Genomic DNA, 43088 nt, shown 5'->3' with positions numbered 1-43088 from the left:
CAAGCAACGATGAAACCTCAATATCTTTTCAAGTTCTGGATTCTTGGCGGCGGGCGCCGTCTGCTCGCCAGCCTGGGCCTGGGCCTGGCGCTGGTCGCGGGCATGGCACCCGTGCAGGCGCAGGTCAGTGCCACCGTGAGCGGACAAATCGCCCCCGGTGTGTATGGCAGGGTGGATATCGGCAATGGTCCGCCGCCAGCGCTGTGGTATGCGCAGCCGATGGTGATCTCGCCTCAGCCGCTGTATGTGCAACGCGCGCCCATCTACATGTATGTGCCACCGGGGCATGCCAAAAACTGGGCCAAGCACTGCGCACGATACGCGGCGTGCGGCCAGCCGGTGTATTTTGTGAAGGAGCCGCCGCGGCGCGTTGACTACCGCCGCGGCGATCGTGACGGCTATGACCGGCATTACCGCGACGACCGGCGTGGCGAATGGCGCGACCACCATCGTGACGATGACCGGGGCGGGCGTGGCAACGGACGTGGCAATGGACGAGGGGAGAGCCGCGGCCACGACCGGGGGCATGGTCGATCAGATCGGTGACTGATTTGCGCGGGCAGCGCCGTCGCCAGGCGTTAAGCTCGGGCGTATGGCGCATGTCACTTTTTCTCCGCCCTACACCCCGGCGTCGCAGCTTGCGCAGCAATTGCGCGAACGTGGTTACGCGGTTTTGCAGCCCTCTGATACGGCCGCCTGGATGGGCTGCAAGCTTGCCGATCTGCACGCCCTGGAGCCCGACTGGGCCGATCTGCCCTCCGATGATTTTTTGAAAGACGGCGGACGCTACCGCCGCAGGCGGCATTCCTGTTTTACCGTGGACGCCGGTGCGGTGACCCAGGCCCCGCACCGCGCCCATTGGCAGCCTGTGGAATACAACGCCCTGCACGGCGGCATGCTGCGCTGGTTTGCGCCCATGCGTGACGCCACCGTGGCACTGCCCGTGTGGCAGCAACTGCTGCGGGCCGTGGCGGATTTGGCGCAAGAGGCACTGGCGGCGCAGACCTGTCGCTGGTTCATCGAAGCGCACCAGTTTCGCATTGACACCGAAGGCGGCATAGGGCGCCCCACGCCCGAGGGCGCGCACCGCGACGGAGTGGATCTGGTAGCCGTCTTTCTAGTGGGACGCCAGGCCGTCAAAGGCGGCGAAACCCGCATCTTCGAGGCCCGGGGGCCTAATGGACAGCGCTTCACGCTTCACGAGCCGTGGTCATGCCTGCTGCTGGATGATGCCCGCATGATCCACGAGACCACCCCCATACAGCCTGATGGCCAGGGCGGCTGGCGCGACACCCTGGTGATTACCTGCCGCCGCGGCTGCTTTCTGGGTGATGAGTCCAAATAATCCCGCCGTTCTTTTTTTGTAGCGCCCGGTGGTGCGACACTTGGTTGTGCAACAAGGCCGACGGCCTTTCACCTATTGATCAGGAGGTTTTTATGTTCCAGCACATTCTTGTTCCCGTGGATGGATCGGAGACATCCATGAAGGCCGTTGCCAAGGCTGCGGCCTTGGCTCAATCGTTTGGCAGCACTGTCACGGTGCTGTGCGTGATCGACCCCTATCCGTTCACGGGCGTGGGCGCTGATTTTGCGTACGGGCAGGCCCAGTACCTGAGCGCCGCCACGGCAGAGGCCAACGCGGCGCTGGATGCAGCAAAGTCCGCCATCAGCCAGGCTGGTGTGACCACGGTGAACACCATGCTGGGCGAGGGCCATGCCATTCACGACGGCATTCAGCGCGCCGTCGAAAGCACGGGGGCCGACCTGGTCGTCATGGGCTCGCATGGCCGTCGCGGTTTGGAAAAACTGGTGCTGGGCAGCGTCACCCAGCGTTTGCTGGGAGTCACGCACGTGCCGGTGCTGGTGGTGCGCGACTGAGCGATTGCGCGGGCGGCTCTGTGCTCTGACCAGCGTCCGCCCCACGAACAACGGCTCCCGCGGGAGCCGTTGTTGTTTGGCAAGGCGGACTGCGCCTGGGGTCACTCGATCTTGGCGCCCGATGCTTCCACAATGCCCTTCCACTGCGCGTATTCGGTCTGCAGCAGGGCGGAGAACTGCGCGGGAGTCATGGCCAGTGGCTCTGCGCCCTGGGCGTGGATGGCGGACTTCATCTCTGCCGTTGCCAGCAGTTTGTTGATCTCGGTATTCAGGGTTTTGACCACGGCATCGGGCGTGCCTGCGGGCGCCAGCACACCGTACCAGGTGCTCACGTCAAACCCCTTGAAGCCGTTTTCCGCGACCGTTGTGACGTCGGGCAGCGATGAACTGCGTTTGGCAGACGTGACTGCCAGCGGGCGCAGCTTGCCGGATTTGATCTGCCCCATGGCCGATGGCAGGGACGACACCAGCAGGTCCACATTGCCCGCCAGCGCGTCCATGAGCGCCGGGTTGGAGCCCTTGTAGGGCACATGGCTGAGCTTGATGCCGGCGGCCTTCTCGAACAGGTCGGCGGCCAGGTGGATGGAGGTGCCGTTGCCCGGCGAGCCATAGGTGATGGTGCCGGGCGCGGCCCTGGCGGCGGCCACCACGTCGTCCAGCGACTTGAAGCGCGAGTTGGCGCTGGTGGCGATCAGCACGGGCGTGTAAGCCACATGGGCCACGGCCACCAGGTCTTTGGTGGGGTTCCAGGGCAGGTTCTTGTAGAGCCAGGGGCCGATGACCAGATTGTCTTTCTGGCCCATGACGATGTCATAGCCCGTGGGCGCGGCCTTCACGGCCTCGGTGATGCCGATGGTGCCGCCGGCGCCGGGCTTGTTGTCGGCCACCACGGTCCATTGCCGGGCTTCGGTGAGCTTGTTGGCCACCAGGCGCGCCAGGATGTCGGTGCCGCCGCCGGGCGGGAAGGGCACGATCATGCGGATGGACTTGCTGGGGTAGTTGGCCGCGTTGCCTTGGGCCAGCACGGGGGCGGCGCACAGCGCGCAGGCAAGGGCGGTCAACGAAAGAAGGTGTCGGCGAAGCATGGTGGAGGTCATTCAGAAAAAAACCGGGACTGCGAAGCAGCCCAACTGCCGCGGCACCTGCGCCTAGGGCGAGGGTGCCGCAGCGTTGCAAGTTACATGCGCTCAAAAATTGCGGCAATGCCCTGACCGCCGCCGATGCACATGGTCACCAGCGCATAGCGGCCTTGAATGCGCTGCAGCTCGTGCAGCGCCTTGACGGTGATGACGGCGCCCGTGGCGCCAATCGGGTGGCCCAGCGAAATGCCCGAGCCATTGGGGTTGACCTTGGCCGGGTCCAGGCCCAGGTCACGCGAGACGGCGCAGGCCTGTGCGGCAAAGGCCTCGTTGGCCTCGATCACGTCCAGGTCGTTCACGGTCAGGCCGGCCTTCTTCAGGGCCAGCTGCGTGGCAGGCACGGGGCCGATGCCCATGTACTTCGGATCCACGCCCGCATGGGCGTAGGCCACCAGGCGCGCCAGGGGTTTGGCACCGCGGGCCTGGGCGGTCTGGGCATCCATCAGAACCACGGCGGCCGCGGCGTCGTTGATGCCCGAGGCGTTGCCCGCCGTGACCGTGCCGTTGTCCTTGACAAACACCGGCTTGAGCTTGGCCAGGTCTTCCAGCGAGCAGCCTGCGCGGAAGTGCTCGTCGGTGACGTACTGCACGTCGCCTTTTTTGCTCTTGAGGGTGACCGGCACGATCTGGTCCTTGAAGTAGCCCGCTGCCGTGGCGCGTTCGGCGCGGTTGTGGCTTTCAACGGCCAGCTTGTCCTGGTCCTCGCGCGTGATGCCCCACTTGGCGGCGATGTTCTCGGCCGTCACGCCCATGTGGATGGTGTGGAAGGGGTCGTGCAGGGCGCCGACCATCATGTCGATCATCTTGAAATCGCCCATGCGTGCGCCCCAGCGGCTGGCGAGGCTGGCGTAGGGGGCGCGGCTCATGTTCTCGGCGCCAGCGCCGATGGCGATGTCGGCATCGCCCAGCTGGATGGTCTGCGCGGCCGACACGATGGCCTGCAGGCCCGAGCCGCACAGGCGGTTGACGTTGAACGCGGGCGTGCCTTCGGCGCAGCCGCCGTTGATGGCCGCCACGCGCGACAGGTACATGTCTTTGGGCTCGGTGTTGACTACATGGCCGAACACGACGTGGCCCACGTCTTTGCCTTCGACGCTGGCACGGGCGAGCGACTCGCGCACCACGGTGGCGCCCAGTTCGGTGGGCGGCACATCCTTCAGGCTGCCGCCAAAGGTGCCAATGGCGGTACGCACGGCGCTCACTACAACGACTTCACGGGACATGGGTTTTCTCCTGCTGTGGTTGATTGATCGTCAAATATGGCTCTAGCCTTTTTGAAATAAGCGCTAAAAGCTATAAAAATAATAGTAATTGCGCACAAGTGGCGCGTTAGGCATCGCGCACATCGGCCACGGGGTTGGTGCCAAAGTCTGCGCGTTGCAACCATGCCAGCACGCGGGTGGCCGCGGCGGCAGGCGAGGTGAGCATGCCGCCAGTCTTGAGCGCGGCAAAGTTCTGCACATCCGGAAAGTCGGCAGGGTTGGCGCCGCGCAACTGGACTTGCATGTCGGTGTCGATCACACCGGGAGCCAGCGAGCATACCTTGGCGCCGTGGGGTTTGGCGGCCTCGTCCAGCGCCACGCAACGGGTGAAGTGGTCCATGCCGGCCTTGGCCGCGCAGTAGCCAGCCTGCGAAGCCAGGGCGCGCCGGCCCAATCCCGAAGAAATGTTGAGCACTTTGCGTGCCACCGGGCGGACGGATGTGCTCCAGCCTTCGGTGGCGCCCAGAAAGGCGGCCGTCAGCAGCATGGGCGCCTCCAGCCCCACGCGCAGGGCGGTGGCCAGGTCGGCCATGTCCTCGGCGCGCGTGCAGGCAGACAGTGGCGCGATGCGTGGAATCACCCCGGCGTTGTTGATCAGCGTGGCGCTGGCGTAGCGGTCTGCGGGTTGCGTGCCCAGCCACGACTGCAGTTGCTGCGCTGCCTGGGCCGCATGGGACAAATCCACCGTCCATTGCTCCAGTACCGCCCCGGCGGGGGATGCTGTGGCCAGCGCGGGCTGCTCATGGCGCGCCATGCAGATCAGGGTGTTGCCGGGCTGAAGCAACTGCCGGGCCATGGCCAGGCCCATGCCGCGTGATGCGCCGGTGAGGATGAAGAGGTGCTGCGTCATGCGCGCGATGGTAACGGCCAGCGGCCCGTGCCGATTCACCCGCTTAAAACGGCGGCTCGCAGGTGTGGGCGCACCAGCGGCCATGCAGCGGATGCGCAAACCCCAGTGCGCTGGCATGCAGCAGCAGGCGCGGCGCGCGCGCCTGGGTGGCGGCGTCGGCATAGAGCATGTCGCCCAGTATGGGGTGGCCCAGCGCTGCCAGGTGCACGCGCAATTGGTGGGTGCGGCCGGTGACGGGTTCCAGCTCCAGGCGCGTGGTGCTGCGCGCGCGGTCGTGCGCCAGCACGCGCCAGCGCGTGAGGCTGGGTTTGCCATCGGCGTGCACTACGCGCAGCGGGCGGCGCTCCCAGTCGGCGGCAATGGGCAGATCGATTTCGCCCCAGGCACCGTCGGCGCTGCCATGGCCGTCCGCGCCGCCGGGCGGTTGCAGCAGGCCAGCCACCACGGCCTGGTAGCGCTTGCGCACCTGTCGCTGCGAAAACGCGTGGCTGAGTGCGCGCTGCGCCGGCATGCCCCGGGCCATCAGCACCAGGCCCGAGGTGGGCTGGTCCAGCCGGTGCACGATGAGCGCATCGGCCCAGATTGCCTGTGCGCGTGCGCTCAGCGCATCTTGCTTGTCGGGGCCCCGACCAGGCACGCATAGCAGGCCCGCGGGCTTGTCCAGCACCAGCAACGTGTCGTCGGCGTACACGCAATCAACGGCGGCCACTGTCTGTGTCGGGGCCGTGGCTGCGGGCATGTCAGCCTTCATGTGCCAGGCGGTCAACGGTGGCGCACAGCTCCTCCACGTCGTTGGGCTTGTGGATCAGCGCGCGCGCGCCTTCGGCCAGCGCGGCCTGTTCGATCTCGGTGGTGATGTAGCCCGAAGCCAGCGCCACCGGCAAGTCGCGCCGAATGGCCAGGGCAGCGCGCACCAGGTCCAGGCCCGAATAGCCGGGCATGTTGTAGTCAGTCACCAGAAGGTCGTAGCGGCCGGGATCGGCGCGCAGCGCGTCGGTGGCCTGGTGCGGGTCGGTAAAGCCGCTGACCTGGTAGCCCCTGCGCCGCAGCAGGCGCTGCACCAGAAACACCAGCGCCTCGTCGTCATCGACATACATCACGTGCCGCTGGCGGCCACCCGCTGGCGTGACGGCTGCCGCAGGAGCGCCCGCAGTGGGCACCGCAGCAGCCTTGTGTTCTGCCCTGGTCTCGGCGGCGTGCTGCGTCCTGTGTGTGGCGGGCATGGCTGCCGCCTGGGGCGCGGCAGGAAAGTACAGCGTGAACTCGCTGCCGTGCCCTGGGTGGCTGCGCACGTCGATACCGCCGCCGTGCGTGCGCATCACGCCGTGCACCACCGCCAGCCCCAGGCCCGTGCCCTGGCCCACGGGCTTGGTGGTGAAAAATGGCTCGAAGATGCGCGGCAGCGTGGCCTCGTCCATGCCGGGGCCGTTGTCGCTCACGCGCAGGGCCGCGTAGTCGCCCGCCGCCAGGCCCAGGCGTTCACGCAGATGCTGGTCGGGCTGCACCAGCCGGGCTTCCACGCGGATCTGGCCGCGCCTCTCGCCAATGGCGTGCACCGCGTTGGTACACAGGTTCAGCAGCGCCTGCTCTACCTGGGTGGCATTGGCCAGCACTGGCGGCAGGCCGGGGGGCAGCTGCACCGACAGGTCGATCTCTGGCGGCAGCGTGACGCGCAGCAGGCGCTCGGTGTCGTGCACCACCTCGGCCAGTGCCACCGCAGCGCGGTTGGGCGCTTCGTTGCGGCTGAAGGTCAGGATCTGGCGCACCAGATCGCGTGCGCGGCGCCCGGCCTTGTCGATCTCCACCAGGCTTTCGTGCACCAGCGAGCCGGGCGGACAGTCGGCCTTGGCCAGCTCCACATTGCCCAGGATGGCGTGCAGGATGTTGTTGAAGTCGTGCGCGATGCCGCCAGCCATCGTGCCCACGGCCTGCATCTTGTGCGACTCGCGCAGTTGCCCCTCCAGCACGCTGCGGCGCGCTTCCTCGCGCTTGCGGGCGGTCAGGTCGCGGGCAAAAACGGTGGTGGTCTCGCCCTCGGCATGGCGTTCAAAAGACACGCTGATTTCCACCGCCAGCTCGCGCCCGGAGGCGGTGCACGCCGTCATCTCGCCCAGCGCGGCCTGGGTGGTCAGCTGCGCAAAGGCCATGACCTGCTGCGCATTGGGCAAAAAGCGGCTCAGGGGGCTGCCCAGCGCATCGCTGGCGGCGCACTGGAACAGCATGGCCGCCGTGGGGTTGAAGACGGTGATGCGCTCGTGCTGATCCACGCAGATGATGGCGTCCAGCGACGAGTTGATCACCGCCTCCAGCCGCAGCTCGCTGGCGTGCAGCTGCGCGTTGCGCTCTTGCAGCTCTTGCGCGCTGCGCTGCAGGGCCTGGCGCTCGGCCAGCAGCGGGCCCTGGTCGATCACCGCGCACAAAAACTGCGTGGCTGGCGCCGCGCCATCGGTGTGCGACTCGATGCGCGCGATGTGCAGATCGCCGGTGATATAGCGCTGCGCATCAATGGAAAACACCACCTCGGTGGCCTCGGCCGTGCCTTGCTGCAGCGCGGCGGCGAAGGCGGCGCGCACGCGATCCACATGGGCGGGGCTGATGAAGGGCGTCAAAGAGGTCAGCGGCCGGTCGCTCTCGTGGGGCTGAAAAGAGCGGTGCGCCATGGAGTTGGCCTGCACCACCATGTCGTGCTCGTCCACCACCATCAGTGACAGCGGCACGTTGGAAAACAGCGCCTCAAAGCGCTCCGACGCGCTCTCCGCCGCCGCCTGGCTGTAGCGCAGCACCTTGTTTTGCGCCTCCAGCTCGGCCTGGGATGCACGCAGCTCGGCGATCAGCGCGGCCACATCGCCGCTGGCGCGCGCGGCGCTGCGGCGCTCGGGCTGCTCTGCAGCGGGCAAAGGGGGCTGGGGCGCGCCCGGCGCGGACGCCTCGCTGCGCAGCAGAAAAGACAGGTCGGGGTGGCTCATGGCAGCGGGCTGCGGCGGGGGCGGTGCGGAAAGCGGGGCCGCGCTAGCGCACCGACAGCAGCTCGACCTCGAAGTTCAACGTGGCGTTGGGCGGGATCACGCCCCCCGCACCGCGCGCGCCATAGGCTATCGCGGGTGGGCACGTCAGCCTGGCCTTGCCGCCGGGCTTCATGCGCTGCACGCCCTCGGTCCAGCAGGGGATCACGCGGTTGAGCGGAAACTCGGTGGGTTCGCCGCGCTTGTAGGAGCTGTCGAACTCCTTGCCATCCAGAAAAGTGCCGCGGTAATGCACCTTGACAGTGTCGGTGGCCTTGGGAGAGGCGCCGCTGCCTTCCTTGAGCGATTCATAGACCAGGCCGCTGGCGGTGGTCACGGCAGCGGTCTGGGCAAGCGCGGCGGGAGCGAGGACGAGCGAGGCGAGCAGGGAGAAAAGCAGACGCATGGTAGGCACGCAAAAACAACAAAGGCCCGATGGTAGGGCCTTTGGGGTGCGGCGGGGGCGACAGCGATCAGGCGTAGTCGCTGACTGGAATGCAACTGCAAAACAGGTTGCGGTCGCCATAGACGTTGTCCACGCGGCCCACGGGGCTCCAGTATTTGTTCTGGCGCAAAGCGGCCAGCGGGTAGGCTGCCACCTCACGTGGGTAGGGGCGGGTCCACTCGGCGCCAAGCAGGCATTCGGCCGTGTGTGGCGCGTTCTTCAGCGGGTTGTCGTCCTGTGGCCAGGTGCCGTTTTCGATCTGACGGATCTCGTTGCGGATGGCGATCATGGCGTCGATGAAGCGGTCGATCTCGAACAGCGTCTCGCTCTCGGTAGGCTCGACCATCAGCGTGTTGGGCACGGGGAAGGACAGCGTGGGCGCGTGAAAGCCGTAGTCGATCAGTCGCTTGGCCACGTCTTCGGCCATCACGCCGCTGGTGTCCTTCAACTGGCGCAGGTCCAGAATGCATTCGTGCGCCACATGACCGTTGGCGCTGGCGTACAGCGTGGGGTAGTGGTCTTTCAGGCGGGTGCTGATGTAGTTGGCGCTCAGGATGGCGGTTTCGGTCGCTGCCTTCAGGCCCTCGGCGCCCATCATGCGGATGTACATCCAGCTGATCGGCAGCACGGCGGCGTTGCCCAGCGGCGCGGCGCTGACGGCGCCCACGCCGCCGCTCACGCCTGCGGCGGCATGGCCGGGCAGATAGGGCACCAGGTCTTGCACCACGCAGACCGGACCCACGCCGGGGCCGCCGCCGCCGTGCGGGATGCAGAAGGTCTTGTGCAGGTTCAGGTGGCTGACGTCGCCGCCAAACTCGCCGGGGGCGGCCACGCCGACCAGGGCGTTCATATTGGCTCCGTCCACATAGACGCGGCCGCCATGCTGGTGCACCAGCGCGCACAGCTCTTTGACCTGGGTCTCGAACACGCCGTGCGTGCTGGGGTAGGTGATCATCACGCAGGCCAGGTTGGCGCTGTGCTGCTCGCACTTGGCCTGCAGGTCGGCCATGTCCACGTTGCCGTTGGCATCGCACTGGGTCACCACCACCTGCATGCCCGCCATTTGCGCGCTGGCGGGGTTGGTGCCGTGCGCGCTGCTGGGGATCAGGCAGATGTTGCGCTGGCCCTGGCCTTGGGCCTGGTGGTAAGCCTTGATGGCCAGCAGGCCGGCGTATTCGCCCTGGCTGCCGGCGTTGGGCTGCAGGCTCACGCCCGCGTAGCCGGTGGCCTGGCACAGCCAGGCGCGCAGTTGCTCGTCCAGCAGGCGGTAGCCCTCCAGCTGGTCGGCAGGGGCGAAGGGGTGCACCTGCGCAAACTCGGGCCAGGTGATGGGAATCATCTCGCTGGTGGCATTGAGCTTCATGGTGCAGCTGCCCAGCGGGATCATGCTGCGGTCCAGCGCCAAATCTTTGTCGGACAGCTGGCGGATGTAGCGCAACATGCCCGTCTCGCTGTGGTGGGTGTTGAACACCGGGTGCGTCAGGAAGGGGCTGGTGCGCGCCAGGGCGTCGGGGAATAGTGCCGGTGCACCGGCGGCGTCCATGGCCTCAATGGTGGGCAGCGCCTGGCCGTCCTTCGCGAAGATCTTCCACAGCAGCTCGATGTCGGCGCGGGTGGTGGTTTCGTCCAGGCTGATGCCCAGGGTGTCGTCACCGACTTTTCGCAGGTTGGCGCCCATCTGGACTGCGCGGGCGGCGATGGCGTCCGTCGCGCCCTGGGTGCGCAGGCTGATGGTGTCGAAGGCCGTGCCCTGTGCCTGGCTGGCAAAGCCCAGCTGCGCCAGGCCGCGGGCCAGGATGGCGGCGTAGCGCGCCACGCGGCGGGCGATGCGTGTCAGGCCCTCGGGGCCGTGATAGACCGCGTACATGCTGGCAATCACGGCGGGCAGCACCTGCGCGGTGCAGATGTTGCTGGTGGCTTTTTCGCGGCGGATGTGCTGCTCGCGCGTTTGCAGCGCCAGGCGATAGGCGGGTTTGCCGTGCGCGTCCACGCTCACGCCCACCAGGCGGCCGGGCAGGCTGCGCTTGAACTCGTCGCGGCAGGCCATGAAGGCGGCGTGCGGGCCGCCCGCGCCCATGGGCATGCCAAAGCGCTGGGTGGAGCCGACGACGATGTCGGCACCCCATTCGCCGGGGGGCGTCAGCAGCGTCAGGGCCAGCAGGTCGGTGGCGAAGATGGCGGCGGCCTGCTTGGCGTGGATGGCGTCCACGTCGGCCTGCCAGTTTTGCACCCAGCCGCTGGTGGCGGGGTACTGGATGAGGGCGGCGAAGAAGTCGCCAGCCAGCGCGTCCTTCCATTCCTGCTCGGAGCGCGCCACCACCACGGTGATGCCGATGGGCGCGGCGCGGGTGGCAATGACCTCGATGGTCTGCGGATGCGTGTCGCCCGACACCACGAAGACATTGCTCCTGGACTTGACCGAGCGCTTGGCCAGCGTCATGGCTTCGGCGGCGGCGGTGGCCTCGTCAAGCATGGAGGCGTTGGCGATCGGCATGGCCGTCAGGTCGCACACCATGGTCTGGAAGTTGACCAGCGCCTCCATGCGGCCCTGCGAAATCTCGGCCTGGTAGGGCGTGTAGGCGGTGTACCAGGCGGGGTTTTCCAGCACGTTGCGCAGGATGACGCCCGGAATGTGCGTGCCGTAGTAGCCCTGGCCGATGAAGCTCTTGAGGATGCGGTTCTTCGATGCCAGCGCTTTCAGCTCTGCCAGCGCCGCAGCTTCGGTGGCGGGGGCGGGCAGATCCATGGACTGCTGGCGCGCGATGGAGCGCGGCACGATGGAGTCGATCAGCGCGCTGCGCGAGGCCTCGCCAATCACCGACAGCATGTGCGCCTCGTCGGCCGCATCAATGCCGATGTGGCGGGGCAGGAATTCGGTGGCGTTCTCCAGGGCTTCAAGGGTGGGCATGGTTTTAATGAATAAAAACAGCCTCTGGCGCTTGTCAATCAAGCGCCAGCTGCTATCAATTAAGGACTATCGAACTTAAGAATTTGCCGCGAAATCTTGGTAGGCGGTTTCGTCCAGCAAGGCGTCCAGCTGGCTGGCGTCGGCCAGCTTGACCTTGAAGAACCAGCCTGCGCCCAGTGGGTCGCTGTTGGCCAGCGAGGGGTCGGCGCGCAGGGCTTCGTTGACTTCGACGATCTCGCCGGCCACGGGCATGTACACATCGGCGGCGGCTTTCACGGATTCGACCACGCCTGCTACTTCGCCCTGGGCGAAGAGGCCGCCCACTTCGGGCAGATCCACGAAGACCACGTCGCCCAGCGCATCCTGGGCATGCACGGTAATGCCCACCACGGCGGCGTTGACATCGGCGGCGTTGATCCACTCGTGGTCTTTGGAGAATTTGATCGTCATGGGAAAGGCTCCTGGATGGAAAAGAGAAGGTAGAGACGCGGATTTAGCCACGGAAGTAGCGCGCGGGTGTGAAGGGCGTGGCGCACACCTGCATGGGCACGGCCTTGCCGCGCACGATGGCGTTGACCCGCGTGCCAACGGCAGAAAAGGCGGGCGGCACATAGCCCAGGGCAATGGGCGCGTTGACCGTGGGGCCGAGCAGGCCGCTGGTGACCTGGCCGATGGGCTCGCCCGATTCGCTGTGCAGCGCCGTGCCCTCGCGCACGGGCACGCGCTCCAGCGCCACCAGGCCCACGCGCTTGCGCGTGAGGCTGGCGGGGTTGTCGATCTGCGCCAGCACCGCGTCCGCGCCCGGAAAGCCCCCCGCGCGGGCGCCGCCGGTGCGGCGCACTTTCTGGATGGCCCAGTTCAGCCCGGCTTCGGCCGGAGTGGTGGTGGCGTCGATATCGTTGCCGTACAGGCACAGGCCGGCTTCCAGACGCAGCGAGTTGCGCGCGCCCAGGCCAATCGGCTTGACCTGCTGCTGCGCCAGCAGCGTGCGCGCCAGGGCTTCAGCGTGCGTTGCGGGCACTGAGATCTCAAAGCCGTCTTCGCCCGTGTAGCCGCTGCGCGTGACAAAGCAGGGCGCGCCGGCAATGTCGAAATGCCCGCCGGTCATGAACACCAGCTTGTCCACGCCCGGCGCCAGGCTCGCCAGCACGGCGGCGGCCTGCGGGCCTTGCAGCGCCAGCAGGGCCTGATCGGGCAGGGGGATGACCTGGCAGCGCTGGCCGATGCGCTCCTGGATGTGGGCGATGTCACCCGCCTTGCAGGCGCCGTTGACGATCACGAACAGCTCGTCCTGCGCCACGCGAAAGAACATCAGGTCGTCGATGATGCCGCCCGCGTCGTTCAGCAGCAGGCCGTAGCGCTGCTTGCCCACGGGCAGGTCGATCACGTCCACGGGCATCAGCGACTCGAACGCCGCGGCGGCATCGGGGCCGACCAGGCGCAGCTGCCCCATATGCGAGACATCAAACAAACCGGCCTGCGTGCGCGTGTGCTGGTGCTCTGCGATAAGGCCTGCCGGGTACTGCACGGGCATCGAGTAACCGGCAAAGGGCACCATGCGCGCGCCCAGTTCCAGGTGCAGGGCATTGAGCGGGGTGGTCAGAAGTGGCGCTTGGGCAGGGGCGGCAGTGGACACGGCGTTTCTCCAGGATGAATGGGAAACCGCAGCCGGCCTGATGGGGCACTGGCGGCGGGTGTGTCCTGCTGTCCGCTTTACCTGAGAGATTCACCCGGCCTGATACCCATTGCGGGGGGCGGGCTTGCTCCTTCGGTGGGCTGCCCGGGCGTGCGGGCGGCCTCTCTCCAGCAAGGAAACGCCCGCATCCCTGCGGGCGTGTCGTCAGTCCTTTTGCCTGAGCGTTCGGCTGCTGCCTGCGCCTTCGGCGGCCTTGCGCGGTGCGCTGCGGCTCTCTCCTGACGGGCCAGCATTCTACTGGCATTGCCCGCATGTCAAGGGCAGGGGGTGTGCAGGGTTTTCGTTTAAAAGTGCCGCGGTGGCCGGTTTTGCCAATCCCCAGCCCGGCGGTAACCGGGTGGGGGCTTGTCAATGTTATGCGCTCCGGTAAGAGCGCCTTGATGGGAAGAAGTATGCGCCACAGGGCACAGATGCTTTTGCTGTATTTCTGGCTTTTAGTCTTTTTTGCAGAAAAATATTCTGCAAAATTGGATTAATTTTGAATAATCAAACCATGGATCGCCTTGATAGAAAAATCCTCTCGGTTTTGCAGGCCAATGCTCGCGCCAGCTTGCAGGAAATCGGCGCTGCCGTCGGCCTGAGCCCCTCGCCGTGCTGGGGGCGCATCAAAAAGATGGAGGAGGCCGGCGTGATCGAGGGCTACACCGTGCGTTTGAATGCGCGGGCGCTTGATCTGCCGGATACGGTGCTGGTGATGGTCACGCTCGACAGCCATTCCGACAACACGCTGGAAAAGTTTGGCGAAACCCTGGCCAGCATTCCCGAGGTGATCGAGGCGCATCTGGTGTCGGGCGACTACGACTACCTGCTGCGCGTGGTGGTGAAAGACACGCGCGACTACGAGCGCCTGCTGCGCGAGAAGCTCTACAAGATCAAGGGCATCAGCCACAGCCGCTCCAGCTTTGTGCTGCGCACGCTGAAGAAAGCCGATTTGCCGCTGGGGGTGTAGTGCGGGCTTTTGAATGAAAAAAAGCCGCCAGCCCTTATCAATAAAGCGCCAGCAGCTATTTTTTTAGTAGTAAACCAGGCGCTGCGTTGTAGTCAGCAGCGCTGGTGTGCCATGTGCCTTACAGGCTATCCACGATGCCGCCTTCCACGCGCAACGCGGCGCCCGTGGTGGCCGACGAAAGGGGCGACGCCACGTAGGCCACCATGTTGGCCACTTCTTCCAGTTGCGCGGCCCGGCCGATGATGGACGAGGGGCGGTGCTGCTGGACGAAGGCCACGCCGGCTTCTTCCAGCGTCTGGCCGGGTGCCGCGGTGGCCATCAGCATGTGCGCGGCGCCTTCGGACAGGGTGGGGCCGGGCAGCACGCTGTTGACGGTGACGCCTGTGCCCCGCGCCGTCTTGGCCAGGCCGCGGGCCAGGCCCAGCATGGCGGTTTTGGTGGTGCCGTAATGCACCATGTCGCCCGGAATGTTGAGCGCCGATTCCGACGCAATGAACACCACCCGGCCCCAGTTGCGCTCCAGCATCTGCGGCATGTAGGCGCGCGACATGCGCACGCCGGACATGATGTTCACGTCCCAGTAGCGCTGCCACTCGTCGTCGCCAATCTCCAGGAACGGCGTGGTGCCGTAGATGCCCAGGTTGTTGATCAGGATGTCGCAGTGCGGCGCCTGGGCCGCCAGTTGGCGGCAGCCCTCGGCCGTGCCCAGGTCGGCTGCCACGCCCTGCACGCTGGCGCCTTGGGCATGCTGGCGTACGGCCTGCACCGCTTGCTCGACGGCCTCAGGCTTGCGGCCGTTGACGACCACCGCAGCACCGGCCTGCGCCAGCGACTTGGCGATGGCCAGCCCGATTCCGACAGTGGAGCCCGTGACGACAGCGGTTTTGCCGCGCAAATCGATATTCAGCATGAAAAGACCTTTCTGGGGGTGTGTGAAAACAATGCGCCCACTTTAAGGAGGTATCGATATTGAATCAATCAGCACATAATTCATTGAATAAAAACCAATGGTTTGTAATCAATGGACAAGCTCGGCAGCATGGCGGTGTTTGTGAAGGCGGTGGAGTGCGGCTCGTTTGCCGCCGCGGCCCAGGTGCTGGGCCTGTCGGCGCCGATGGTGGGCAAGCATGTGCGCCAGCTGGAGGCCGCTCTGGGCGTCATGCTGCTCAACCGCAGCACCCGCCGCCAGAGCCTGACCGAAGTAGGGCGCGCCTATTACGAGCGCTGCAAGATCGTGCTGGCCGAAGTTGCAGCGGCCGACAGCATCGCCCAGGAAAGCCGCCAGCTGGCACAGGGGCATTTGCGCATCAGCGCCTCCATCAACTACGGCACCTATTGCCTGGCCGCCGTGCTGCCCGGCTACCGGGCCAGGCACCCGCAGGTGACGCTGGGGCTGGAGCTGAGCGACAGCGTGGTGGATGTGATTGCGCAGGGGTATGACGCGGTCTTTCGCGTGGGCGCGCTGCCGGACTCGGGCCTGCGCGCGCGGGCGCTGGCGCCCTACCAGATGGTGGCTTGCGCGGCGCCCGCGTATCTGGCCGCGCAGGGCGAGCCCCGCACGCCGCAAGACTTGCAGCGGCACCAATGCCTGGGCTTCAGCCACTGGTCGCCCCGGGAGGAGTGGTACTTCGACGGCCCAGGCGGGCGCGAGCAGGTGCAGGTCAGCGGCGCGCTATCGGCCAATGTGGGTCAGGCGCTGCGCGTGGCGGCGCTGGGGGGCATGGGCATCATCTTGCAGCCGGTGCCGCTGGTGGCGGACGACCTGCGCGCAAGGCGCCTGGTGCCCGTGCTGCCGGGCTACGCGCCGCCATCGCTGCCGGTGCATCTGCTGACGGCGCCGGGTCGGCTGCGCACCCAGAAGCTGCAGAGCTTCGTCGATTATGTGGTGGAGGTCTTGGGCGGCGATTGACGGTGCCTGCTGCGCGCAGGGGCTGCCGCCCCCAGGCCTCAGCCCAGCAGCAGCGCGTCGTCGGCGAGCTTTTCGCCGCGCACTTTCTCGAACATCTGCAGCAGGTCGGGCACGTCCAGGCGGGCGCGCTCGTCGCCCGACACGTCCAGCACCACCTGGCCCTGGTGCAGCATCACGGTGCGCTGGCCCACGTCCAGCGCCTGGCGCATGCTGTGCGTGACCATCATGGTGGTCAGCTGGTTTTCGGACACGATGCGCGCCGTGAGCTGCAGCACAAAATCGGCCGTGCGCGGATCCAGCGCGGCGGTGTGCTCGTCCAGCAGCAAGATGCGCGAGGGCTGTAGCGCCGCCATCAGCAGACTGACCGCCTGGCGCTGGCCGCCCGACAGCAGTCCGATGCGATCCGTGAGCCGGTTTTCCAGTCCCAGGCCCAGTGTGGCCAGGCGGGCGCGGAACATGTCGCGTTCCCCGGCCTTGACCGCGCCGATCAGGCCGCGGCGCGTGCCGCGCTGCTGGGCCAGGGCCATGTTTTCTTCGATGGTGAGGTCTTCGCAGGTGCCGGCCATGGGGTCTTGGAACACGCGTGCCACGCGCTGGGCGCGCTCCCACACGGGCTGGCGCGTCACGTCCTGGCCGTCGATGGAGATGCGGCCGGTATCGACGGACAGGTCGCCCGAGATGGCATTGAGAAACGTGGACTTGCCCGCGCCGTTGGAGCCGATCACGGTGACGAACTGGCCTGCTGGAATGTCCAGCGACATGCCGCTCAGCGCGCGTGTCTCGATCGGCGTGCCCGGGTTGAAGGTGATGAAGAGGTCTTGTGCGCTCAGCATGGGGGTTTCCTACTACAGCCGTTCAGCGGCCGCGCGCAGCCAGCTTGCGCTTGATTTGCGGAATGACCAGCGCAATGGTCACCAGCACGGCAGTCACCAGGTTCAGGTCTTGCGCCTTCAGGCCGATGAAGTCGCTGTTGAGCGCCAGCGCAATGAAAAAGCGATAGACGATGGCACCGATCACCACCGCCAGCGTGGCCAGCACCAGCCGGCGCGAGGGCAGGATGCTCTCGCCCACGATCACCGCGGCCAGCCCAATGACGATGGTGCCGATGCCCATGGAGATGTCGGAGCCGCCCTGCGTCTGCGCAAACAGCGCGCCCGCCAGCGCCACCAGCGCGTTGGACACCGCCATGCCCAGCAGCAGCATGGCGCCGGTGTTGATGCCCTGCGCGCGGGCCATGCGCGCGTTGGAGCCGGTGGCGCGAATCGCCAGGCCGCGCTCGGTGGCGAAGAACCAGTCCATGAACAGCTTGGCCGCGATCACGATCACCAGCAGGATCATGGGGCGCGACCAGTAGTCATCCAGCCCCGGCGGCTGCAGCAAGGTGAACAGCGTGTCTTCGTTGATCAGCGGCACATTGGGGCCGCCCATGATGCGCAGGTTGATGGAGTACAGCGCGATCATCATCAGGATGGACGCCAGCAGGTCCATGATCTTCAGGCGCACATTCAGCCAGCCGGTGATGAGGCCCGCAACCGCCCCCGCAGCGGTGGCAGCCACCGTGGCCACGTAGGGGTTGTGGCCCGTGGAGATCAGGATGGCGCAGACGGCACCGCCCAGCGGGAAGCTGCCGTCCACCGTCAGGTCGGGAAAGCGCAGCAGCCGAAACGAGATGAAGACGCCCAGGGCGACCAGGCTGAAGATCAGGCCGATCTCGACGGCGCCCAGCAGGGAAAAGAGTGACATGGACAGTGGCGGTTGAAACTAAAAACAGGAGCCACGGTGTGCCATGGCTCCTGCGTGAACAGGCCGACTGCCTGGGCTGCAAAGCGTGGCCCAGGTGAGGCGCCGGGACTTATTGAACCACTTGCGCAGCAGACTTGAGCAGCGCGTCTGACAGCTTCACGCCTTGCTTTTCGGCAGCGCCGGGGTTTACGAACAGCTCCACCTTGGTGCTGACCTCGGGCTTGATGTCGCCGGGCTTTTCGCCCTTGAGCAGGCGCACCACGATGCGCCCCGTCTGTTCGCCCAGGTCGCGGTAGTTGATGCCCAGAGCGGCGATGGCGCCACGCTTGACGCTGTCGGTGTCGGATGCCACCAGCGGCAGCTTGGCCTCCTGGCCCACCTTCACCAGCGACTCGTAGGCCGACACCACGTTGTTGTCGGTGTTGGTGTAGATCACGTCCACCTTGCCCACCAGGCTGCGCGCGGCGCTGCCCACGTCCACCGAGCGGGGGGCCGCGGCTTCCACCAGCGTCATGCCCATCTTGGGCAGCAGTTCCTTGAGCTGCTTGACCACCACCACCGAATTGGCTTCGCCGGGGTTATAGACCATGCCCACGCGCTTGGCGCCCGGCACCACCTGCTTGATCAGGTCGATCTGCTTGTCCAGTGCCAGCACGTCTGACACGCCGGTCACGTTGGTCTTGGAGGGCTCCCAGTTCTTGACCAGCTTGGCGGCCACGGGGTCTGTCACGGCCGAGAACACCACGGGCACGGCTTTGGTGGCGGCCACCACGGCCTGGGCGGACGGGGTGGCGATGGCGACGATGGCATCGGGCTTGTCACCCACGAACTTGCGTGCGATCTGCGCGGCAGTGCCGGTGTTGCCCTGGGCGCTCTGGTACTGCCACTTGAGGTTCTTGCCCTCTTCGTAGCCGGCGGCCTGCAGCTGCGCCTTCACGCCGTCGCGAATCGAGTCCAGCGCCGGGTGCTCCACGATGGCGGTGACGGCCACCGACTTTTGCTGGGCATGCGCCAGCGGGGACAAGGCGGCAAGCGCCAGTGCAATTGCGCCCAGAGGCGCCAGGGAAAAGGTCTTCATGGGTGTCTATCTCCTTTTGCAGTTATAAGTGTCAAATTGGCCTCTAGCCCTTATTCACAAAGCGCTGAAAGCTATTGATTACATAGCAAATCAACGCCCCCACGGCAGCTTACATGCCCGAGTAGTTGGGGCCGCCGCCGCCTTCGGGCGTGACCCAGACGATGTTCTGCGTGGGGTCCTTGATGTCGCAGGTCTTGCAGTGCACGCAGTTTTGCGCGTTGATCTGCAGGCGCTGGGCGTTGCCGCCCTTGGTCTCGTCGGGCACAAATTCGTACACACCGGCAGGGCAGTAGCGCGCCTCGGGGCCGGCGTACTTGGCCAGGTTGATGTTGACCGGCACGCTGGCGTCCTTGAGCGTCAGGTGCGCGGGCTGGTTTTCTTCGTGGTTGGTGTTGCTGATGAACACGCTGGACAGGCGGTCGAAGGTCAGCTTGCCATCGGGCTTGGGATAGACGATGGGCTGGCACTCAGCTGCGGGCTTGAGGTATGCGTGGTCAGGCTTGTCGCGGTGGATGGTCCAAGGGATGTGGCCGCGCAGCACAAATTGTTCAAAGCCGTTCATCAGCGTGCCCACCGTCAGGCCGTGCTTGAACCAGTTCTTGAAGTTGCGGTCCTTGTTCAGCTCGGTGTGCAGCCAGCTCTTGTCGAAGGCTTCGGTGTAGGCGGCCAGTTCGTCGTGCTGGCGGCCGGCGGTGATGGCGTCATAGGCGGCCTCGGCGGCCAGCATGCCGGTCTTGATGGCAGCGTGGCTGCCCTTGATGCGGCTCACGTTCAAAAAGCCTGCATTGCAGCCCACCAGCGCACCGCCAGGGAAGACGAACTTGGGCAGCGCGTTGATGCCGCTGGCGTTGATGGCGCGCGCGCCGTAAGACAGGCGTTTGCCGGTGACTTCGCCCTTGTCGTTTTCAAGGTAGTAACGGACGTTGGGGTGGGTCTTCCAGCGCTGGAATTCCTCAAACGGGCTCAGATAGGGGTTGGTGTAGCCCAGGCCGGTCACAAAGCCCAGCGCGACCTTGTTGCCCTCCAGGTGGTAGAGGAAGGCGCCGCCGTAGGTGTCGTTTTCCATGGGCCAGCCGGCGGTGTGCATGACAAAGCCGGGCTGGTGGCGGGCGGGGTCAATCTCCCACAGCTCTTTGATACCGATGCCAAAACTTTGCGGGTCGCGCCCGGCGTCCAGCCGGTACTTGGCAATCAGCTGCTTGCCCAGGTGGCCGCGCGCGCCTTCGGCAAACACGGTGTACTTGCCCAGCAGCTCCATACCCAGCTGAAAGTTGTCGGTGGGCTCGCCGTCCTTGCCAATACCCATGTTGCCGGTGGCCACGCCCTTGACGGAGCCATCGTCGTTGTAGAGCACCTCGGCGGCGGTGAAACCCGGGAAGATTTCCACGCCCAGCGCTTCGGCCTGCTCACCCAGCCATTTGGTGACCGCGCCCAGGCTGATGATGTAGTTGCCGTGGTTGTGTGCAAACGGCGGCAGAAACATATTGGGCACGCGGTAGCCCGATTTTTCCGACAGGAAGATGTAGGCATCGTCGGTGACCGGCTGGTTCAGCGGCGCGCCCTTGGCCTTCCAGTCGGGGATCAGTTCGGTCAGCGCCCGTGGATCCATGATGGCGCCCGACAGAATGTGCGCGCCGGGCTCGGAGCCTTTTTCCAGCACCACGACAGATACGTCCTGCCCCTTTTCGGCCGCCAGCTGCTTGAGGCGTATGGCCGTGGCAAGCCCGCCGGGGCCGCCACCGACGATCACCACGTCATATTCCATGGCCTCTCGGGGACCGTAGGTGCTAAGGATTTCGTCGTTCGTCATGGATGTCTCTTTGGATGCAATAGTGGAAAAACAGGTGGAAGCCGGCCTGTTTCGGGACAGGGGTCTCGCGGTCGGGCGATTGTAGTCATCGGTTTACAGAAAAAAGGCGAGCCATTGGGCTGCGGGCCTTCGGCGCGGGTATGGGCTTCAGGGCCGGGCCATCAGCGCCAGCCGCGCCTCGAATCCGCCGGACTGCCCCGGCAGCGGCGACGTGAGCTGCAGGCGCGTGCCGTGCTTGGCCGCGATAGTGGCCACGATGGACAGGCCCAGCCCGTAGCCTGCTTGATCTGCACTTTGGCGCACATGGCGCTGCTGCAGGGTTTGGAGACGGTCGCCGCTGACGCCGGGGCCGTGGTCGCGCACGGCCACTTCGCAGCCCGGGCCCACGATCAGCTCTACGGGGCTGTCGCTGGCGTAGTTCAGCGCGTTTTCCACCAGGTTGCGCAGGGCGATGGCCAGCGCATCAAAGTCGCCCAGCGCCACGGGGGCGGGGCCTTCATGGGCCAGCACCAGGTCCAGCCGCTCCGAGGCGCGCTCGTCCTGCCAAAACTCCTGCGCCACGGTGTTGGCCAGCAGCGCCAGATCCACTGGCTCGCGGGTGTAGGGGGCGCTGGACTCGGCGCGCGACAGCTGCAGCAGCTTTTCGGTGCGCCGGCTCAGGGTTTGCAGCGCGTCGATGGCCGCCTGCACGTCGACGCGGCTCAGACCGTGCTCCAGCGCGGTTTGCAGCCGCAGGCGTGCGGCGGTGAGCGGCGTGCGCAGCTCATGCGCTGCATTGGCGGCCAGCGCGCGCTCCACGTCCAGCGCGCCAGACAGGCGCTCCAGCAGGCGGTTGACATGGTCTTCCAGTCTGCGCAGCTCGCGCGGCAGCCCGGGCAGGGCGATGGCGTTGAGCTGCTGCCCGTCGCGCAGGCTGATTTCGTGCATCAGCCGGTCCAGCACCCGCAGTTCGCGCCGCGCAATGCGCCGCAGCAGCAGCGCCAGCAGTGGCAGTATGGCCGCCATGACGCTGCCCAGGCCGAACAGCGTGCGGTTGACGGCCTCGCGCCGCTCGTGCAGCGGGTCCGCCACTTGCAGGAACAGCGCCCGCGTGGGGTGGCGCAGCGTATAGACGCGCCAGGCGTGGGTGTTTTCGAAGCCCGGCGCCAGCGGCACGTCGAACTGCTCGGCCCGGGCCTTGGCCGATCGTGCCAGCACGCGCGTGTCAGGCGCAACGATCTGGTAGAGCACGTCGGCATCGGCAAACGAGCCGGGCGAGGGCAGGATCAGCGGGCCTTGAATATCGCCTGGTGCCTGGCCCTGCGGCGCGGCAGAGTCCACGTGGTTCAGCGCGATGTCGAACATGCGGTGCGACACCTCTGCCAGCTCGTCGTCGAAATTGTGGTTGATCTCCCGATCTGTAAACCACACCACGCCCAGCAGGCACACCAGCCACACGCCGCCCACCCACAGGATCAGGCTGCGCGTCAGTCGTCCTGCCAGGGTCTGCGCCTGCAGGCGCTCGCACAGGCGTGGCGCCGTCATGCGGCGGTGCTTTCTGCGGGGCGATTGACCAGCCGATAGCCCTGGCCGCGCAGGGTTTCGATGTGCTCGCGCCCCAGTTTGCGCCGCAGCCGGCTGATGAAGACTTCCAGCGTGTTGCTGTCGGCCTCTTCATCAAAGCCATACAGGGCGTCCTGCAGACTTTCGCGCGTGTGGATGCGCTCGGGCCGCAGGGCCAGCACGCGCAGCAGCGCCCATTCTTTTTGCGTCAGCGTGACCGGCATGCCGCTGCGGCGCACTTGCTCGCGCGCCAGGTCGATCTGCAGGTCGCCCAGCGTCAGCACCGGCACGGCGGCAGCATTGCGCCGCCGCTCCACGGCGCGCAGGCGCGCCACCAGCTCGCCGGGGTCGTAGGGCTTGACCAGGTAGTCATCGGCCCCGGCATCCAGCCCCGCGATGCGTTCGCTGACCTGGTCGCGCGCTGTGAGCACGATGACGATGGGCCGGTCTTTGAGTGTGCGCACCTGCGGCAGCAGGCTCAGGCCGTCGCCGTCAGGCAGATGCAGGTCTAGCAGCACCGCGGCGTACTGCGCCGCGTGCAGCGCCGCGCCGGCCTGCGCCAGGCTGGGCACGGCATCCACCACGCAGGCCTTGGCCCGCAGGTAGCCGCATACGGCATCGGACAGGGCCTTGTCATCTTCCACCAGCAGCACGCGCATGCAAATTTCTCGGTTGTGGGTCGGGCCGAAAGTGTAGGACTTGGCGCGCCGCGCTGTGTTCATGGTGCATTCAGGTCATTGCCCTAGTCTGCGCATCCCTGTTCTTTGATGCCTGTGCGGCCATGTGCCGTCTTTTGGGTGATGTCTTTGTGGAATCTGCGCCGCTTGTGTGTTCTGACGCTGTTGTTGTTCTTGTCGATTGCCTTGCTGGATGCGGGCGGGCTCGATTTGCCGATGGCCCGCCTGTTTGGTGATGCCCGCGGTTTTGCCTGGCGAGGTCATCACGCCTTCACCGTGCTGACGCATGAGTGGCCGCGCTATGCCTGCGGCGCGGTGATCGCTGCACTGGTGCTGGGTATTTTTCGCCCCTGGGGTTTCCTGGCCCACCTGGCGCCTGCGCAGCGCTGGCAGCTGGTGCTGTCCATCGCCTGCGCCATGCTGGCGGTGGTGGCCTTCAAGCGGATCAATGCCACCAGTTGCCCCTGGGATCTGGCCGAGTTTGGCGGCGTGGCGCCCTACGTGTCGCACTGGCTGTGGGGCGTGCGCGACCTGGGGCCGGGGCACTGCTTTCCGGCAGGCCACGCGTCGGCGGGCTTTGGCTTTGTCGCAGGCTGGTTTGTGCTGCGCCGCGCCGCGCCCGATGTGGCAGGGGCCTGGCTGGCACTATCGCTGGCGGCGGGGTTGGCGCTGGGCTGGGCGCAGCAAATGCGGGGCGCGCATTTCATGAGCCACACCTTGTGGACGGCATGGACTTGCTGGGCCGTGGGGCTGGGCTGGGACGCGGCGGTGCATTGGCATGCGCGCCGCAAGCTGGTGCCAGATACAAAGCTGAACGAAACCTGAGCCGCGTCTTCAGCTTGCTTTCAGGGACGGGCGTGACGATGACGGCATGTTCTTGCGCGCCTCTTCCGCTTCTCACGCCCCGGCCACCGTGCCGATCTCTTCTCAACCTTCTACAGCCGTCGATGGCATTGCCGCGCGTTTGCGCGAGGCGCTGCGCCTGCTGGACGGCTGGCTGTCCGCACCGCTGTCAGCCCAGCAGATCGTGGTGCGCCTGTCGCTGTACCTGCTGCTGGCGGCCAACTGGCCGCTGTGGCTGCAGCTGGCGCGCATTGGCGGGGCACCCAGCCAGTACCTGCGCCCGGCAGCCGGGCTGGCGGTGTTGATCGTCTGCGGCATGGTGGCCATTTTTGCCTTCATGGCCTGGACTGCGCGCGGCATGAAGCTGCTGTGGTGGCTGGTGGTGCTGGTGGCCGCGCTGGCGCAGTACTACATGCTGACCTACAGCGTGGTCATGGACTCGGGCATGGCCGCCAACGTGCTGCAGACCGACGCGGGCGAAGTAGCCGACCTGCTGAGCCTGCGCCTGCTGGTCAGCGTGCTGGCCGTGGTGGCGCTGCCCGGCTTGTGGCTGCTGCGCGTGCGCGTCACGGCCGCGACGCCGCTGCGCCAGGTGGGGCGCAATCTGGTGATGCTGGTGGTGGCGCTGGGCGTGGCCGCCGGCACGGTGGCAGCCCTGTCGCGTGACCTGGCGCCGCTGATGCGCAACCACCCGCACCTGCGCTACATGATGAATCCGCTGGCCAGTTTGTATTCGACCACGGCTGTGGTGTTGCGCCCGGTGTTCGCGCGCAGCCGCACGCTGGTGCCCATGACGCAAGGTGCGGCGCTGGGCGCCAGCTACACGGCCGGTGCCCGGCCGCTGCTGTTCGTGCTGGTGGTGGGCGAGACCGCCCGGGCCGAGAACTTCGGCATCAACGGCTACGGCCGCGACACCACGCCCGAGCTGGCCCGGCGCGGCGCGTTCAGCTGGCGCGAGGTGCGATCCTGCGGCACCAGCACGCTGGCGTCGCTGCCGTGCATGTTCTCGCCATTGGGCAAAAGCGCCTTCGAGTCGCGCGACAACGACTACGAAAACCTGCTGGACGTGGCCCAGGCTGCCGGCATGGGTGTGCTGTGGCTGGACAATCAGTCCGGCTGCAAGGGCGTGTGCGACCGCGTGCCGCGCGCCAAGGCCGTCGATGGTCTGGACGATGCCGCGCGCCAAAGCCTGTGCGACGGCGGCGAATGCCGCGACGAGGCCATGCTGCACAACCTGGATGCGCGCCTGGCCGCCTTGCCAGCCGCCCGGCGCGAACGCGGCGTGCTGCTGGTGCTGCACCAGATGGGCAGCCACGGCCCGGCGTACTACAAGCGATCGGCAGGCAGCGCCAAGCGTTTCATGCCCGAGTGCCGCACCGAGGTGCTGGCCGACTGCCCCCATGGCGAGTTGGTGAACGCCTACGACAACTCCATCGCCGCAACCGACGCCTTTCTGGGCAAGACCATCGACTGGCTGCGGGGCCAGAGCGCCCGTTACGACACGGGTCTGCTGTACCTGAGCGACCACGGCGAATCACTGGGCGAATACGGCCTGTTCCTGCATGGCATGCCCTACGGCATGGCACCCGACGTGCAAAAGCATGTGCCCATGGTGGCGTGGATGCATGACAGCATGCTGCGCCGCGAGAAGCTGTCGGCCGACTGCCTGCGCGCCAGTGCCGACACACCGCTGACGCATGACCATCTCTACCACTCCATGCTGGGCCTGCTGGACGTGCAATCGCCTTCATACCAGCGCGGGCTGGATACTTTTGACGGCTGCCGCGGCTCGGTCACGGCTTCTAGATAAAAAAGGCTTCCAGCGCTTATGCAGCAAGCGCTGGAAGCTATTTTATTGAGAGCGATTTGGAGGCGGCGCCAAGCTCAGGCTGGCTTTGCGCGGAGCACGCGGCCCATCAGATAGAACTCGGGGTTGGGCTGCATGCCGGCAAAGCTGGCCATGCGGTTGCTCAACCCGAAAAACGCGGTGATGGCGGCGATGTCCCAGATGTCCTCGTCATCAAAGCCGTGCGCGTGCAGGGCGGCAAAGTCGGCGTCTTCCACCTCGTGCGAACGCTGGCAGACCTTCATCGCAAAGTCGAGTATGGCGCGCTGGCGCGGGCTGATGCCGGCCTTGCGGTGGTTGACCGCCACCTGGTCGGCTACATAGGGCTTTTTTTCGTAGATGCGCAGGATGGCGCCGTGGGCCACCACGCAATACAGGCACTGGTTGGCGGCGCTGGTGGCGGTGACGATCATCTCGCGCTCACCCTTGGTCAGGCTGCCTTCTTCCTTGAGCATCAGCGCGTCGTGGTAGGCGAAGAACGCGCGCCACTCGGCCGGGCGGCGCGCAAACGCCAGGAACACGTTGGGGATGAAGCCGGCCTTTTCCTGCACCTCCAGGATGCGGGTGCGGATGTCGTCGGGCAGGGTGTTCAGGTCGGGGTAGGGGTAGCGGGGCATGGAGTCTCCAAAAAAAGCTATTACTGACTTTGCATTAATTGATTTTTTATTTAATGCGTGCCTGCCTATCATCGCTGTGTACTCACCACCTCAAGGAGTTCCACGTGACTACTGAATCCAAATGCCCCTTTCATGTTGCTGGCGCCAGCAGCAGCACCACCAATCAGGACTGGTGGCCCAACCAGTTGCGCGTGGACTTGCTGAATCAGCATTCCGAGCGATCCAACCCCCTGGGAGAGCAGTTCAGCTATGCCGAGGAATTCAAAAAGCTCGATTACGCCGCGCTGAAGGCCGACCTGAAGGCGCTGCTGACCGATTCACAGGACTGGTGGCCCGCCGACTGGGGCACCTACGCGGGCCTGTTCATTCGCATGGCGTGGCACAGCGCGGGCACCTACCGCCTGGTCGATGGCCGCGGCGGCGCCGGGCGCGGCCAGCAGCGGTTTGCCCCGCTCAACAGCTGGCCCGACAACGTGAGCCTGGACAAGGCGCGCCGTCTGCTGTGGCCGGTCAAGCAAAAGTACGGGCAGAAAATCTCCTGGGCCGACCTGATGATTCTGGCGGGCAACGTGGCGCTGGAAAACTCGGGCTTTCGCACCTTTGGCTTTGGCGCCGGCCGTGAAGACGTGTGGGAACCCGACCAGGACGTGAACTGGGGCGACGAGAAAACCTGGCTGGCCCACCGCAACCCCGAAGTGCTGGCCAAGAACCCCCTGGCCGCCACCGAAATGGGCCTGATCTACGTCAACCCCGAAGGCCCCAACGCCAGCGGCGACCCGCTGTCGGCCGCAGCCGGCATCCGCGCCACCTTTGGCAACATGGCCATGGATGATGAAGAAATCGTGGCCCTGATCGCCGGCGGTCACACGCTGGGCAAGACCCACGGCGCCGCTTCTGCCAGCCATGTGGGCGCAGCCCCCGAGGCAGCGTCCATCGAGCAGATGGGCCTGGGCTGGGCCAGCAGCCACGGCAGCGGCAGCGGCGCGGACGCCATCACGTCCGGCCTGGAGGTGGTCTGGACGCAGACGCCCACGCAGTGGAGCAACAACTACTTCGAGAACCTGTTCAAGTACGAATGGGTGCAGACGCGCAGCCCGGCCGGCGCCATCCAGTTCGAGGCCAAGGACGCGCCCGAGATCATTCCCGACCCGTTCGACCCGTCCAAAAAGCGCAAGCCCACCATGCTGGTGACTGACCTGACGCTGCGCTTTGACCCCGGGTTCGAGAAAATCTCGCGCCGCTTCCTGAACGACCCGCAGGCCTTCAACGAAGCCTTTGCGCGTGCCTGGTTCAAGCTGACCCACCGCGACATGGGCCCCAAGGCGCGTTACCTGGGCCCCGAAGTGCCGAAGGAAGACCTGGTCTGGCAAGACCCGCTGCCCCCAGCGCAACACACGCCCACGGCTGCCGACATTGCCGACCTGAAAGCGCAGATTGCCGCATCGGGCCTGTCGGTGAGCGAACTGGTGTCGGTGGCCTGGGCTTCGGCCTCCACCTTCCGCGGCGGCGACAAGCGCGGAGGCGCCAACGGCGCGCGCCTGGCGCTGGCGCCGCAAAAAGACTGGGCCGTCAACGCTGCTGCCGTGGCCGTGCTGCCCAAACTGCAAGCCATTCAGAAGGCATCCGGCAAGGCATCGCTGGCCGATGTGATCGTGCTGGCCGGCGTGGTGGGCGTCGAGCAGGCCGCCCAGGCTGCGGGCATCACCGTTGAAGTGCCCTTCGCGCCAGGCAGGGTGGATGCGCGCCAGGATCAGACTGATGTCGCGTCATTTGAGGTCATGGAGCCACTGGCTGATGGTTTCCGCAATTACCGCCGTGTTGCTGGCGGCGCCTCGACCGAGGAGCTGCTGATCGACAAGGCACAGCAACTGACGCTGACCGCGCCGGAACTGACCGCACTGGTGGGCGGCCTGCGCGTGCTGGGCGCCAACCATGATGGCAGCCGGCACGGCGTGTTCACCGACAAGGTGGGCGTGCTCAGCAACGACTTCTTCGTCAACCTGCTGGACATGGGCATCGTATGGAAGCCAGCGGATGCCGCCAACGAGTTGTTCGAAGGCCGCGACCGCAAGACGGGTGCGGTGCAATACACCGCCACCCGCAACGACCTGGTCTTTGGCTCCAACTCGGTGCTGCGCGCACTGGCAGAGGTCTATGCCAGCGCAGATGCCCACGCAAAGTTTGTGCGTGACTTTGTGGCGGCATGGACCAAGGTGATGAACCTCGATCGCTTCGATCTGGCGTAAGCCTGCACTACCCGCGCACCTGCGCCTGGGCACACCTAAAACGCCACCGGCCTGATCTCCGCAAAGGAGTCAGGCCGGTGGCGTTTTGCCTTGCTGAACCTGCAGCCTTGTGGTGTTAGCCGCCCGCCACCAGCTTTTGCACCAGGTCGGCAGCCGTGGAGGCGCCGTACTTGCGCATGAGCCGTGCGCGGTAGATTTCGACCGTGCGGTGGCTGATGTCGAGCGCGCGGCCGATCTCCTTGGAGGTCATGCCATCCAGCAGCCGTGCGGCCACTTCGCGCTCGCGGGCCGTCAACTCTGCCCTCACGGGGCGCTGGGCGGAAAGATCCTCGAAGCTCCAGATGCCCGAGGCATGCGGGTTCTGGCGATCCAGCGCACAGCCCGAGACATGGCACCAGAAGGTCTCGCCGTTGGCGCGCTTCATGATGCGGTTGTCGGCATAGTGGCCGCGCGCATTGAGAATGGGCGCCATGCGTGCACCCAGGCGTTCATATTCGTCGGCGCTGGGATAGAGCACCTGAAAAGACTGGCCTATCAACAACTCGCGTGAGGCACCGAACATCTCACACACATGGCGGTTGCAGTCCACCATGATGCGGTTGCGCGAAATCACCATGCCCACGGGTGCCATCTCAAAGGCCAGGCGGTAGTCCGCAACATTCATAGCAGTTGGTGTAAGTATTTAGGGAGAACTACCTAAAAAGGTACGTAGTATCGTAGCGCATCAATTTTGCAAACCAGGAGACAGCAGTGAACAAGCTTTTCCCCTCGGCGGCCGAGGCGCTCAAGGGCGTCGTGGCCGATGGTCAGTTGTTGGCCGTTGGTGGTTTCGGCCTGTGCGGCATACCGGAGGCCTTGATCGATGCGCTGCGCGATAGTGGCGTGAAGGATCTCACCGTGATTTCCAACAACGCTGGCGTTGACGGCTTCGGCTTGGGCAAGTTGCTGGAGACGCGCCAGATCAAGAAGATGATCAGCTCGTACGTGGGCGAGAACAAGGAGTTCGAGCGCCAGTACCTGGCGGGCGAGCTGGAGCTGGAGTTCACCCCCCAGGGCACGCTGGCCGAGAAGCTGCGCGCTGGCGGCGCGGGCATCCCGGCCTTTTTCACCAAGACCGGCGTTGGCACCGTCGTGGCCGAGGGCAAGGAGCTGCGCGAGTTTGACGGCGAGACCTACGTGATGGAGCGCTCGCTGGTGCCCGAAGTGTCTCTGGTCAAGGCGCACCGGGCCGACAAGTCGGGCAACCTGCAGTTCCGACTGACGGCGCGCAACTTCAATCCTGCAGCAGCCACCGCGGGCAAGATTTGCATCGTCGAGGTGGAGGAGGTGGTGGAGACCGGCGCCCTGGACCCCGACCAGATCCACCTGCCCGGCATCTACGTGCACCGCATCGTGCACAACCCGAACCCCGAAAAGCGCATCGAAAAGCGCACCATCACCGAAAAGCAAGGAGCCTGACCATGCCGTGGACCCAAGACCAGATGGCCGCCCGCGCGGCGCAAGAATTGCAAGATGGCTTCTACGTGAACCTGGGCATCGGCATTCCCACGCTGGTGGCCAACTTCACCGGCGACAAGGAAGTGTGGCTGCAGTCTGAAAACGGCATGCTGGGCATCGGCCCGTTCCCGACCGAGGACAAGGTGGACGCCGACCTCATCAACGCCGGCAAGCAGACGGTGACCACCATCGCGGGCTCGTCCATCTTTGGCTCGGATCAGTCGTTCGCCATGATCCGCGGCGGCAAGATCAACCTGTCCATCCTGGGCGCCATGCAGGTCAGCGAGAAGGGCGACCTGGCCAACTGGATGATTCCGGGCAAGATGGTCAAAGGCATGGGCGGTGCCATGGACCTGGTGGCCGGCGTCAAGCGCGTGATCGTGCTCATGGAGCATGTCGCACGCAAAAAAGACGGCACCACCGACCTGAAGATACTGCCCCAATGCACCTTGCCGCTGACCGGCGTGGGCGTGGTCAACCGCATCATCACCGACCTGGGCGTGATGGACGTCACCCCCCAAGGGCTGAAGTTGGTCGAACTGGCGCCAGGCGTGAGCTTTGACGAAATCCAGTCCAACACGGGTGTGACGCTCATTCGTTGATGTGCTGACGTGCGCAGGCCACCCCAGGCATACAGGGTGGTGCATGGAGATTTTGAAGCCGGGGCATGCCCCGGCTTTTTTGTCAGTTTGCAGCGGGCAAAGCACCGTATATTCGCTATTGACATTTGTTAACAGCTTGCCCGATCCGAATGAATTCCCCTGACCTTCATCTTGTAGCGGCCGACGTGGCAACCGGCGATAACCGCCATTATTTGCGTGTCATCACCGAGATGGCCGACCGCAGCAACGTGGTGACGCAGGAGGCCCTGTTCACCGACCGGGGCATCAAGTTGCTGGACAAGGGGGTGCGCCTGGACAGCAAGCTCTATGACCGCCTGGTCAAGCACAAGCTGCGCGGCAATATCGACGATCACCTGACCATGGACGACATGGTCAGCGTGCAGTCCATAGTGCAGCTGGCCGACGCGCAGTGCGAAAACGACACCCTGCCTTACCTGCTGGTGCATACGCTGGAAGACATGACCGCCGAGAGGCTGCTGGCCCCCGTGCGTTCAATACTGCTGCCGTCCGGACTGGCGTTCAAGCTTACGGTCATGCGCGAGCAGCATCCCGCCCTGTTTGCGCACAGCGTGCGCGTGATGCTGGTAGCTGTCTATCTGGGCATCAAAAGCGGCTGGAGCGACCGCGAATGCGTGCCTTTGGCCACAGCGGCATTGCTGCACGACATTGGTGTGCTGCACATGGACCCGGTCTGGCACGACCCGACCCACAAGGTGACTGGTGTAGGGCGCAAGCAGCTTGTTGCACATGCCGTCACGGCCATGCTGCTCATCCAGGCGCAGAACGTTTATCCCCGCTCGGTGGAGCGGGCAGTGCTGGAGCACCACGAATGCATGGATGGCAGCGGCTACCCACGCGGCCTGACGGGTGACCAGATCTCACCCATGGGGCAGATTCTGCTGATGGCCGAAGTGGCGGCGGCTTTCTTTGAAAAATACGCCAACGAGGCCGCAGCCCAGCGCCTGTCGCTGACGCTGCGGCTCAACCATCGCAGGTACCCCACGGGCCCGATCGCTCATTTGTTGCCCTTGCTGCAAATCCGTGCCGTTCAGACCGACGTGCAAGTGACGCAAGACGATGTGGAGCGCATCATTGCGCAGCTGTCCGCGGCCTTTGGCGACTGGGACAGTGCCAGCGCCAGCATCCCCCCGGCATCGCTGGAGCAAGACTCCGGGCGGGCTTGCGCCTACGTGGGCCAGCGGCTGGCTGCGTTGCAAAAATCGCTGGTCGAGGCGGGGTCACACCCCCTGCAGCAGACAGAGGCGCTGCGGCACCTGCAAGGCGACGCCCAAGGCCTGGCCGAGCTTGCCCTGCTGGGGCGCGAGGCACTGTGGCAGCTGCAAAACATCATGAACAGCACCCAAAGCCTCTGGCCGAAGCTGCAAGATAGCGCGGATGCCGGCGACATCGCCGTGCTGCGCTGGCGCGACGCCTGCTCGGCGCGGCAGATCTCGGACTGAACCCAGCGCACCCTCTGCAAACACTGTATATTAAAACAGTATTTGTGGAGGGTACGTATGGGTGCACCTTTTCCTTCATTCATCACCACGCTGCCCGGTGTCTGGCAGGGCGGGGCGTGGGCGCAAGCCCAGGCACAGGCGCCTGCGCTGGCCACGGGGCATGCGCTGCTGGATGCGCAGCTGCCCGGTGGCGGCTGGCCGCTGGGCAGCATGAGCGAGCTGCTGCTGGCACCCCACGCGCGCCACGAATGGACGCTGGTGCTGCCCGCCCTGTCTGCCCTGCTTGCCGCCAAGCCCGGCCGCGCCGTGCTGGTGGCGCCGCCGCTCGAGCCCTTCATGCCCGCGCTGCAGGCGGCAGGTGTGCCCGTGCAGCGGGTGTGCAGTGTTCGCCCCGCAGGCCCGGGCGCAAAGATGGCCGCAGATATGGCTGCAGCCTGGGCCTGCGAGCAGGCATTGGCTTGCCGCGACGTGTGCGCCGTGCTGGCCTGGCTGCCGCAGGTGGGCACGCCCTCGCTGCGCCGGCTGCAGCTGGCGGCTGCACGGCACCGCCAGCTGCTGTGGGTCGTGCGGCCCGAGCGTGCGCGCCAGCAGGCATCGCCCGCGCCTTTGCGCCTGTGGCTGCAGGCCCAGGGTGACATGCTGCTGGTGCACATCTTCAAGCGCCGCGGCCTGCCCCTGGCGCACCCGGTGGCCGTGCCTGCGCGCGGGCCGCTGCTGGCCGCCACGCTGCAGGCCCAGGCGCAGCGGCGCCAGCAAGCACAGGCAGCGGCCTGGGGCATGAGCGCCCGCACACCACAAGAGGTAAGCGATGCACTGGCTTGCCTGGCGCTTGCCGCCCATTGATCCGGCGCCCGGCGTGCCGCCTGCCGCCCAGGGCTGGTGGGCGCTGCGCTTCACGCCGCGCGTGGCGCTGCTGGACGAGGCGCTGCTGCTGGAGGTGGGCAGCACCGAGCGCCTATGGGGCGGGCGCGCCGCGCTGCAGGACTTGCTGCGCAGCCAGGCGCCGGGCATGCCGCAGGGCGACGGCGTTCAGGATCACCCCCAGACCCAGAACCTCGCCTGGGCCACCGGCCCCACGGCCCTGCAGGCCCTGGCTCTGCTGCGATTACAGCAATCAAGCCAACCCTATCCGCAGCGGCTACCGCACGACTTGCCCATTGCCACCTTGACGGCCTTGCGCCCGCATGCTGCTGCGCTGCAGCACCTGGGCTGCCGCACCTGGGGGGCGCTGCGCGCTTTGCCGCGCGCCGGTGTGGCGCGGCGCTTTGGTGCCGACACGCTGGCGGCACTGGACCGCGCCTGGGGCGATGCGCCGCACACCCTGGACTGGATCACGTTGCCCGAGCAGTTTGCGCTGGAGTTGGAACTGCCTGCGCTGGTCGAAGCCGCCCCCGCGCTGCTGTGGGCCGCACAGCGCCTGCTGGATGCCCTGCAGGGCTGGCTGCGCGCGCGCCACCAGGGCGTGCTGGCGCTGGAGCTTGCCTGGCGCCACGACCTGCGCCGCATCGACGGCGTGGACTTGTCCCCCTGGCAAAGCCTGCAGCTGCGCACGGCCGAGCCCTTGCAGGGCACGACCCACCTGCGCCGCCTGCTGGCCGAACACCTGGCGCAGCAGCGCCTGGCCGCGCCGGTGAACCGCCTGGCCCTGCGCAGCCTGCAGACGGCGCCACTGCCCCAGGCCAGTGACAGCCTGCTGCCACCCGGGCAGGGCAAGTGCTCGGACAGCGCGCAGGGCGAGTCCTGGCACCAGTTGGTCGAACGCCTCACGGCCCGGCTGGGCGCTGCCAGCGTGCAGGTGCCACAGCTGCACGCTGACCATCGCCCAGAGCGCATGCAGCGCTGGCACCCCGCGATAGCGCCACCGCCGCAAACGCAATCACAGTGCAGCCCCGCCGCACCAGCGCCCCTGATGCCGCCCTGGCTGGTGCGTCCGCCGCAGCCGCTGGCCCTGCAAGGCAGCCGGCCTTGCCTGCACGGCCGTCCCCTGAGCTTGCTGGCCGGCCCGCAGCGCGTGGAGGCCGGCTGGTGGGAGACGGCAGTGCAGGGCGATGACAGCGACGCGCACGGCCTGGCGCTGCGCGACTACTTTGTGGCGCACAACGGCGTGGCGGGCCATGTCTGGGTGTTCCGCGACCGCGCCACCGGCGGCTGGTTTCTGCAGGGGGTGTACGGATGACCCTGCCCGCCTACGCAGAGCTGCACGCTTTAAGCAACTTCAGCTTCCAGCGCGGCGCCTCGCACCCGCAAGAGCTGGTGCAGCGCGCGCATCAGCTGGGTTACAGCGCCCTGGCGCTGACCGACGAATGCTCCGTCGCCGGCGTGGTGCGTGCCCACGGCGCCGCGCAGGCGGTGGGCCTGCCGCTCATTGTGGGCAGCGAGTTTTGCTGGGACGACCTGCGCATCGTGGCCCTGGCGCGCGACGTGCAGGGCTGGGGCGATCTGTGCGAGTTCATCACCGCCGCCCGCCAGCGCGCGGACAAGGGCAGCTACCGCGTGGATGCACAATCGCCCTGGGCGCGGCTGCAAGGCTGCGAGGTGCTGCTCGCACCGCGGCGCGAGGCCTTTCCTGATGCTTCTGATTTGATAGCTGTTAGCGCTTGTATTAAAAGGGCTAGAGGCCAATTTGGCTCTAACTGCTGGCTGGCGGTCGAGCTGCACACTGCGCCCGACGACGGCCTGTGGCTGCGCACGCTGACGCAGATTGGCGCGCAACTGGGCCTGCCGCTGGTGGCCGCGGGCGACGTGCACATGCACTCGCGCGCGGCCAAGCCGTTGCAGGATGTGATCACCGCCGTGCGCCTGGGCCGCAGCGTGGCCGACTGCGGCTTTGCGCTGCAGCCCCACGCCGAAAAGCGCCTGCGCCCGCGCAGCCGGCTGGCCGGCCTGTACCCGCCCGCACTGCTGTCTGCCACACTGGACGTGGCGGCGCGCTGCAGCTTCAGCCTGGACGAGATCAAGTACCGCTATCCACTCGAGACCGTGCTGCCCGGCATGACGGCGCAGCAAACGCTGGCCTGGCTTACCTGGCAGGGCGCGCAGGCCCGCTACCCGCAAGGTGTGCCCGCGGCCGTGGCCGCGCAGATCGACAAAGAGCTGGCGCTGATCCACGAATGCGGCTACGAGATGTACTTTTTGACGGTGCACGACATCGTGCGCTATGCGCGCAGCCAGGGCATTTTGTGCCAGGGGCGCGGTTCGGCGGCCAATTCGGCGGTGTGCTTTGTGCTGGGCATTACGGCGGTCGATCCGGCGCATTCACAGCTGCTGTTCGAGCGCTTCATCAGCCGCGAGCGCAGCGAACCGCCCGACATCGACGTGGACTTCGAGCACGACCGGCGCGAGATCGTCATCCAGTACATCTACGGCAAATACGGGCGTGACCGCGCTGCGATTGCCGCCGTGGTCACCACCTACCGCACGCGCAGCGCCCTGCGCGACGTGGGCAAGGCGCTGGGCGTGGCCGCGCCGCTGGTCGATGCCTTCGCCAAGGACCACCACTGGTTCGACGACGTGCTGGCGCACGATCACCTGCAGGCGCTGGCGGCCAGCCTGGGCCAGCCTCTGGATGCCCACACCGCCGCGCTGTGGCTGGAGCTGGCACGCCAGCTGCGCGGCTTTCCGCGCCACCTGAGTCAGCACGTGGGCGGCTTTGTGCTCACGCAGGGCAAGCTCACGCGGCTGGTGCCCGTGGAGCCCGCCGCCATGGGCGGGCGCTCCATCATCCAGTGGGACAAGGACGATCTGGATGACATGGGCCTGCTCAAGGTGGATGTACTGGCGCTGGGCATGCTCAGCGCGCTGCGCCGCTGCCTGGATACCCGCGCTGCACTGCGCGGCGAGCACTGGGGCCTGGCCGACATTCCCCATGAAGACCCGGTCACCTACGACATGATCTGCCGCGCCGACACCGTGGGCGTGTTCCAGATCGAGAGCCGCGCGCAGATGAGCATGCTGCCGCGCCTGCAGCCGCGCACCTTTTATGACCTGGTGGTGCAGGTGGCCATCGTGCGGCCCGGGCCCATCCAGGGTGGCATGGTGCACCCTTACCTGCACGCGCGCGAGCGCCGCCGCCAGCTGGCGCGCGCCGGTCACCGGGGGCCGTTTCCGCTTGAATACCCACAACTGTCCAAGGCGCTGCAGCGCACGCTGGGCGTGCCCATCTTTCAGGAGCAGGTGATGCAGATCGCCATGGACGGCGCAGGGTTCAGCGCGGGCCAGGCCGACGAGCTGCGCCGCTCCATGGCCGCCTGGAAGCGCAAGGGCGGCGTGCACCGCTTCGAGCAGCCCTTCAAGGACGGCCTGCTGGCGCACGGTTATCCGCCGGAATTTGCCGACCGGCTGTTCCAGCAGATCCTGGGCTTTGGCGAATATGGCTTTCCCGAAAGCCATGCCTACAGCTTTGCGCTGCTGGCCTACGCCAGCAGCTGGTTCAAGCGACACGAGCCCGCATGCTTTCTGGCGGCGCTGCTCAACTCCCAGCCGATGGGCTTTTATGCGCCCTCGCAACTGGTGCAGGACGCGCGCCGCCACGGCGTGCGCGTGCTGCCCATCGACGTGACAGTCAGCGATGTGGACTGCACCCTGGAGGCTCCGCTGGAGTCCCTGCGCGGCGTGCGGCTGGCGCAACCCGCCGTACGCCTGGGCCTGCGGCTGGTGGCCGGCCTGGGGCTGGCTGCTGCCCGGCGGCTGGTGCAGGCGCGCATGCAGGGCGCTTTTGCCAATGCCCAAGACCTGGCGCTGCGCGCCCGGCTGGGCCGGCAAGACATGCAGGCCCTGGCCGGCGCAGACGCGCTGCGTGCGCTGTCAGGTCACCGCCGCCAGCAAATGTGGGACGCGGCCGCGCAGCTGGCATCCGGCGCGCATGCCCTGCCGCTGCTGCAAAACGTACCGCTGCACGAGGCGGGAGTTGATCTGCCCGCAGCGCCAGAGGGCGAAGAAATCCTGTTTGACTACGCCGCCACCGGCCTGACGCTGCGCCGCCACCCGCTGGCCCTGCTGCGCGAGCGGCTGCAGCCGTTTCACATCTCTACTGCGCTGCAACTGCGCGCCGTGCCGCACGGGCGGCGCGTGCGCGCCTGTGGCATCGTCACCGTGCGCCAGCGCCCGGGTTCGGCCAAGGGCACGATGTTCGTCACGCTGGAAGACGAGACCGGCCCGGTCAACGTCATCGTCTGGCCCGCGCTGCTGGAGCGTTGGCGCAGTGCGCTGCTGCGCTCGCGTCTGCTGGCCGTTGAGGGCGTGTGGCAGTGCGCTGGCAAGCCCGGCTCCAGCACGGCCGTGCGCCATCTGGTCGGGCAGCGCTTCAAGGACCTCACGCCGCTGCTGGGGCGCCTGGCCCAAGCCCTGGAGGGCAGCCGGGATTTTCACTGACCCCCTTAGCCCGCGGCGCCTGGCACCAGACACCGAATGTCGTCCCTTGATGTTTCTGATTGTGAATTAAGTAACTCGAAAAAAAATGGGCAGTCAATCAGGGTGTTTGGGTGTAACTTGCAACGCTTATGTGGCGACGATTTACACGCACCATGCACCGTTGACAGGCAAGCGGTGGGCTCTCACAAACACGCCACTGCTTGGAGATTCGTATGCTGCGTTTGTTTACCCAAGGTACCCGTTCCGGCCCCGCCACCGACACCCTGCCTGCCGCCAACCACCCCACGGGTTCCGGGCAATTTGCAATGCACCAAAGTCCGCCGTCCATGTGGCCGGATTTTCTGGTGGGCCAGCTGGACAAGCCTGTGCGCGTGCTGCTCATCGATGACGACTCGCACATGCGGCTGGTGATTGCCCAAGAGCTGATGAACGACAAGCGCACCATGCTGGTGGGGCAGGCTAGCAGCGTGCGCGAAGGCCGCAAGGCCATCAAAAATCACGATTTCGACGTAATGCTGGTGGATCTCAACCTCGGCGACGGAGATGGCTTTGCGCTCATCGAATACATGAAGTCCATCAGGCCCCAGGCGCAGGCCATCATCATCTCCGTCATGGAAAACGACGACCAGGTGTTGCACGCGTTCGAGCTGGGTGCATCGGGTTACCTGCTCAAGAACTCCTGGTTTGGCAACTATCCCCAGGCGGTGCTGGAGGTGGCCAATGGCGGTGCATCCATCACCCCCAGCCTGGCGCGGCGATTGCTGCAGCGCTTTGACACGCACGCCGCCCCAGCCGCTCGCGCCGACGCCGCCCCATCGGTGCACGAACACGAGCACGCAGAGTCCGATCCAGACCGCCTGTCGCAACGCGAAAAAGAGGTACTGCGCCTGGTGGCCAGCGGCTACACCAGCGTCGAGATCGCCTCCCGCCTGTCCATCAGCAGCCTGACGGTGAACACGCATATCAAGAACATCTACCGCAAGCTCCAGGTGCACACGCGCGCCCAGGCCGTGCGACTGGCGTCGCTGCGCGGCCTGTTCTGAGTGGCGCTGCGCTTGTGCATCCAGCCGCACACAGCACGGGCTTGCCCTGTCAACACCCATAGACCCTTAGAACCCTGCTAACCCCATGTTTCGCACACATCCCCCGGCATATGCCTTGGCCTGTGTGGCGCTTTGGCTGATGCAAATGGCGGTGGGCTTGCTGCTGGTCTTCTACGCCGAGCATTTCAGCCCTGCGGCCTTGCAACATTGGCAGACCTTCAGCCTTGTCACGACTGTCGTGCTGGGGGTGCTGCTGCTGGTGCAGTTGCCCCGGGCGCTGCAGTGGCGGCCCCGGCGCAGCGTTCGCCCCAGCCCCGAGCTGATCGCCGAGCGCCAGCGCATCGCGCGCGACCTGCACGATCAAGTCGGCTCGCAACTGGTCAGCGCCATGGTGCTGGTGGATGTGCGCAATCCGGCCATGCAACCGCTAGCCCAGGCGCTGGAGCATTGCCTGCTCGACCTGCGGCTGCTGGTGGACTCTATGGACGGCGATGACGACAGCCTGACCGACCGCCTCGCCCGCCTGCGCCACCGCATCCAGCCCGCGTTAGACCATCGCGGCATCGCACTGAACTGGGACGTGATGCCCGCCGACGAAACAGGCATGCCCAAGGGCGCTGCCGCGCGTGAACTGACCGCCATCGTGCAGGAGGCGGTCAGCAATGCTTTGCAGCATTCGGGCGCCACGGCCCTGTCCATCAGGCTGCAGCAAGTCCAGACCGGCCAGGGCGCCGCATGGAGGCTGCAAGTGACCGACAACGGCACTGGCGTGCACACGCCCGATGTGCCGGCGGGGGCGCCGCCTTCCGGCCACCGCGCGGGGCATGGCCTTGCGGGCATGCGCCAGCGGGCCGCCAGGGCAGGGGGTGTGCTGGAGTTGATCCGGCCGCAAGGGCAGGGCCTGTGCGTGCAGGTGACGTTGCCAGCATCACGCTGAGCGCAAGTTGCGCTGGGCGGCATGCGATGTCCCTAAAATCGCGGCCCCATGCACAACAGGCACGATCCCCGCGTTCTGCCCATGCGCGACGGCGTCAACCCCAGCTGTGTGGTGCTGCCGTCGGCGGGGCAGGGCTTGCTGATTGACTTTCTGGCGCAGCGTCTGCCTGCGGTGTCCCGCGCTGACTGGCTGCGTCGGCTGGAGGCGGGCGAAGTGGTTGACGAGCTGGGCACGCCCGCCACTTCGCGCAGCCCCTTCACGCCCGGGCTGCGCTACTACTACTACCGCGAACTGCCCCCCGAGGTGCCCATCCCGTTCCAGGAAGCCGTGCTCTACCAGGACGAGCACATCCTCGTGGCCGACAAGCCGCACTTTTTGCCCGTGGTGCCCGCCGGGCGCTACTTGCAGCAGACGCTTCTGGTGCGCCTCAAGCGCCGACTGGGCCTGCCCGAGCTATCGCCCGTGCACCGCATCGACCGCGACACCGCAGGCCTGGTGCTGTTTTCAGTGCAGCGCGCCACCCGTGGCGCCTACCAGGCCCTGTTTCGCGACCGCGCGGTGCGCAAGGTTTATGAAGCCGTGGCCCCCTGGCATGTGGACATGCGCTTTCCGCTCACCCATGCCAGCCGCCTGGAAGAAAGCGGGCATTTCTTTCGTATGCACGAAGTGCCGGGCCCACCCAATGCCATCAGCACGATCGACCTGCTGGAGCAGGCGGGTGGCTGGGCGCGTTACCGGCTGGAGCCCATCACCGGCAAACGCCACCAACTGCGCGTGCACATGGCCGCGCTGGGCCTGCCGCTGCGTGGCGATGCGTTTTATCCCGAAGTGAACGACCCACCTGAGGGCGATTACTCCAACCCGCTGCAACTACTAGCGCGGTTACTGGAGTTCAACGATCCGGTGACGGGCCAATTGCGCCGATTTGAAAGCCGGCTGGCGCTGGGGCCGCTGTGCCAGCAAGGGCCCCGCGAGTGATCGCGCATGTTCAGCCTGGCACGCTCGCGCCCGAAGTCCAGCAGCGGTCATGCGCGTCGTCTGCTCCGAAGGCAGGGGTGCATCAGAAAACATACTGCAAAGCGCTGACAGCGCTTCAGGCACCATGCAGGTCGTGACTATTAGTCCCGAACAGTGGTGCATATCTCGGGCGTATTCAGGTCAATGGCGTGCATTGTTTTCCAGACTTTGGTGTTGAATATTCTCGGGATGCTCACTCTGGTTTCGATGTTAAATCGGGGTTTGGGACCCCAATCGTTGTTTGTTGCCACATTTTCCAGGTCTTTGATCTCGGCCACGCCCACAATATTTTTGCTCATCACCATCCCTCCCCCCTCCGAAGTGGTATGGGGTAAGAACTCTATCTTTTGTATCCAGTGGCCATAAGCCCAGCCATCCGGATGGCGCACATGCGGAACGGACATGCCAAGCCGTATCATATAAATCAATTCAGTGCTGATGACGTTGGCCCGGCCGTGAACGCGCACATAAGTTGTACAAAGATATTTGCTCCAACTGCCAAGCTCATAATCATCCGGATTTTTGTTGAGCGGAGAAACAATGGAAGCATAAGTGCGCGCCCGATAAATTCCAAAATAATCACGCTCCATGCTGCGCTCAAAGCTTTTGTCCCAAAACTTCCACGTTGGATTGACGACGTGAAAGACCGAACCTCCCCCTTCTGGAGTGGTTTTGGCCAGCAAGTTCGCTTTTTTGAGCAGCGGCGAATTGACGTAGCGGGCAATGAAATCCTCCATGCTGCGACTAGTGCCGGAGCGATATTGACTCAGCAACCCGTCGAAGGTGTGGCCGCGCTGCGCCATCAGCTGCAGAAAGCGCGGCCAATCCCACTGCTGGCGTTGCAGCGCCTGCAGCCAGGCGCCCTGTCGCCAGCCGGTCTGGTAGAAAAATTGCACCAATTCCTCTTCCACTGACTCCTGTGCGTCGAAGTACGGGTTTTCGCCCACCTGTTCGTAAAACGCCACGTAATCCTTGACGCTGGCAAATTCCGACTGCCGGTAGTCGTCATACAGCGCGCCCACGTCGGTTTCATAGGCGCCGATTTCAGCGGCGATGTCCGATCCGTCGTTGCGCCGCTCGGCGATGCCCTGCCACAGCTGCTTGTAGAAATCGCGCAACTGGGTCAGCCGAGATGCGTCCTGAGGAATCTCGGCCGCCTCCAGCGGCAGTCCCACCAAGACACCTGTCAAACCCGGGGCGGTCTCGTCCGCCCGCAAATCGCCATTGGCGGTAACGCCATGCACCAGGTAGTGGCTCTCCTGCGTGCTGCCGTCTTGCGTGGTTTTGGAGAAGGTGACTACTTCGCCGGGGTGGAAGTCTGTTGCCTGCTCGTCATCACTGCCGCCACCGCCACCGCAGGCGGTCAGGGTCAGGACCATCGACAGGGCAAGGGGTGTCAGTGCCCCGCAAGGGGTTGTGCGCGCATACATGCAAAGCTCTCATAGGGTAGGGGATCCGCAGACTTTAGTTGGATGCAACGTAAAACATCTCCACTGACCGCCACTGCACCGCAGATGGCGGCGGCACACATGCGCTCTTTCAGCCATGCGCGCGGCGAAGGCCACTTTTGCCAACCCGCAGAGCAACGCAGGCGGATTTATGCCTGCATCCCTTGCGCATGGAACCGTCGGACATCGCTGGGCGCTGCCGAAAAGCGTTGCTTGAACGCGCGGTAAAACCACGAGAGGTTGTTGAAGCCCGCGCCGTATGCGATGTCGCTGACTTTGCAGCCCGCATACCTAGGGCTGGCCAGCTGCTCGAACGCGCGTTGCAGGCGTTGCTCCAGCAGGTAGTCGCTGAAGGAGGTGCACTCTTGTTCGAACAAGGCGCGCACATAGCGGACGGAAATACCGTGGCGCGCCGCGACCCATTCCAGCGACAGGTCGCCGCGCCAGGCATGGACACGCAGATCGGCCTGGATCGCCTTGAGCCTTGCCTGGCGCAGACCACGCGCATTGGCGCGGTGCTGTGCCTGCGGCGTGGCACCCAAGGCCAGCGCTGCGAGGTCGAGCAATTGATCGCTGAGACGCAGGCGCTCGGCGTCATTGCTATCGCTGGAGACACTGGGCCGGGTCAGCTCCAGCGCTTGGCGGGCCAGCAGCCGCAGGGGCAGGGTGTTGACCAAGCCCTCGCGCAGGGCGCGGTCCACGTCTGCCACCTGCGGCATCAGGCGTTCGCGCGGAAAGGCGACGAGCAGTCATTTGGATGGGTGGCCATGAAAGTCAATGCCGCCCGCACGCTCGTTCAGGGCCAGGCAGCCCGCGCCACTGGCGCTTGCCATTTCACCCCGCAGCCCCAGCCCGCGCTGACGCACCACCCAGCGCCCATCCCCGCCCGTTTGTTTTGGGCCGCCGGGGTTCAAGAACAACAACGCATCGTCATTGCCATCTGCCAGCTGGCGGGCGCTGCGATGGACGCCCAACGGCGAGCACTCGACGGCGGCCACGGAAACGCCAGGCAGCAGGCGAACTCGCATGGCCATGCGCAGCATGCCGTCATCGGCAATATCGGGGGCCATGTTGGCCAGGGCGGCGCAAGTTTCGCGCGCCGCGTCCGATCGCTCGAGCCGGGGGTAATGGCGGGTGTCGAACTCAATCAAGGCCATGTGATTACCGCCGCCCAGGAACGCCAGGCAGGGTCTGCCAGAGAGAGGGGCAGTTGGCACCCAGTCCTGCCGGAGCAATACCGCAAACGGGCAGGG

The 43088-nt window shown here is 66.0% G+C and carries 38 protein-coding genes and 2 riboswitches; of the genes, 18 read left to right on the top strand and 20 right to left on the bottom strand.

Annotated features, from left to right (window positions below):
• Positions 1–9 precede the first annotated feature (9 nt).
• The 3 genes from AB7E35_RS10435 (at position 10) to AB7E35_RS10425 (ending at position 1878) form a co-directional block, all read left to right on the top strand.
• Positions 10–546 (top strand): hypothetical protein, encoded by a 537-nt coding sequence (locus AB7E35_RS10435; RefSeq protein WP_428163602.1) that lies wholly within the window; start codon positions 10–12, stop codon positions 544–546.
• A 46-nt stretch (positions 547–592) separates the two neighbouring features.
• Positions 593–1345, top strand: a complete 753-nt coding sequence (locus tag AB7E35_RS10430; RefSeq protein WP_428167510.1) for a 2OG-Fe dioxygenase family protein — start codon at positions 593–595, stop codon at positions 1343–1345.
• A gap of 92 nt (positions 1346–1437) precedes the next feature.
• Complete coding sequence (locus tag AB7E35_RS10425) at positions 1438–1878, top strand: universal stress protein (protein WP_428163600.1); 441 nt, start codon at positions 1438–1440, stop codon at positions 1876–1878.
• A gap of 101 nt (positions 1879–1979) precedes the next feature.
• On the opposite strand, the gene AB7E35_RS10420 is transcribed toward AB7E35_RS10425, so the two are convergent.
• The 9 genes from AB7E35_RS10420 to gcvT form a co-directional block, all read right to left on the bottom strand.
• Positions 1980–2963 carry a Bug family tripartite tricarboxylate transporter substrate binding protein gene (locus tag AB7E35_RS10420; protein WP_428163599.1) on the bottom strand — a complete coding sequence of 328 codons (984 nt, stop codon included), beginning with the start codon at positions 2961–2963 and terminating at the stop codon, positions 1980–1982.
• A gap of 92 nt (positions 2964–3055) precedes the next feature.
• On the bottom strand, positions 3056–4240 hold the full coding sequence (gene bktB, locus AB7E35_RS10415) for a beta-ketothiolase BktB (protein WP_428163598.1): 1185 nt from the start codon (positions 4238–4240) through the stop codon (positions 3056–3058).
• Positions 4241–4346: 106 nt separating this feature from the next.
• Positions 4347–5129 (bottom strand): SDR family NAD(P)-dependent oxidoreductase, encoded by a 783-nt coding sequence (locus AB7E35_RS10410; RefSeq protein ID WP_428163597.1) that lies wholly within the window; start codon positions 5127–5129, stop codon positions 4347–4349.
• Between the two features lie 43 nt (positions 5130–5172).
• Entirely contained in the window at positions 5173–5868 is a 696-nt protein-coding gene (locus AB7E35_RS10405) for an RluA family pseudouridine synthase (RefSeq protein ID WP_428163596.1), read from the bottom strand.
• Position 5869: 1 nt separating this feature from the next.
• Positions 5870–8095, bottom strand: a complete 2226-nt coding sequence (locus tag AB7E35_RS10400) for a PAS domain-containing hybrid sensor histidine kinase/response regulator (protein WP_428167509.1) — start codon at positions 8093–8095, stop codon at positions 5870–5872.
• Positions 8096–8138: 43 nt separating this feature from the next.
• On the bottom strand, positions 8139–8537 hold the full coding sequence (locus AB7E35_RS10395) for an FKBP-type peptidyl-prolyl cis-trans isomerase (protein ID WP_428167508.1): 399 nt from the start codon (positions 8535–8537) through the stop codon (positions 8139–8141).
• Positions 8538–8604: 67 nt separating this feature from the next.
• Positions 8605–11484 (bottom strand): aminomethyl-transferring glycine dehydrogenase, encoded by a 2880-nt coding sequence (gene gcvP, locus AB7E35_RS10390; RefSeq protein WP_428167507.1) that lies wholly within the window; start codon positions 11482–11484, stop codon positions 8605–8607.
• 75 nt (positions 11485–11559) lie between these two features.
• Positions 11560–11934 (bottom strand): glycine cleavage system protein GcvH, encoded by a 375-nt coding sequence (gcvH, locus tag AB7E35_RS10385; protein ID WP_428163592.1) that lies wholly within the window; start codon positions 11932–11934, stop codon positions 11560–11562.
• 43 nt (positions 11935–11977) lie between these two features.
• The gene (gene gcvT, locus AB7E35_RS10380; RefSeq protein ID WP_428163591.1) at positions 11978–13120 is read right to left on the bottom strand and encodes a glycine cleavage system aminomethyltransferase GcvT; all 1143 of its coding nucleotides are present in this window, start codon (positions 13118–13120) and stop codon (positions 11978–11980) included.
• Positions 13121–13178: 58 nt separating this feature from the next.
• Positions 13179–13301: riboswitch (glycine riboswitch) on the bottom strand.
• A 16-nt stretch (positions 13302–13317) separates the two neighbouring features.
• A riboswitch (glycine riboswitch) is annotated at positions 13318–13409 on the bottom strand.
• Between the two features lie 264 nt (positions 13410–13673).
• Between gcvT and AB7E35_RS10375 the strand changes: the two genes are divergently transcribed.
• Complete coding sequence (locus tag AB7E35_RS10375; RefSeq protein WP_374608061.1) at positions 13674–14129, top strand: Lrp/AsnC family transcriptional regulator; 456 nt, start codon at positions 13674–13676, stop codon at positions 14127–14129.
• Positions 14130–14247: 118 nt separating this feature from the next.
• On the opposite strand, the gene AB7E35_RS10370 is transcribed toward AB7E35_RS10375, so the two are convergent.
• On the bottom strand, positions 14248–15036 hold the full coding sequence (locus AB7E35_RS10370) for an SDR family NAD(P)-dependent oxidoreductase (protein ID WP_428167511.1): 789 nt from the start codon (positions 15034–15036) through the stop codon (positions 14248–14250).
• Between the two features lie 114 nt (positions 15037–15150).
• Between AB7E35_RS10370 and AB7E35_RS10365 the strand changes: the two genes are divergently transcribed.
• Positions 15151–16038, top strand: coding sequence for a LysR family transcriptional regulator (locus tag AB7E35_RS10365; RefSeq protein ID WP_428167506.1), 888 nt, complete (start codon positions 15151–15153; stop codon positions 16036–16038).
• Positions 16039–16076: 38 nt separating this feature from the next.
• Here AB7E35_RS10365 and AB7E35_RS10360 read toward each other — a convergent pair whose 3' ends face one another.
• From AB7E35_RS10360 to AB7E35_RS10335, 6 genes are all read right to left on the bottom strand, one after another.
• Positions 16077–16871, bottom strand: a complete 795-nt coding sequence (locus tag AB7E35_RS10360; protein WP_428167505.1) for an ABC transporter ATP-binding protein — start codon at positions 16869–16871, stop codon at positions 16077–16079.
• 22 nt (positions 16872–16893) lie between these two features.
• Positions 16894–17781 carry an ABC transporter permease gene (locus tag AB7E35_RS10355; RefSeq protein WP_428163588.1) on the bottom strand — a complete coding sequence of 296 codons (888 nt, stop codon included), beginning with the start codon at positions 17779–17781 and terminating at the stop codon, positions 16894–16896.
• A gap of 109 nt (positions 17782–17890) precedes the next feature.
• Positions 17891–18859: an ABC transporter substrate-binding protein gene (locus tag AB7E35_RS10350; RefSeq protein ID WP_428167504.1), complete on the bottom strand. Its 969-nt coding sequence runs from the start codon at positions 18857–18859 to the stop codon at positions 17891–17893.
• Positions 18860–18968: 109 nt separating this feature from the next.
• The gene (locus tag AB7E35_RS10345) at positions 18969–20669 is read right to left on the bottom strand and encodes an electron transfer flavoprotein-ubiquinone oxidoreductase (RefSeq protein ID WP_428167503.1); all 1701 of its coding nucleotides are present in this window, start codon (positions 20667–20669) and stop codon (positions 18969–18971) included.
• Between the two features lie 147 nt (positions 20670–20816).
• On the bottom strand, positions 20817–22193 hold the full coding sequence (locus AB7E35_RS10340) for a sensor histidine kinase (protein ID WP_428167502.1): 1377 nt from the start codon (positions 22191–22193) through the stop codon (positions 20817–20819).
• Positions 22190–22870: a response regulator gene (locus AB7E35_RS10335; protein WP_428163604.1), complete on the bottom strand. Its 681-nt coding sequence runs from the start codon at positions 22868–22870 to the stop codon at positions 22190–22192. The genes AB7E35_RS10340 and AB7E35_RS10335 overlap by 4 nt, the downstream gene beginning before the upstream one ends.
• Positions 22871–23011: 141 nt before the next feature.
• Between AB7E35_RS10335 and AB7E35_RS10330 the strand changes: the two genes are divergently transcribed.
• The gene (locus AB7E35_RS10330; RefSeq protein ID WP_428167501.1) at positions 23012–23713 is read left to right on the top strand and encodes a phosphatase PAP2 family protein; all 702 of its coding nucleotides are present in this window, start codon (positions 23012–23014) and stop codon (positions 23711–23713) included.
• A 46-nt stretch (positions 23714–23759) separates the two neighbouring features.
• Positions 23760–25541: a phosphoethanolamine transferase gene (locus AB7E35_RS10325; protein WP_428167500.1), complete on the top strand. Its 1782-nt coding sequence runs from the start codon at positions 23760–23762 to the stop codon at positions 25539–25541.
• A 74-nt stretch (positions 25542–25615) separates the two neighbouring features.
• Here AB7E35_RS10325 and AB7E35_RS10320 read toward each other — a convergent pair whose 3' ends face one another.
• On the bottom strand, positions 25616–26194 hold the full coding sequence (locus AB7E35_RS10320) for a peroxidase-related enzyme (RefSeq protein WP_428167499.1): 579 nt from the start codon (positions 26192–26194) through the stop codon (positions 25616–25618).
• 104 nt (positions 26195–26298) lie between these two features.
• Between AB7E35_RS10320 and katG the strand changes: the two genes are divergently transcribed.
• A complete protein-coding gene (katG, locus tag AB7E35_RS10315; RefSeq protein WP_428163581.1) occupies positions 26299–28440 on the top strand; it encodes a catalase/peroxidase HPI in 2142 nt (713 codons plus the stop codon).
• A 115-nt stretch (positions 28441–28555) separates the two neighbouring features.
• Here katG and AB7E35_RS10310 read toward each other — a convergent pair whose 3' ends face one another.
• Positions 28556–29104: a LuxR C-terminal-related transcriptional regulator gene (locus tag AB7E35_RS10310; protein WP_428163580.1), complete on the bottom strand. Its 549-nt coding sequence runs from the start codon at positions 29102–29104 to the stop codon at positions 28556–28558.
• Positions 29105–29190: 86 nt separating this feature from the next.
• On the opposite strand from AB7E35_RS10310, the gene AB7E35_RS10305 reads away from it, so the two are divergent.
• From AB7E35_RS10305 to AB7E35_RS10265, 9 genes are all read left to right on the top strand, one after another.
• Positions 29191–29898, top strand: coding sequence for a CoA transferase subunit A (locus AB7E35_RS10305; RefSeq protein WP_428163579.1), 708 nt, complete (start codon positions 29191–29193; stop codon positions 29896–29898).
• A 2-nt stretch (positions 29899–29900) separates the two neighbouring features.
• Positions 29901–30539 carry a 3-oxoacid CoA-transferase subunit B gene (locus tag AB7E35_RS10300; RefSeq protein ID WP_428163578.1) on the top strand — a complete coding sequence of 213 codons (639 nt, stop codon included), beginning with the start codon at positions 29901–29903 and terminating at the stop codon, positions 30537–30539.
• A gap of 149 nt (positions 30540–30688) precedes the next feature.
• Positions 30689–32020 carry an HD-GYP domain-containing protein gene (locus AB7E35_RS10295; protein ID WP_428163577.1) on the top strand — a complete coding sequence of 444 codons (1332 nt, stop codon included), beginning with the start codon at positions 30689–30691 and terminating at the stop codon, positions 32018–32020.
• Positions 32021–32077: 57 nt separating this feature from the next.
• Positions 32078–32863 carry a translesion DNA synthesis-associated protein ImuA gene (gene imuA / locus AB7E35_RS10290; protein WP_428167498.1) on the top strand — a complete coding sequence of 262 codons (786 nt, stop codon included), beginning with the start codon at positions 32078–32080 and terminating at the stop codon, positions 32861–32863.
• Complete coding sequence (locus AB7E35_RS10285) at positions 32829–34196, top strand: DNA polymerase Y family protein (RefSeq protein WP_428167497.1); 1368 nt, start codon at positions 32829–32831, stop codon at positions 34194–34196. The genes imuA and AB7E35_RS10285 overlap by 35 nt, the downstream gene beginning before the upstream one ends.
• A complete protein-coding gene (locus AB7E35_RS10280) occupies positions 34193–37390 on the top strand; it encodes an error-prone DNA polymerase (protein ID WP_428163574.1) in 3198 nt (1065 codons plus the stop codon). Before AB7E35_RS10285 ends, AB7E35_RS10280 begins: the two co-directional genes overlap by 4 nt.
• A 305-nt stretch (positions 37391–37695) precedes the next feature.
• Positions 37696–38433, top strand: a complete 738-nt coding sequence (locus AB7E35_RS10275; protein WP_428163603.1) for a LuxR C-terminal-related transcriptional regulator — start codon at positions 37696–37698, stop codon at positions 38431–38433.
• 85 nt (positions 38434–38518) lie between these two features.
• Positions 38519–39370, top strand: a complete 852-nt coding sequence (locus AB7E35_RS10270; protein ID WP_428167496.1) for a sensor histidine kinase — start codon at positions 38519–38521, stop codon at positions 39368–39370.
• 48 nt (positions 39371–39418) lie between these two features.
• A complete protein-coding gene (locus tag AB7E35_RS10265; protein ID WP_428163572.1) occupies positions 39419–40348 on the top strand; it encodes a pseudouridine synthase in 930 nt (309 codons plus the stop codon).
• Between the two features lie 140 nt (positions 40349–40488).
• Here the strand turns inward: AB7E35_RS10265 and AB7E35_RS10260 are convergent, their stop codons facing one another.
• A complete protein-coding gene (locus AB7E35_RS10260) occupies positions 40489–41766 on the bottom strand; it encodes a hypothetical protein (protein WP_428163571.1) in 1278 nt (425 codons plus the stop codon).
• Between the two features lie 218 nt (positions 41767–41984).
• Positions 41985–42554: a helix-turn-helix transcriptional regulator gene (locus tag AB7E35_RS10255; RefSeq protein ID WP_428163570.1), complete on the bottom strand. Its 570-nt coding sequence runs from the start codon at positions 42552–42554 to the stop codon at positions 41985–41987.
• Positions 42555–42602: 48 nt separating this feature from the next.
• On the opposite strand from AB7E35_RS10255, the gene AB7E35_RS10250 reads away from it, so the two are divergent.
• A partial coding sequence (locus AB7E35_RS10250; protein WP_428167495.1) for a hypothetical protein occupies positions 42603–43088 on the top strand: 486 nt, incomplete at its 3' end.

Source organism: Diaphorobacter sp. (assembly GCF_050251835.1).
Taxonomy (GTDB): domain Bacteria; phylum Pseudomonadota; class Gammaproteobacteria; order Burkholderiales; family Burkholderiaceae_C; genus JBFXIE01.
This window is presented reverse-complemented; position numbering and strand designations above follow the sequence as displayed.

Bases quoted from the DNA above. Each gene is read 5' to 3' on its own strand.
- AB7E35_RS10435 (WP_428163602.1), top strand. From the start codon at position 10: ATGAAACCTCAATATCTTTTCAAGTTCTGGATTCTTGGCGGCGGGCGC.
- AB7E35_RS10430 (WP_428167510.1), top strand. From the start codon at position 593: ATGGCGCATGTCACTTTTTCTCCGCCCTACACCCCGGCGTCGCAGCTT.
- AB7E35_RS10425 (WP_428163600.1), top strand. From the start codon at position 1,438: ATGTTCCAGCACATTCTTGTTCCCGTGGATGGATCGGAGACATCCATG.
- AB7E35_RS10420 (WP_428163599.1), bottom strand. From the start codon at position 2,963: ATGCTTCGCCGACACCTTCTTTCGTTGACCGCCCTTGCCTGCGCGCTG.
- bktB (WP_428163598.1), bottom strand. From the start codon at position 4,240: ATGTCCCGTGAAGTCGTTGTAGTGAGCGCCGTGCGTACCGCCATTGGC.
- AB7E35_RS10410 (WP_428163597.1), bottom strand. From the start codon at position 5,129: ATGACGCAGCACCTCTTCATCCTCACCGGCGCATCACGCGGCATGGGC.
- AB7E35_RS10405 (WP_428163596.1), bottom strand. From the start codon at position 5,868: ATGCCCGCAGCCACGGCCCCGACACAGACAGTGGCCGCCGTTGATTGC.
- AB7E35_RS10400 (WP_428167509.1), bottom strand. From the start codon at position 8,095: ATGAGCCACCCCGACCTGTCTTTTCTGCTGCGCAGCGAGGCGTCCGCG.
- AB7E35_RS10395 (WP_428167508.1), bottom strand. From the start codon at position 8,537: ATGCGTCTGCTTTTCTCCCTGCTCGCCTCGCTCGTCCTCGCTCCCGCC.
- gcvP (WP_428167507.1), bottom strand. From the start codon at position 11,484: ATGCCCACCCTTGAAGCCCTGGAGAACGCCACCGAATTCCTGCCCCGC.
- gcvH (WP_428163592.1), bottom strand. From the start codon at position 11,934: ATGACGATCAAATTCTCCAAAGACCACGAGTGGATCAACGCCGCCGAT.
- AB7E35_RS10375 (WP_374608061.1), top strand. From the start codon at position 13,674: ATGGATCGCCTTGATAGAAAAATCCTCTCGGTTTTGCAGGCCAATGCT.
- AB7E35_RS10365 (WP_428167506.1), top strand. From the start codon at position 15,151: ATGGACAAGCTCGGCAGCATGGCGGTGTTTGTGAAGGCGGTGGAGTGC.
- AB7E35_RS10360 (WP_428167505.1), bottom strand. From the start codon at position 16,871: ATGCTGAGCGCACAAGACCTCTTCATCACCTTCAACCCGGGCACGCCG.
- AB7E35_RS10355 (WP_428163588.1), bottom strand. From the start codon at position 17,781: ATGTCACTCTTTTCCCTGCTGGGCGCCGTCGAGATCGGCCTGATCTTC.
- AB7E35_RS10350 (WP_428167504.1), bottom strand. From the start codon at position 18,859: ATGAAGACCTTTTCCCTGGCGCCTCTGGGCGCAATTGCACTGGCGCTT.
- AB7E35_RS10345 (WP_428167503.1), bottom strand. From the start codon at position 20,669: ATGACGAACGACGAAATCCTTAGCACCTACGGTCCCCGAGAGGCCATG.
- AB7E35_RS10340 (WP_428167502.1), bottom strand. From the start codon at position 22,193: ATGACGGCGCCACGCCTGTGCGAGCGCCTGCAGGCGCAGACCCTGGCA.
- AB7E35_RS10335 (WP_428163604.1), bottom strand. From the start codon at position 22,870: ATGCGCGTGCTGCTGGTGGAAGATGACAAGGCCCTGTCCGATGCCGTA.
- AB7E35_RS10330 (WP_428167501.1), top strand. From the start codon at position 23,012: ATGTCTTTGTGGAATCTGCGCCGCTTGTGTGTTCTGACGCTGTTGTTG.
- AB7E35_RS10325 (WP_428167500.1), top strand. From the start codon at position 23,760: ATGTTCTTGCGCGCCTCTTCCGCTTCTCACGCCCCGGCCACCGTGCCG.
- AB7E35_RS10320 (WP_428167499.1), bottom strand. From the start codon at position 26,194: ATGCCCCGCTACCCCTACCCCGACCTGAACACCCTGCCCGACGACATC.
- AB7E35_RS10310 (WP_428163580.1), bottom strand. From the start codon at position 29,104: ATGAATGTTGCGGACTACCGCCTGGCCTTTGAGATGGCACCCGTGGGC.
- AB7E35_RS10300 (WP_428163578.1), top strand. From the start codon at position 29,901: ATGCCGTGGACCCAAGACCAGATGGCCGCCCGCGCGGCGCAAGAATTG.
- AB7E35_RS10295 (WP_428163577.1), top strand. From the start codon at position 30,689: ATGAATTCCCCTGACCTTCATCTTGTAGCGGCCGACGTGGCAACCGGC.
- imuA (WP_428167498.1), top strand. From the start codon at position 32,078: ATGGGTGCACCTTTTCCTTCATTCATCACCACGCTGCCCGGTGTCTGG.
- AB7E35_RS10285 (WP_428167497.1), top strand. From the start codon at position 32,829: ATGCACTGGCTTGCCTGGCGCTTGCCGCCCATTGATCCGGCGCCCGGC.
- AB7E35_RS10280 (WP_428163574.1), top strand. From the start codon at position 34,193: ATGACCCTGCCCGCCTACGCAGAGCTGCACGCTTTAAGCAACTTCAGC.
- AB7E35_RS10275 (WP_428163603.1), top strand. From the start codon at position 37,696: ATGCACCAAAGTCCGCCGTCCATGTGGCCGGATTTTCTGGTGGGCCAG.
- AB7E35_RS10270 (WP_428167496.1), top strand. From the start codon at position 38,519: ATGTTTCGCACACATCCCCCGGCATATGCCTTGGCCTGTGTGGCGCTT.
- AB7E35_RS10265 (WP_428163572.1), top strand. From the start codon at position 39,419: ATGCACAACAGGCACGATCCCCGCGTTCTGCCCATGCGCGACGGCGTC.
- AB7E35_RS10260 (WP_428163571.1), bottom strand. From the start codon at position 41,766: ATGGTCCTGACCCTGACCGCCTGCGGTGGCGGTGGCGGCAGTGATGAC.
- AB7E35_RS10255 (WP_428163570.1), bottom strand. From the start codon at position 42,554: ATGCCGCAGGTGGCAGACGTGGACCGCGCCCTGCGCGAGGGCTTGGTC.